This is a genomic window from Alkaliphilus serpentinus, from assembly GCF_009017255.1.
Classification (GTDB): domain Bacteria; phylum Bacillota; class Clostridia; order Peptostreptococcales; family Natronincolaceae; genus Alkaliphilus_D; species Alkaliphilus_D serpentinus.
Genome location: NZ_WBZB01000044.1, coordinates 1 through 57,671, shown reverse-complemented (window position 1 = coordinate 57,671; position 57,671 = coordinate 1). Strand labels below are relative to the sequence as shown.

The following is a 57,671-nucleotide window of genomic DNA, read 5'->3' as shown; positions in this document are numbered from 1 at the left end:
AGCATAGAAGGTCCCTAATCCAGCGGCCTCTAATTGCTCAACTGTAGCCCCCTCTGTTAGTTGATATATCATGGTTGTGATAATTTCAACATGGGCTAGTTCCTCTGTACCATGGAGTTATAGGTAATATTTCAGGAACTTCTACGGGTTGGTAATGCTGGGGTTTTGGACTTGACAGTACCATTTATCATTGTGCACTCCATGAAAACCTTTGCCCTTTTTTAATTAACATTGAATACCACCTAGAATGTAATTCTCACAAACAACGTACCTATGCCCTTGTTTGTACATGATTTCCCATTAATCAGTTTCCATAGAGCTCAAATCCACTCTTTTCTTTAATGTCTTGGTTTATATCAATGAATTTGATATAATACTCTTCATCTTCAAATGTATTGGCGATTAATTCCTCTTTTCATTATATTAAAAATCCCTGTTTTACTCTTTTTTCATGCTTGCTTAGCATATTGTACCGCCTCAGCTATGTTGTAACATTTTTTAGCTATCAGACAAGTCCCTGCCCCCTTGTCTGTTATTAACCCGAAAGGAAGTATTTTTAGCTCAGTGGTTCTGGAAAAACAGCCCCTTTTTCAATGGTGACAAAGCGTCCTCTTTCACCCTATTGATCAATCGTAAAATTCGCACTTATTGGGTACAGATTTTTGTAATATTCTTGTGGGGATACTTCATAAATAATTCGATACTCACCGGCAAAAACAGATACCCATGTACTCATTCGTATACTATCTTCTATCGAACTCGAGGGCGATAAGTAATTTAAAATGCTGGTGAAGCCAATTTTTCCAGAATACGGTATCTCGTACCACTCATCATTATGATTTTTTTCAAGTATTATTTCTTCTCCATAGTAAATAGTATAGCTTGTATTGTTTTGCAATGTCCATTTTATCGCATTAGCATCGTTATCGTATTCAATGTGAATAACAGAAACTCCCTCAAGAGTGTTCAATTGTTCTGGCAAAAATCTAGTTGGTTGCAAGCCATTTGTAGAATCATTGATATTATCCGCCTCCTTCATGTCTTTTAAAATAACGGTTCCCAATACAATGATTATCGCAAAAATAAGAGTTAAACTAATGACTTTTTTCATTGTCGCCTCCGTTCCACCGCTCATGCGATATAAATACGCACCAATATATGTCCTTCACAACATGATATTTCATCTTTCTTATACAGTAATCACATAAAGATATTTTCAAAACAAAGAGATCCTACTTGGTTTTTCAAAAAAAAAGATTTAAATATTTATATGCAGATTTTTATGGATTAGGCTAGTTATTATCTGATTATATTCATATTCTCAAATCCAATAAATTACTTTATTTCTATTATATACATTATATGTGTCTCTTTAGTAAATTACAATAGTAAATTGAACTCCAATCTCAAGATAAAAAAAAATGGGAATAAGTTCTGTGATAGCAAAGAAAACAGGATTAATTATCCTGTTTTCTAGCTACTCGATTATTGTCGAGAGCCTTCAAGGCATAAAAGCTTATATTAGAACTTTGTGCTTGATAATAGTCAATGATAGGACGGAAAGCCCTTGTATCCGGTAGCTATAAGTGGAAAGTGTACAGTCATAGAAAAGCTATTACTCTTCCTGATTCTTTTGAATACATAGTTAAAGCTTTTGTAGCCATACTTGATTTATCAGAAGAGCAAAACAAAACATAGAATCTATTATCCGAATCTTTGCTAGATTTATCTATGATCAAGGCGTATCAGATTTATCTGAAGTCACGCCTGTCAAGATTAGAGAATTTATGTTGCATATTTCTTCTGATATATCTAAAAGCATGGAGGACGTTGTAGTTAAATTTAGGAAATTTCTTCGGTATCTTAATGAACAGATACATTTTCATTCTGGAGTGATACAGCCTAGCTGGACACATATAAATGTCCTTTAATCCTGTTTTCATAAAATTGCTAATTATATTGAAGGTTTCTGCTTTAACCATCAGTTTAATTCATATAATTGTAATAGATGCATTTTATACCATTAATTTTTGACAGATAGCTACAGAAAGCTCTAAAAACACTTTAAACAAATATTACCACTCTAACCATTTGCTTTAGACATTGAGCCTCTGTGGCTATGGTGCTCAATCTCTTGAAGGCCATCTTATAAAGAGATTGTTTAATTTTTATCAATTCTATCCCTTCTACATGGGCTAATAGATTTACGTCCATCACATCAATATGAGCTAATATACCTTCTTCGCTTGTTGATACTCCTGTACAATCCTTAAGGCCTCCCCAAACCTTTGGAAATGCACTACTTCCCTCTCCCTTAAAAATCTTAAGGCATCCTTTGCACCAGGGTCTTCTGCTAGATTAAGTAAATGCTCGTAGGTTGCTCTTGCCTTCTGCTCTGCTGCCATATCTTCATGGAGGTCAGCAACAGGGTCTGCATGGGCTTGAATATAGGCAGCAGTCCAGGGTACTCCATTGGGATCAGCTGGGAATAAGGCTCCATTCCTAATAGCATAGAAGGTCCCTAATCCTGCGGCCTCTAATTGCTCAACTGTAGCCCCCTCTGTTAGTTGATATATCATGGTTGTGATAATTTCAACATGGGCTAGTTCCTCTGTACCTATATCTGTTAGTAAAGCCTTTGCTTCATTTGTAGGAATGGTATATCTTTGATTTAAATATCGAATGGCTGCCGATAGCTCTCCATCAGGTCCACCATATTGTGTAAATAAGTATCTAGCCAGCTTTAAGTCGCAAGATACAATCTTCACTGGGTATTGTAGTTTTTTTTCATATATCCACATTTAATATTTCCTCCCTCTCCTTAATACTGTCTTTCCCAAGGCCATGGACCCTCTATCCATCTCCAAGGATATTGGCTTGGTGAAAAGCCAAAGTTTAGTAAGGGCCCATACTGCATTTCAAATTGTTGCTTAAGCATCATAAGCTCCCTAGAGTAGTGGTTAAACTCCATTAGAGCCCTCTGATCTTGAGGGTGAGTATCTAAAAATAGCTGCAATTCCACAGCTGCAAACTCAACCTCTTGAATTTTCTTTAATAAATGAACTCTTTCATGACCCATTACATACACCCCCTCTTATCCTTTTCAACATATGGCTGATACAAGTCTGGAAAATAGGTCCCTTTATCTAGAGCTTCTGCTAAGGGAAAGGTTTGATTGTAGTATTGATATGGAACATATGCATTAGACAGCATAACACAGACAGGCATAAAGGGTATAGGGTATATACCATGCATATAGCCCATGGCAGGCATATAATTCGGATGTTGATATTGATTCATTATATTTCCTCCTTTTAATTGCTTTATGAAAATGTCTTGGGTAATACATATTATTCCTTTGTTAAAAAAATGGTGTTTCAATTAATCAACTATAAGACATAAAAAAGCCCAGCATTAGAAGGAATTAAACTTCCTCATAATACTAGGCTTCAACAAATCAAAATAAATTTAAACAGCTAGGTCTTGAATGATTTTAAGTATTACATCCACTGCTTTTTTTAGAGAGTTTACTGGTATGTACTCATATTTACCATGATAATTATGTCCTCCAGCAAATATATTAGGACAGGGCAAACCCATATAAGACAATCTAGCTCCATCTGTTCCTCCCCGCACTGGCTTAATGATTGGCTTAATTCCAAGATCCTCCATAGCCTTCTTTGCCTTTAATATAATATCCATCACAGGCTCAATTTTTTCCTTCATATTGTAATAAGCGTCCTTTAAGTCCATGTGGATAGTATCATGGCCGTACTTGGAATTTAAAAATGCAACTGCTTCTATAATTGTTTTCTTCTTCTTTTGGAATAAGTCTTTATGATGGTCCCGGATAATATATTCTAAATAAGTTTCCTCCACATCTCCTTTTATATCATTGAGATGGAAGAAGCCTTCATAGCCTTCAGTATGTTCAGGTCTTTCATTCACCGGAAGCATTCCGTTTAATTCCATAGCTATGAGTATGGAGTTTTTCATTTTATTTTTCGCCGTTCCTGGGTGTACATTTCTACCCTGAATTTTAATTTTTGCACTTGCTGCATTAAAGTTTTCGTATTCTAATTCTCCTACAGGGCCTCCATCCATGGTATAAGCATAATCAGCACCAAAGGTCTTTACATCAAACAAGTTTGCCCCTCTACCGATCTCTTCATCTGGTGTAAAGGCAATTTTTATGGTTCCATGCTTAATATGGGGATTATTTATTAGATACTCAACAGCAGTAATGATTTCGGCTATTCCTGCCTTATTGTCTACTCCCAGCAAAGTGGTACCATCGGTTGTTATTAGGGTTTCACCAACATAATTTAATAAATCTGGAAAATCCTTAGGTGAAAGGACTACATTTTTTTCAGCGCTTAATACAATATCCTTGCCGTCATAATTTTCTACTATTTGAGGTTTTACATTTAAGCCAGACATATCAGGACTGGTATCCATATGAGCAATAAATCCGATGGTGGGAATATTTTCATCTATATTGGAGGGTAGTGTTGCCATTACATAGCCATTCTCATCAATGTTTGCATCTGTAAGGCCTATTTCAAGGAGCTCCTTTACCAGCTCTTCTCCCAAGGCATATTGCCCCTTAGTGCTTGGACAAACCTCAGAATTAGGATCAGATTTTGTATCAAATTTTGCATACCTAATAAACCTCTCTACAACCCTTTCCATTATTTCATCTCCTTTGTAAAGTTTTCTAACTACTATCATTATAATACAAAATAAATAGGTTATCAAAAATTATTTAGATATTCTAAAATTTTAAAGGGCGACCTATAAGTCGCCCATAAACATCATTTACTCTGGTAAAATTTCTATACTGCCCCCTGCTTTTTCTATTGTTTGAATTAAGTTATCCAAACTGAAGGCCTTTGTAGAGTTTCCCCCTAAAAGAGGTATTCTAATTATTAAGCATATACCACTGGGAGAAGCTATTTCTATCAGATTCAGTAGGTTGATTACTGCCCCTGCTGGAATATTTATTCGAAGTATGGTGCCTGGTAGCTGTGGACAATTGCTAATTGGTTTGTGACACCCCTCTGCATTAACTGATGCAGCTTGACTCTTAGTTTTTGGTACAAATTGCATTTGTGTTCCTCCTTCCTATTTGCATTACATATTATGCATAGGAAGGCTATGGTGTCCCATGTTTAATTAGTTTAAATTAATTTGGCTTTACCACCACTAGGAACATCTTAAATTTTTCTATAGCATCAAGGCCATGGGGAATGTTGGCTGGCATTACCACAACATCACCTTCAGTTGCAATAATTTTTTCTTCACCTATTGTAATTTCAGCCTTACCATCTAGAACGTGAACCAGTGCATCTCCAGGGGATGAGTGGGTGCTAATGGCCTCTCCCTTGTCAAAGGCAAATAGAGTTATACTGAGGTCATCCCTCTGGGATATTGTTCTGCTAACAACTTGTCCTTCATGATAGTCGATTAGATCCACCATCTTTGTTGCCTGAGATAAAGGCATATTCTTAATTAACTGATTTCTACTCATAAATAAATACCTCCTATTAATTTGTTGTTATTATTATTTTAGTCTATATTTATGATGTAATCTGTGATTAAAATCAATATTATATGAAAAACATCCCTAAATGACCTTATTATGATAGTAAATATCCGAAAATTCTATACTAATTTTTTCAACGGGGCCATTATGATAATCTGGAGCTACTTCAGTAGCAAGTTTATTGGCTGCCACTGTAAAAACCGGTAGTTCGATTATAAACTCACTACCCTTATTTAGCTGACTTTCCACATGGATTTTACCATTATGCATTTCTACTAATGATTTTACCAGGGATAGACCTATTCCGCTGCCAATATTATCTTTAATAAAGGACTTATCCACTTGTATAAAACGTTCAAAAATAATATTTGTTTTATCAGGCGGTATACCTATTCCCGTATCCTTTACTAGAATTTTAAGATTACCACCCTTTTCCTTAATATGAACTGAAATTTCGCCACCAGCTTTCGTGAATTTTATAGCGTTTGATAATAAATTAAGGATAATTCTTTCTATTTTATCTGGATCGCAGGCTGTGACTTTAGAATCTATATCTGTTTCAAAAGTAAATTTTATTCCCTTAGCTTCTATATAATCTTTTACGGAAAGGGCAATCACTTCAACGATTTTAATGATATTATGATTTTCTAAATTAATTTGATAATAGCCTCTATCTATTTTAGTAATATCTATTATATTATTGACCAACCGGAGTAATCGATAGCAGTTTTGTTGCATTATATTAATTTTCTGTCTCATTCTATTCTCTAGGGAGCTGGCACTAGCATCCTTTAAATACAAATTCATAAGTTGCAATGTGCCCAATATAACATTTAAGGGTGTTTTGAACTCATGGGATATATTAGAGAAGAAATCTGTTTTCATACGATCATATTCTAAGATTTTTTCAACAGAGTGATCCTCAATGGAGAAATCTGTATATTTATAACCCTTATGCTTGGTAATGTCAAATACAATGGACAAAATGATATTCCGATTATCTCTTGTAAAGGGGAAACTATGAACCTCAAGCTCCAGCATTCTATTATCAGTAGTAATTCCCCTAATAACATAGCTTTGAACAAGCTCTACTCCCTCGGTAATAGAATTGAGTTTACTTTTAATTTCGGACTTATCGCTAGGATGGGTTATATCAAGAATAGATATATCCATTAATTTAGAGCTTTCTATATTTAAAAGATTTGCTATGGTTTTATTTGCAAGCATTATTCTCTCTTTATTATGAACGATCATACCTTGTGGGAATGAATCTATCAGCAATTGATAACTGGCTCTATCCTTCTTGAAGATTTCATCCTCAGTCCTGTTATCCTTCACTATAACAGTCATAAAGTCCTCATCACAAAGAACTGAATAATTGAAGCTACCAGACTTTAATTCCCTATCTGAGCAATTACCCCTTAGCCTTTGATTATATGCCTCATTAAAACAGCTTACCCAGTTGATTTTTATATCAAGGAAGTCCATCCCATTTCTTATACTTCTTCCTATTATAGCCTCCCTTGTTAAACCTGATGCTACTATAAAGGATTGATTTACTTCCTCGACTAAGTAATCCACTGTATTGCCCTGAGAATCATGAATTACCCTAAATATAACTACTTTATCTGTTATACTATTAATCAATGCACAATAGTTATAATTTCCAAGTATATATGAATTGACATTCATAAAATCTCCCCTTATTGAGAAATATCTAAAAGATGTAAATATTTTTGCATTTCAAATCCATATACCTTATTCCATATTTTTCTTCTAATTCCTTTTTATTTTTTTTATATATTTAGAATCTCCCTTAAAAAATTCTTCAAAAACAGCAAAACAGCCTAATTAAGCTGTTTTTGCTAAATAAAATTATTATTTATTTAAAATCTTTTCTATTAAGGAATCTCGCAATTTATCCACCTTACTAAAATTTATATTTGGAATATAGTAGGTCTCTATAATATCATGATCTCCTTTTGCCCTTTTTAAATCTTTAAAAACAATAGCCATTAGTTTGTTATAGTATTCTTCACTTTCCTTCATTAAATCATTGTATTTATTGAATACCTTTGAATCTAGATATTTCTTACTATCTAGAACAGTTTTGCCTCCCACATCTGGCAATGTGGTTATGGATACATCAAGCTCGGGCGCTACAATAGTTTCTAGTCTTTCTGGTTCAAGAGGATGATGGTAATTAATCATATCATATCCCTTTTCAACCAAGTATTTTTTTGCATATTCTAAGATATAGGATCCTATATGAATACTTTCACTATTTATATGAAACTTATGCTTTATCGGTGATAAATAGGTTTCTCCATAATGTATATGTCCTTTATGGGTATAGGCACTTCCAAATAAATGTCTTTGATAGGATTCCTTATCCATATCCTTAATGTCTAACAAACCAATTAAGGGAGCAAATTTCTTTTTGATTGCGTTATAATCTACAGCTTCATTATAAATCCATTCTATATCATCGTGAACAAGCTTAGCTGCTGCTAGGTACTTATATACCCTTTTGTATATTTTACTGTAATCCTCCATTGCTTTAATAACTGCAGCTTTATTTTCCTTCATAGCAGCCTCATTCCAAAAATCCCCTAGGTTGATGATCTCATCCACTGCTCCCGGAAATTTGGGGTCGATAACATGGGGTGAGGTACCATCAATCATGGCAATTTTAAGCTGCGGAAAAACCACCGCATCAATACTATCGGGATCAGCTGAACAATGATGAAATTCAGTATCGTAGCCCTCTTCCACCAACCGATTGCCTATGGTCTTCATTAGCTGAGACTTTCCTACACCGGGACCTCCCTTTATTATGTATACATGATTTGCCTTTTTAAGGTCTATTACATGGTGGTAATAGGAATAGAAGCCGGAAGGGGTATTGCCTCCTGGAAATAGCCTATAGATATGTCCTTTTTTACTCATAATTTAACCCTCCTATATTTGTAGTATACATACTATTCTATGCAGGAGGGTGGATAAAAGTACTGAATATATAGTTAATCTCACTATTTTTAGCCAAGCCTTAAAGTCTTAATTAATAGTATACTTTTTCTAGAAATTGCTTTATTCTATTATCAGTATTGTTAATTAATTCATCTGGTGTACCATCAAAATATATATGACCATTTTCTAAAAAAATTACCCTGGAAGAAAAGTTCTTAACCATATTGATTTGATGGGTAACAAGCAAAATAGTCAAATCACTTCTTGCAATAGATTTCATTGTATCAAAAACCTCATATGCTAATTCTGGGTCTAATGAGGAGGTTGGTTCATCAAATAGTATTATTTCTGGATTCATTGATAAAGCCCTAGCAATGGCTACTCTCTGTTTTTGACCACCCGATAAACTCGATGGATATTCATTTGCTTTATCCAACAGTTTCACTTTTTCTAATAAATCAACAGCTAATTTCTTCGCTTCTTTATCGCTCATTCCTCTTACGATTTTGCACGGATTAATAAGATTATCTATTACCTTATAGTGGGGAAAGAGGTTGAAATGTTGAAAAACCATTGCAATCTTTCTGCTAATTTTATTACCATTATTAATGTTTTCTCCATTTATGATTATTTCCCCTTCATCTAATCTTTCCAAAGCATTCATGCATCGAATTAGCGTACTTTTTCCCGAGCCACTGGGACCAATAACAGACACTATTTCACCCTTCTTTATGCTAGTTGTGATTCCTTTTAACACATGATTTTTTCCATAAGACTTTTGTAAGTTTTTAATCTCTATTAACGGGTCCATAGGCTTATTCTCCTCTCTATTACCTTCGATAATAACGAAACAGAATATGTCATTATAAAATATACTGTGCCCAATGTAATATAAATTTCAAAAGGACTTAAGGTTCTAGCATAAATTTGGTTACCAATTCTAGTTAACTCGGCTATTGTCAATACAGAAGCAAGGGAAGTTTCTTTTATCATTGTGGAAAAATAGTTCATAATGGTGGGTAACATAACACGAAAGGCTTGAGGGAAGATAATATGCAGAAAAGCTTGTGTTTTGCTATATCCCAAGCTATATGCAGCTTCATACTGCCCTATTTCTATAGAATTAACTGATCCTCTGACAACTTCTGACATGTAGGCACCACTATTTAAGGATAAACCTATTACAGCAGCAGTAAATGGCTTAAAAAGTATACCAAATCTAGGTAAACCATAATAAATAAAAAATAATTGTATTAATAATGGAGTTCCCCTAAATATTTCAACATATACTGCAAATAATACTTTTAGTAATCTCGGTAATTTTAATGTTCTTAGGGTCCCTACTATGATAGCTATACAAAGTGCTATCCCAAAGGATAGCACTCCTAGTTTTATTGTTATTTTAGCTGAATTAATTAATTGCGGTATGTATGGAATAAGAAACTTAAAATCAAGAGCATTCATCTACTCTAACCCCAACCATTTTTTATGTATAGTATCATAGGCTCCATTTTGTTTTACTGTATTTATAGCTTCATTTATTTTATCTGTTAAATCATCAGCACCTTTGTTAATTACAACAACAATATCAACAGATCTTACAGGATCATTTATTATTTTTAATTCAGTATTATCTTTTGCTTTCGTGGCAGCATATGCGTAACCAACAACTACAGCGTCTACTCTCCCATTTATTAAATCAATTAGAGCCTCTTGATTTCGATTATACTTGGTAATATCCTTCACAATAATATCCATATCTTTTAAACTATCAACTGCTACTTCGCTTGTAGTGTTAGCTTGAACTCCAATAATCTTATCAGTAAGATCTTCTTTAGATTTAATAGACTCTTCATCAGATCTTACCACAATAATTTCACTTAACTCATAATATGGTATACTCATATTAACGTTTTCGGAAGCAGCGATTGCTTCCTCTGGAGACATACAAGAAATGATGATATCATGGTCACCTTTTTGTAAGCCAGCTACTAAGCCTTCCCATGCTGTGTCTTTAATAGTAACTTTAACACCTAGGGCATCTCCTAATGCCTTTGCATAATCAGAGTCGAAGCCTTCTATTTCACCGTTAGGGTTTCTCGATGAGAATGGTGGATATTCTGGACAATTACCTACTACCAATTCTCCTTTATCCTGAACTTTAGTCCAAGAGGTATCATTATTGGTATTTTCAGTGTTTTTTTCATTTGTGCTTTGGCTAGAACAAGCAACTAGGCTACTAAGCATCAATAAAGCTAATAATATTGATAATATTTTTTTCATGTTAACTCCTCCTTCTGTCATCTTATTAAGATTACTCACTTATATAAGTTTACTTAAGGAGAAAGTTTCAGTCAAATTGATATTTTCTATACAAAATGTTACTTGTATAGGTAAAATCTTGTTATGTATAAACTAGTTAGATTATTGATATAGAACATTATGGATTAGTAATTATCTGCGATTCAAACTTGCATATTATCTCATCAATCGAAGCGTCTGTGTTGGTTTCGCTTATTTCAAATATGGGTATTTCTAAATTATACTTATTTAATAATAATATTAATTCCTCAATGAATACACCTTGTCCATCAATTGATTTAAGTGATTCAATCTTCCTCCATGTATCTTCTTTATCTAAAAACTCGCCAAACCAATCAACCCCACTACATGTTCTGGAAACTCCACAGCTTGGACTGCCATTAACACCAACAATCCCTATTATGTTATAACCGTTATTCTTATAGTCATCTAGTTGCCAAATCAACCCTTTGAGCATTTTCCTACAGTTTTTTCGATAAAATTGAGTATTAAGCTGTTCTTTTACCAGTCCCCACCTTCTTGTTCCATAAACCTGCATCTCTGGACATGGTAGCTGTATCATTGCTATGTCATTTTTTATAAAATATTCAACTAATTTAGTCATTATAGCTTTATAGCTGCTTAAACCATATACTTTTGCATTCGTATTTAATATGCAGTGTGCTAATACAACAATCCGCTTACTTCTTAGCATATGCTCCCTCCATTAAGTCATTTTTCATTTTTCGGCTAATCTATTGTAAACTCTGCTGCCATATAATATTTATCATAATCCCCTGTACCTCTAATATCTAGAATATCTTTTATTATACGATATTCACCAGTATTTAAGCTTCCATAGAGCCAGTCCCAATTGACTTTCCATTCTCCACTGTCCCCAGAAACCAACTCATATCCTATATCATGAAATCCATATTCCCCTTCTATAGCTACAGGAACCTGATACCACTTTTCATTGATTTTCTTTTCCAACAAGAAATAATCACCATAAGTACACCGATTGTCAGAATTATTCTCAAATATTACAGTCAATCCAGTAGGCAACACTGTTTCTTCCTTTACAATCATAGTAACACCAACAAAATCGTTAACATTTTCATATGTTGTAAACTCCCAGTCTATATCATCATGTTGGACGGTGTTTCCTGTTCCTTCGTCTGAATTGCGGTTATTATAACCTCTGCACCCAAACAAGAGCGTCATAGTTATAACCATACAAACTAGTAAATATAATTTCCTTTTCATGAGAGTACCTCCTTTACTTGTTAGACTCCAAATATCTAAAATATGTTCTCAAATTGTAAAAATGAACTTTGTTCGCATAACAAATCTATCAGACTTATAAAGAAAATAAATTAATCTAAGAATTTAAGGCTCTCTGATTATATTTTCAAACAGCTGATAATCAAACTCTCATTTTGTGTGTCTAAGCATTACAATACAAACCAAAGACATCACTAAAGATATAGATGCAACTATAATGGAAGATGTTAAAAAACTTGTGACAAAAAAATGGATTCCATACCATTGACCTAAGAGTAATATCGCAAGAGGTATTGCCCAATCTGCTGAAGCACCTGTAATATTAACATATGCTGTAACCATAGCGATAAGTGAAGTTACAATCCATAATACTGAAAAGCATTTTATGACCCTATGATTTTTGTTTTGTATGCTAATTACTAAAATAAGAATCCAAATGATTATATATGCCAATGTAACAATCAGATTCTTTATAGTTGCAGTACTTCCCATTAAGAACTCTTGAAAATTAAAAATCATGCCAATAATAACAGTCAAAATAGACATAACCATTATCATTGTTGTCTTATTCCTCATTATGAACCCCCTCCCACAAAATACTTTCACTTCGCATTTTACATATGATGTATTATAATTAAAAACTAAATTATACTCATTTATTCTTATTTACAAAGATATATTGAAAAAAGCTCTATTTCTTTTTAGTTTCGATTAATATACTGGATACAATGGCATAAAATATCGTCACAGCAATTACTGCTAACACTACGTAAAGAATCCATCGGATATCCAAAAGCACTTCAATAGCAATTAATAAAAACATGATACTAATCAAGAAAAATACTATTGCTGATTGCCGATAATGTGGCTTTTTATCCATACTGTTCCGTTCTTTTTTTGTTGCATAGATATAGGCATTATTAATCAAAAATCCTTTTTCTTTAAATGAGTAAAAACTTAAAACAAGCGCTCCAATTGATACTACGAAAAGAATTACCGTAACAGTTACTTCTTTCATTTTAACATCACACCTCCACCACATTCCTATTTATATTTTTGTGTTTACATTTCATAGTAAACATCTATAATTATTCTCTATACTCCAAATAAAACCCTTTAAACTTTACAAAATTATAATGTAGCAACTTCCGGAAATTGTAGCCTTTAGCATATATGTGTTGACACTAAGAACCATTATTAGTATACAATTTATTATGACTGAATATATAAAGGATAGTGGGGTGATATCCCACTATCCTTGAAAATAAGCTAGTATTTGTACTCACTAATATAGTTACTATGTTTGTTACCAACATATTGCCTATTTTATTTATCTAATATGCTTTTTATATGTTTTCTAAAGGCGTCGATAGTTACTTCACTTTCTCCTTCTATATATCCTTCTGGAACATCAAAGAAGCTAATATCAATATTGTCTCTTTTAAATAATCCCATCAGTTCCTCCATAAAAATTCCCTTTTTTCCCAAGGTATCACAGGATGGGCTTTCTTGTATCCCTATCAAACCAAGAATCTGATAGTTATTATTTATATACTCTCTCATTTGATTGGCAACTGTCTCTGCCGATCTTATAGGCAGTGTCACCACCCTCCATAAACCTCAACTCTAAATCTTTCTGTATGATCAAATGATACATAGTATAAATTATGGTGGTAATAGGAATAGAAGCACATTTTATGCTGGAGGTAATTTAAATGTACTTCATTCATGTATATACATAATATTGTAACAAAGATTTTAGGAGAACGATGAACCCAACTATTAATCTAATAACAACATTACTTTTAACTCTCTTGTTTTATTCAATCAGCATAAAAAAGACGTCAACCATAATAAGTGATTGACGGCATATTATTTACTTATTTTATTCTACAATCTACTAGCCTGGGCATACTCAATGAAATTTCAATGCATTTTTATTTTGAATAACTATATACTCCTCTATTTAGAGCATCTCGAGTAGCTGAAATAATCTTTCCACTTCTAATGGTAGCTCCTGTAAATGTATCTACTTGATTTGTTACTATCTCTCCAGGCTTATAAAGATTCATTAAACTCTCTTGAATATCTTTTCCGATTAAATAATTAGCTAGTTGGTCATATTGTTCTCTCAAGCCTACAATTGTTTGGTTTTCCTTCTCGTTTATATAGTTTATTCCCTTATACTCTAGGTGTTTCAAGCTAAATGATGTAACGATATTGTTTTCTAATTTAAACTCCACACCTACTTGTCGATAACCTCCATCTACATAAGCTCCTCTGTAGATTCCATCTTCATAGTTCTTCACTATCTCTAGACCTGATTGCCCATTAGCTTCGGGCTTGTAAAGTCCTCTATTTAGAGCATCTCGGGTGGCAGAGATTACTTTTCCACCTCTAAGTGTAGCTCCTGTAAAAGTATCTACTGTATTTGTTACTATAATACCTGGCTTATAGAGATCTGCTAGACTCCCACGTATATCTTTGCCTATTAGGTAATTGGCTAGCTCATCATATTGTGCTTTAAGACCTATAATTGTTTGATCTTCTTTTTCTTTTAAATAATCTTTACCTTTGTACTCTAGGTGCTTAAAGCTAAATGCGGTAACAATGTTACTTTCTAATTTAAACTCCACACCTACCTGTTGATACCCTCCATCTATGTAAGTACCTCTATAGGTTCCATCTCCATAGCTCTCAAGCAGAGGTTGGTTTAAATTTTCAGTAGCTGATGGCTTATAAACTCCTCTATTTAAAGCGTCTCTTGTGGCAGAGATTACTTTTCCACCTCTAAGTGTAGCTCCTGTAAAAGTATCTACTGTATTTGTTACAATAATACCTGGCTTATAGAGATCCGCTAGACTCCCACGTATATCTTTGCCTATAAGGTAATTGGCTAGCTCATCATATTGTGCTTTAAGATCTATAATTGTTTGATCTTCTTCTTCTTTTAAATAATCTTTACCTTTGTACTCTAGGTGCTTAAAGCTAAATGCGGTAACAATGTTACTTTCTAATTTAAACTCCACACCTACTTGCATCATAGGACTATCTACATAGGCTCCCCTATAGGTTCCGTCTTGATAGCTGATTTCTTTTAACTTTTCATTAATTAGAACTGCTTTGTTTTTGCCATCCCATATTACTTCCTTTCCAAGATTCTCTGAGATAAATCTAATAGGTACGTATGTAGTTCCTTGGTGGATAAATACCCCTTGATTACCCATAGGTGATTTTTGCACTCCATCAAAGTAAAACTGTACTGCTTGAAAAGCTACTTCAAATTTTCCTCCTGAAGCATAAGCTACCCCACTCATTAAGCTTGCTCCAATTAATAACCCTGCAATGAATCTTTTCATTTTTTTCCTCCTTAAGTGATATTACGATTTGTAAACTTAGACCTACATTAGATTTCTTGTGTTTTTGATTATGTAGTTCATGTGATAACGATATTCATTTTCATTAAATCTTTTTATATTTTAGCATATCTGTTATTTACTTGTCAATTTAATTTCTTGCGAATATTTTAAATATTTTATGCCTGAACTACCTAATTAATTTAACCATAGTAATATTTTGAATATACAGATCGAGTAAAAAGCTTATATTGTGCAAGCAAAAAAGCACCTATAACTCCAGGTACCTTACTCAAACTTCCTATTCACTTGTTACCTCCCTCCATAAACCTCAACTCTAATTCTAGTTTATTTTTCATAAACACCACCTACTTTCACTTTATCAATAAATTGATATTCTCATCTCTCGACTAACATGATATAAATTGTTAGAGTATATTATTCATCTTGTATACTTTAAAAGATGATGTGAAATAATTCTATTATTAAAATGTTGGAAGATTCTATCTTTCTTTATTCCTTGTCAGATAGCTTAAAAATTGCTCCTTCTTTAACCAAATTACCAACGAAGTCTCCTCTGTCAAATATTAACTTGTCTCCATCAATTGTAAAAACATAAGATTCTTTTTCACTAACGTAAAGTATTAGCTTTCCATCCTTAATCGAGTAAGTACCTCTAGGACGATATGAAACAATACCACGATTGAATTCAAACTGAGAATTTTCCTTCAGTAAAACCCATGTCCAACTCTCTGGTCTTGAGTCTTCTTGCATAACATATCTTCCTAATTTCAACTCTTCTGCTTTATTGTGCTTTAAATATCCTATAACTAAGCCTAATATTGAGGCTATAATGATTAAAGATAATAGAAGTTTTTTTCTTTCCCTCACAGTTCCCATTCCCCTTTCATTTTCATTAAATTCCCTTTATTTCTTAGAGTATATACTAACTAGTTGATGAAAAACTCCGATGTTAAATAGTACATATCATAATCCATATAATCACTGCTTCTGCTTGTTTAGACTCTAAATAAATACAATAGTTTCTGCTATTTGCAATTTTTTTTCAATTTCTCTGCTTCGCTCATAAAGTAAATTTATGCAAAAAATCCCCCAAACCCCTGGCACCTTACTGAAGCATTATATTCACTTGTTCTTTCATTATTAAAAAAGATAGCGAGGCGAGATCCCACTATCCGTTAATATAGCTACAATGTTTATTACTAATATCATTAATCTATTGGCTTTCCTAAAAATGTATTGTTATAATCCATCACTTTATAAACTTGTCTATTGCTTCAGCTAATTTTTCTAAAGCTTGATCATCTTCATTAACTGCTGTTTCAACAATACAGTGATTAATGTGATCCTTTAGGATTAATTTCCCCACATTATTTAAAGCTGATTTAACAGCTGCAATCTGTATTAATATCTCACCACACTCTTTTTCTTCTTCTAGCATTCTTTTTATTGCTTCGGAGTGGCCAATTATTCTAGACATTCTATTAATGATTTTTTTTTGATTAGGGTGCTTATGACTTTTCATATTTTAAATCCTCCTATTATAAAAACTATGATATATTTACATTTTTCCATTTACCCCTTAAGTATCGTATCATTAGAATAGCTCCTCTAACCGTTATATCTATAGCATAGGCAATCCAGACACCAACTAATCCAAACCCTAATCTTATACATAGTATATATACTCCTAAAACCCGAGTTCCCCAAATTCCTATAAGGGATGAATACATGGGAAACTTCGTATCACCTGCCCCCTGAAGAGCTGATGTTATAACTAGTGTAATACACAAGAAGGGTTGAAACCAAGCAATTATCCTTAACACTTGAACCACCTGATTACTGACATTTTCATCTTTTGTAAATAAGCTTGCAAGAAATGGTGCGAAAATATAAAAAACAACTCCCACAATCACCATAAATCCTGTAGATAATAAGTAGGACATTAAACCAAACCTTTGAGCTTCATCTTCTTTCTTTTTACCTAGGTTCTGACCCACTAGAGTGGCCGCTGCCACACCAAATCCCATGCCCGGTAAATAAGAAAATGTTTCTATCGTCCCTGCAATATTGTGGGCTGCATAAGCTTCTGTTCCTATTTTTATAATCATCCCACCATAAATAAGTTGACCGGATCTCATGATTAACCTTTCCAATGCAGCAGGTATACTAATCTTTGTAATAGAACTTAACATTTTAAAATCAATTTTCCATTCTTCAAATATAGAAATATTCATTTTGATTTCTTCGCTATTAATTTTTCTCACTAATAGTATAACACTGATTATTCTCGAAATAGTTGTTGCCAGACCAGCTCCTAAAATTCCAAGACCACTAAAACTAAATACGCCAAAAATTAATATATAGTTTAGAATCGCATTTATAAAATTTGAAATAATTGCAACTTTCATCGGTGTTTTAGTATCCCCAGCACCTCTTAGGGCACTAGACAAAACCATATTTACACATAAAAATACCGAAGGAACAGCAACGGATAGAAAGTATGGTAGAGCATATTCAATTACCCCATCCTCTGCTCCCAAGAGTTGCAAAATTCTCCTTGAGAAAATCAAATTAATACTACCAAATATTAATCCAATTAACAAAGCCATAATAACTGATTGCTTAACTGCATGATCAGCTTTGTCATTTTCTTCTGCCCCTGTATACCTTGATACAACAGCGGTTGTCCCAATCCCCAGTGCCAGGAAAAATGCAATATTTACATTCATAGTTAAGTTTGTTATTCCAACACCTGCAATAGCTTCTGTTCCAAGCTTACCTACAAAATATGTATCTACTACTCCTATAAACACCTGCAGTATGTTTTCGATCATTGCCGGAATAGCTAACAACATGATTATTTTCATACTGTCATATTCTCCTAAATGCTTCTTTACTGCATATACCTTATCCTGATTCATATAAGCATCCCCTTCGCCCCAATATCCCCCCATGGGGGATATTTAAATTATACGCTTTTATATCTTTAATTACAACAATATTATCAAAGACACACTTTAGACTTTTATCTTCATAGGATGGATATTTGATTTTTAAGTGGAAATCCATTAATAGGAAAAAAGATAACTTTTCCTATTAAATAAAAAAAGAAGACACAATCGTGTCCTCTAATAAGGAGTATACTAAAACCTTAAAATGGGTTATAGTATATGTTAGAAACATAAAGAATCAGAGGGCTCAACATCCTTGGTGTTTAATGGGAATACATCCTACAAAACTCTGAGAAACTACATATATATAACTGCTGATGGAGGATTTAGCAAAATGAATACTACTAATAGGTTTGTAACTTCGATTAATTGCATGGATGGAAGGACTCAAATTCCGGTAATTAATTATATGAAAACAGAATATGTGGCTGAGTATGTAGACATGATTACGGAGGCTGGTCCAAACAAAATATTAGCAGAGCACACTAATAAATCAGCTATTGAATCAATCAAGTTACGGGTTTCAATTTCAACTGAAAAGCATGATTCTAAGGTAATAGCAGTAGTTGGTCACTTTGATTGTGGTGGAAATCCTTCTGACGAAGAAACTCAAATTCAACAAATCAGGGAAGCCGTAAAAATTGTTGAAGGTTGGAATAGCAATGTTGAAGTTATAGGACTGTGGGTAGATGCCCAGTGGAGGGTTAATAAAGTATCCCCTCAATTCACTCCAGTCTCCATCGATAAATTAATTGAAATGAAGAAACTTTAGTTAAGTAGGCTTTAAAAAGAAAACCTAAAATCTCTAATATTGTTGATTCATCAAAAAACACCGATTCCGTTATATGGGAATCAGTGTTTCTTTGGTTTTGTTTATGATTTGACCTAAATAGCCCCAACACCTCCTAGACTATATATGCATACCTTTTTCTTAATCTTTTCCACTTTACATCCCCCTATCTATGCAATCCCCATCATTTGTTTAATCATTGATTTTTTGGTAAAAGAAATTTTTTTCTTTGATAGAAATGTACTCCTATCATTAAAATAATACCGACAAATACAATAATAACGCTTATCATATTACTAACGTGAAATATTTGCAGTAAATAAACTAATATAAAAATCGAACCATGACCTATTCTAGACAAATGCACATGGTTAATTAGTCGTTTTTCATCAATTATAATATACTTTTTTGAATAGGCTTCTACTATGCCCTCATCAAATGATTCATCACCATAATATGAAATTAATCCCCATATTATTGACATTATTCCAACTCCCAGCGCTGACCATCCTACAGACATATTCCACCCCCTTCCATAAATCAACAAATTATAACCAATAAAACCCTTCCGTTTATTTATGATTCATCACCTGTTAAAGGCTTTTTATCATAATAATGATTAGCACGACTTGATATTTTTTTTCTTATTCGATAATCATAATTTCTATAATCTCCAATTAAAATCCTTCAATGACACCATTTAAAAAACTCTAGCAAACATGGTATGTTTTATGTAAACTCAACTCTATTCATTTACTAACTCATTACACACTTCTACAATCCGCTCAAAACCAATGGCAAACCCATCTGCTCCTATGGTTCTCCATAGATTAGGATTATGAGAAAATGCTCTACCCCCTACTAGAACTTTTATAGGTTTGGTATTATTGCTACTTTTGATAGCTTTAATCAAAGCTTCTGTACCATTTAGGTGGTAATTCATTGTTATTGACAAAGCAACTAAGTTAATATTTTTTTCCTTTAAGAGAGTTATTAGGCCATCCAGTGGTACATTAGTGCCCAAAAAGTATGTCTCCCATCCATCCTCTTCTAGCAGATTGTTGATCATTTTAAGGGCGATAAAATGTCCTTCTCCATGGGTGCATAATAAAGCTGCCCTGTATTTTTTGTTTTCTTTTGCATATATATGGGAGTTTAGCTGAGCTAATAGATTTAACGTTTCCTCTGAAAAATAATGCTCATGTCCTACAGTAATCTTATTTTCTTCCCATTCTTTACCTACCTCAACAAGGGCTGCCTCAATAATTCGCCTATATAAATCCTTAAGTCTTACCCCTTGTCTCAATAAATGAACTAATTCATCGTATACCTTCCGCCCGTTGCCATTTAATAGCTCTCTTATATAAACTTCCTTCAGTTCTTCTAAATCAAACTCTTTATAGGATTGAATCCTTCCTATGGGTTCTTCATCTCTTAGAATGACATTAGATTTTTTCTTTTCTCCCTCAATTAAGAAATCAATGGATACTTCAAATGTTTTGGCTAGGGTATTCAATGTATCATAGTTTGGAAGCCTTAAATTTCCTTCATAGTTTGCTATTGTAGTTTGAGCAAGATTTAAACTTTCAGCTAATTCTTTTTGAGTCAACTTCTTGGCTTTTCTTAATGCCTTTAATCGATCTCCAAAACTCCCCATATTTTACCCTCCTATGTTTTGAAATCATTTCTTCCTTATAATATCACATTTCGAAATGTTTACTCTATTTTTTATAGCTATTTAGTTTAAATATTTCATTCAGTGGTATCTATGTAATAACTTCTTCTCATTACGTAAAGAAAATTGATTCTAGTTTATAAAAATTATAGCATCATAAAGGATTAAATAAAAATTGTTTGTTTAGGGGAGGTTAGAAAATGAAAAAGAAGGTTACTATTATTGGAGCAGGTCCTGGTGGACTTACTACAGCAATGCTGTTGGCAAGTGAAGGATACCAAGTGAATATATTTGAGAAACAACCTTTTATCGGGGGGCGAACTTCTACTTTTACAGTAGATGGTTATAAATTTGACTTAGGTCCCACCTTCTTAATGATGAAGAATGTCCTTGAGGATGTATTCTCTCGCAGCGGTAGAAATATCCATGATTACTTAACTATTGAAGCCATCAATCCACTATATCGTATTGTATACGGAAATGGCAAAGAATTTTACCCCTCTAGTGACTCGGTAGAGATGGAAAAAGAATTAGAGCGGTTATTTCCTGGTAATGTTGATGGTTATCGTCGATTCATGAATAAAGAACAGAAGAAGTTCGATTTGCTTTTTGATTGCTTAAAACAAACTTATCTATCTCCTAGGGATTTTCTTAAAAAGGAGTTTTTAAGAGCCCTTCCCCATCTAGGAGCCCATAAAAGTCTGTTTGATGTATTGGGACAATATTATAAAGAGGATGACCTTAAAATGGCCTTCACCTTTCAAGCAAAATATCTGGGCATGTCACCATGGGATTGCCCTGGAGGTTATAGCATCATCTCCTACATTGAGCATGCCGGAGGAATTCATCACGTTATGGGAGGCTTTGGAGAGATTTCTGAAGCTATGGCAAAGGTCATTAGAGAAGAGGGTGGCTCCATTCATCTAAATACTCCAGTGAAGGAACTAATTATAGAGAATAATCGTATTGTTGGAGTGTATTTAGAAAATGGTTCAAAGCATTATAGTGATTATACGGTTATCAATGCAGATTTTGCCCATGCAATGAACACTCTAGTAAAGGACCAATATAAGAAAAAGTATACCCGGAAAAAGATTGAGAAGAGCAAATTCTCATGCTCTACTTTTATGCTATATCTAGGGGTTGATAAGGTATACGATGTTCCCCATCATAATATTATTTTCTCTGATGACTATAAAAATAATGTAGAGGAAATTTCCCATAAAAAAATTCTATCTCAAGATCCATCTATATACATTCAGAATGCTGTGATTACCGATAAAAGTTTGGCCCCTGAAAACAAGTCTACAATATATGTACTTGTTCCTGTACCTAACAATACCAGCCTTATAGACTGGGAAAAGGAAAAAGAGGGTTTCAGGGAAAAAGTACTAGATATACTAGAGGAGAAGGCGGGCCTTACTGATATTCGAAAGCATATAGAAGTTCAACGGATGATTACACCCCTTGATTGGGAAAAAGAGATGTCAGTTTATAAGGGAGCGGTCTTTAACCTAGGTCATAATATCACACAGATGCTATACTTTAGACCCCATAATAGATTCCAAGAATTCGATAACTGCTATTTAGTTGGAGGAGGAACTCATCCAGGTAGTGGCTTACCTACCATCTTTGAATCGGGTCGAATTACATCTGATCTCATTCTCAATGCAGATGATAAACCGGTTCCTACAGGAGATGAAAAAGGAAAATTGGCTCTAACATAGTTTTTTTATTATAAAAAACTGTACTAATTGAAGTACAGTTTTTTATATTTAACCCTTAATAATCAATAGATTCAACTAAGGCCTATTTTACATCAGGACATAAGATTGATGACGAAGTCATCTAGATTGCTGGATGATTAAAAGCTATTAGATACAGTCCTAGTAAAGGAATTTATCTAAGGATTTTATTGAATATGGGTAATTAACTCATCATCCATATTACTCAGAATAGGAAGCTTATTTTTCATATAACAAATAAAGAGCCTGTGAAGGGTTCGAGTGATTGCAACATATAGAAGTTTAATATCCAAGTCATTTTCTTCATATCCATCGTTTATACAAGCGATAATAACGGCATCAAATTCTAATCCCTTTGCTAGATGAGAAGGAACAATCATTACTCCAGCATTATAGTTAATCATTTTTTCATCTAATAATAGGGCCCTTATTTCACTATGCTTATCTAGATATTTCTTGATTTTGTTACAGTCTCCATTGGTTTTACACAGAATTGCAATCGACTTATAATTTCTCTCTTGCATTTCAAGCACCTTCATCTCAATATCCTTCATTAGAGATGTCTCCTCTGTAAAGGCCTTTACAAATGGCTTATCTCCATGCCTAATCACGGGTTTAGCTAGAACAATATTGGGGTTATTTAGTTTCTTGATAACTTCATTGGCCAGATTCATCACTTCTATTGTTGTACGGTAGCTTTGCACAAGGGTCATATAATTGCTTCTTTGTCGATCAAATACTTGATCTAGCACCTCTTCCCAGCTTTGGATTCCTCTATAGGAATGTATTCCTTGGGAAATGTCCCCTAACAATGTAATCATGTTGGTCTTTAAGATTTCTTTTAAGGTGTATATCTGAAAAAGGCTGAAATCTTGTGCCTCATCCACTACCACACTGTTTACTTCAATTTTTTTATCAAATCCAAAAATTCTATATCTCAAGTACACCAAAGGTGCTAAATCCTCCAGTTGGAAGGTTTTATTTGCTAATAAATCTAGGGTTTTAGAGGTCAGATAGGAGATCTGTTTACTTGATAAATCCTTCCCTTCATGCCTTAAAAAAAGCTCCATATTATTCATGAACTCTGAGTAATAATCAAAAAGCTCTTTTTTAGGAAATTTAGAAATATAGCTCTTAACCAAAACCTTTGAAGTATTGGTTAGCTTTTTCAATTTATTGTCCCTCTTATCGATTAATTCAACAATTTTTCTACGTCTATTTTCATTGACTTCTAAGGTGTCCCTTAATCGTTGTATTTCTCGGTCATATCCTTCTTCTGTTTTTCTCAATACTTCCTTTTTTATGAGCTTTAGCCTATTTCTTAAGGTCTTTTTGATTTCGGGTATTCGCTTATATAGTGGAAGATAAGTTAGTTCTTCAATGAACATTTTCTTTACTTCTTCTGCCTTCATCAAAACAATTCCATCAAAGGTAAAATCTATAGAAGGGGTAAATTGATCCTCAATAATTTCGACAAAGCTATCGATTATGTTTTTGAACTCCAATGACCCCTTAAAGGCCGTAGCCCACTTTAATAAACTTAAGTGATCTGAAGCTTTATTAGCAACCTTTTGATTCATGAGTAAAATTAGCTTGTTTGATTCCCCATGAATTTTATAGTCTGTACCAACCAGCTCTGTCATAAAGTCTACATAGGTGGTTTGCTTAACCCTCTCGACCCCTAATTCTGGAAGCACCTCTGAAATATAATTCAAAAACAATCGATTGGGTGCTATGATCATGAAGTTCTCTGGATGGAAGGTTTTCTCATAGGTGTAAATGAAGTAGGCTATTCGATGAAGGGCAATGGTGGTTTTTCCACTGCCTGCCACCCCTTGAACGATTAGGGGTTTAGCCATATCAGCCCGAATAACTCTATTTTGCTCAGCTTGAATGGTGGAGGCAATATCCTTCAGCTTATCCTCTGCATTGGCCTCTAAGGATGCCTGCAGAAAAGCGTCATTAGTGGTTAAATCTATATCTAAAATGCTTTGTAGCTCACCCTCTTCTATAGAATATTGCCTTTTTAAAAGCAGCTCTCCCTCTTGAGTATTTCCCTCCACCTCATAAGAGGTTTCACCAAGCCTCCCCTCATAGTAGACATTGGCTATAGGTGATCGCCAGTCAACTATTAGGGGAATACTATCCTCTGCTCTAAACAAGGAGGTTTTACCAAGGTAGATTTTATCGATGGTTTCTTCACCCTTTTGCCTAAAGTCAATGCGGGCAAAATAGGGCTTGTTTCTAGATCGAGATAAGCTTTCATAATTTCGATCAGCCATTTCCATGAACTTCGTATTTATTAATATGCTTATATAGCTTTGGGAGCTATCTAAATAATCAAGATTCAACATGGCCTCCTTAATATTTTCTTTATAAAGCTTACGGTACTCTTCTGTTGCGTCAAGGGTCTTATCTATATATTCCTTTGTGTATTCCAATCGGTTCACTTCTATTTCATAGTCTGGATGATTCTTTAAAGACATATTTATCTCCCTTCACTTCGAGTCCTCCCCTTAAAGTTAATGTATAAGTTCAGTTCTCTACATATCTATTATAATTTGTTATAATACTAATATATATTAAATAGCTATAAAACAAAATATAAAAAGGATGTAGACATGATGAAGTTAACTGGCGAAAGGGTTATTCCAAAGGTTATGAGCCCTAAAAACGGAATGTTACTAGAGCATATAGCAAGATATGAGTTTTCTAAGAAGTACTGTAAAGGAAGGGTTTTAGATATTGCCTGCGGTGTCGGATATGGTAGTGAAATCCTTTTAAAGAATAATCCTAATATTGATGAACTCGTAGGAATTGATTTGTGTGCTGATTCAATAAAATATGCAATGGATCATTATAATTTCCATAAGACTGTGTATTATGTTGATAATGCTTTAAATCCAAAGCTTAAAAATAAGTATGGTACCTTTGATACAATCCTGAGCTTTGAAACTATTGAACACTTTGAAGGGGATAAAAGGTTTATTCAAAACCTATATGATTTGCTTAAACCCGATGGTACTCTAATTATATCAACCCCCTTTGGAAGGGGTAAAGGTCAGCCCTGCTCATGTCCCTATCATGTCTATCAATATACCGAAGAAGAATTTTTAGAAGTATTAAAGCCCTTTAGGAATGTTGTAATGTATCATCAGATAGATGAAATCATTGAAATCCCCAAGAAAGATTTTAAATATTACTTAATGGTTGTTGTATGTAAAAAAGTTTAAAATAAAGGAGTATAATAAATAAATCTATGGGAAGTCATTTGACTTCCCTTTATTCCTTATCCCTCTATTTTTCACCAAAACCAAAAATCACCTCTGCATCAAAACGTATTCCATTAACATCTTTATTTTCCATAAGCTCTATAAATGCTGCATTTTTAAATTCATCTAGGGCACCCATACCTTCAACATGTTCAAATAAGCCACGGGTTGCATTTGTCCATTGCTCCTGCCACCACTCTTCTTCATCCTTATAATAAAATCTCTTCTCTTCTACGATAATTTCTATATTTTTTAATCCTATATTTTGTAATATTTTTTCAACTCCATCAATTGAGCCAAAATCAGGTCTTGTTGGTATTTTCCTTAAGGCATCCTCCTGTTTTTGAGGAAATACTTTGGTATATGCTCTGTCTAACGCCCCTCTCTTATCTCTCTTTTTCCATGTGCTTATACCAAACCTGCCTCCATCCTTTAATACTCTATACATCTCCTCTAATGCCATTAGTGGATTAGAAAAGAAGGATGTAGATAATCCACTTATTACGTAATCAAATTGATTGTTAGGAAAATCTAACTTTTCCGCATCCATTTGTAGAACTTCAATATTGCTTATACCCAGTTTACCAATAAGTGCTGCTGTCTCCTTTACCATTTCTTTAGAAAAATCAATTCCCACAACTTGCCCCTTTTCTAATACACATTTAGCAGCTGGAAATAGTGATGCTCCTCTACCAAATGCTACATCTAGTAAAGTTGATCCTTCCCTAATTTCTGAGTAATCAACCAGTTTTTCTCCAAAATACGAAAAATAATTGGGACCTATAGTATCAAAACTTGCTGCTACTCTGTTGAAAACCCCCTCTAACCTCTCATTTCTTTTCAAAATTTCGCTACTCATAAAACCTCTCCTTTCAAAATAGAAAAAAGCCTACCATGGGATAAATGGCGGCTTTTTCCTCAAAAAAATAAAAAGATATATCAGAAGATATATCTTTGGGGAGACACTTATTGTGTCACTATTAATATTATACCATTTTTTTCTTTAGTTATCAATAAGCTCTTTAATTTTATCCATCCAATCTTTTCGGTTTCTCACTAACCAGGCACATGAATCCAATGAATTTTTATCATTTCTATAAGTAATCTTCACTAATTTACTCCCTACTGATTTACCTAAATGACTTCTAGTTTCATCAATCCCTTCGATCCTCTCTATAGGGATTTCAATAACTTTCTTTGGTAAAAGAAGCTCAAAGTATAACTTATCCTTTAGTAATACAAGAGTGCCATTTCCCCTTATTTGCATAGATACTGATTCTTGTCCAAAGAAATTAGCATTTTCAGAGATTAGCAAGATGTTTTCTTTACCAATTTTATTCATTACACCTATAGCTTTCTTCCGTAAAATTATATTTACAGATAAATAAATCAGTCCCAAAATAGCCAAAATCAATGATATGCTTTTAATTGTATCCACAATATTCCTCCTTTTCCCATAACCCTTCTTCTAATATTTGATATGAATAAAAGCAGAAGGCTAAAACACTTTAACTATAGATGCACCTGAAATATCCTTATGCATTATAGATGATAATTTTCTATATCTCTATTTAATATCCTTCAAAAACTCTTTCACATTATTGTAATAAATTTTCTTAAATCCTTCTAGATAATTACATAATAAAAAACAAGTAGCAATCTTCGTTGCTACCTGTTCTTAATATTATCTAGAATTTAAATTTTGCTATGCTGGTTTGCATTTCTTCTGCTAATCGTGCCAAGGAATCGCTGGCATTAGCAATTTCCTCCATGGATGCTGTCTGCTCTTCAACGGAAGCAGAAGCCTGCTGTGTACCAGCAGCATTTTCTTCAGAAATAGCTGATAGGTTTTGAATAATGTTTATAATTTCATCTTTTTTGTTATCCATTTCTCTACCGGAGTGATTAAGTTCATGGATCACTTTTGTGATATTTTCTATGGCGCTGGATATTCCTTCGAATTTCTTATTCGTATTTTCAACACTTTCCGTTTGAGAGATTACTATGTTTCCAACCTCCTTCATGGTGTGAACAGCCTCTAGGGTTTTACTACTTAATTCTTTAATAATCTTAGCGATTTCTTCAGTAAAATCATTAGACTGCTCTGCTAGCTTTCGAATTTCCTCTGCAACTACTGCAAAGCCCTTTCCTGCCTCCCCTGCTCTGGCAGCCTCTATAGCTGCATTTAGGGCTAGAAGATTGGTTTGAGAAGCAATGTTTTTTATCATCTCACTTGCGTTTTCTATTCTTTCTGCGCTTTTATTGGTGTTTTCTATGATATCATGAACCTCTTTGGCAGCATTATTACTCTCCATTGTTTTTTCTACTAACACCTTAACGATTTCTAAACCGTCTTCTTTAAGCTTAAAGACTTCCTCTACTGAAGAATTTAACATTTCCATATAGTTTTGATCTTTTTCAATAAGTCTTCCAAGCTCATCTATATTTAGAGCTCCTTTTTCAGTATCTTTAGCTTGGTCATTAGCTCCCTTTGCTATTTCTTCAATGGTTTTAGCAACCTCTTCTGCTGCCTTAGTTGATTGATGGCTAATTTCCGTTAGTTGATGAGAGGAGGTTGTTATATACTGGGAATTTTCTGCAATATTTTTTATAAAGCCCCTAAGGTTTAGTAGAATATTGTTAAAGGATATTGATAGGGCACCAATTTCATCCTTCCGATTTATCAGGCTTTGAGGAATATCATCAGTAAAATCTAAATTGGAAACCTTTTCACTATATTTTGTTATCTCAGCAATAGGCTTTGTTATAATATTAGAAATCAGGAAAGCTGCTGCTGTCATTATCAGAAGGACTATAAGTATTAATAGACCCAGAGTTTTATATAATTTCGATATACTGCTTAATAGAACACTCTGAGGGATTTCCACTACAAGCCTCCAGTTTAAAGTATGATCAATGGTTGAGTAAAAAAGATAAACCTCTTCATCCTTTACGAAGGTTTCTATCACACCATGGGGACTTTCAAGGAGTTCATTCTTATGGACTTTTACCTCTTTATAAACCCCCTCCTCATATTCAACAATATCCTCTATCATTGCCACTTCAGGATCTTTGTGGGCTATGATTAAACCATTTTGGTTTACTATCCATCCAAAGCCTTTTTCTTCAATGTTTATACCCTCTGAGATTTCTGTTATTTTACTTAATGTTAATGCTGCTGATAAAACACCCACCTTCTTTCCAGAATCATCAACAATAACCTGAGCTACTGATATAATAATATTGCCTGATGATTTCGCAAGGAAAGGATCTGAAACGAAGGTGCTTGCACCATTTTGAAAAATTTCCTTCATATAGGGACTTTTGGACAGGTCTAAGGTTGCCCCAGTTGTAGTCCAAGCTTGACCATTGGGTCTTACTATAGCTATGGATTCATATTCACTTTCCTCTGCTACACGGATAAGGTAGTCCATTGAACCCTCAATATCCATGGTTTTTAAATTATCATATTGGGCTATATGCTTCAGCTCGCTTATACGAGCAGTAATATATTCTGAAATCGTATCAGCGTTAGATTGTACTACTTCGTTGCTTAGTATTTCAGAAACCTCAACTAAAGATCCCTTAGAGAAAATCGATGCAGCAATACCTGTAGTTAAAAACAGAAGGACACTTATTAAGGTAAAGGCTATAGCAATTCTAAATTTCAGTCTTTTCAAAATTAAACACTCCTTAAGTTTCTAGTAATTGTACTGGTTAAATAATCATCTATTAAATATCAATCTTCCTTGATTATATACCTCAGCTCCCCTCTAGGCAGTTGTAAATTCTTTATAATTTAACATAATAAAAGAGACGATGGGTCGCCTCTATAATCGTTATAATTAGGCAACCTGGCAATCATAGGATTTCTGTCCCTTAGACCCATAGCTTTGCGTCCCTTTCTTTTGAAAAGTTTGCTAGTATCTTTATACTTTGTATTTATGAATTTTTTTGTAATTTAATGTAATTATAGCATCAATTTATTGTATATGTTGTCGAAAATTGTCGCAAAATAATATTTTTCCTGACAACATATTGTACCTATTATCCCTCAACTTTCCATTAGATTCCTTTTGTAATCTTTGTAACCTTTCTTACTTATTTAAGGCCTTAGCCATAAACAAACAAGGATTATCCTCCCCCCATAGACTTGAGAAAACTTCAAGGGGTTTAAAGCCCATTGAAAGGTAGAAAAGTCTTGTTTTAGAGTAGCTTTCACACTCCCTAGATTCATCTAGAGTCTTTACAGTAAGGAATTCATAACCTTTGTCTATACAATAGCTCTCACATTCATTAATTAGCAACTTACCTATTCCTTTTCGATGATAATCTTCAGTTATTCCCATAACATAAACCTCTGCTGTATACTGATTATGGATTTTTATTGCTATGAAACCAATGAATTTGTTTTTATCCAATACAGCAATAAAAGGCATATCCATAACACTATTCCTATAATCAATAATGGCTTCTTCAATCCCAAACCAATTGGGTAAAGTCCTAAGAATTTCTTCGCAAATTCTTCTTTTTTCCTCTTGATCTTTTATTTCCGTTATTTGATACAAGCTTGATCACCCTTTTTCATTTTAATTCTACAATTAACTTAAATTCATGGTAATTTTAACATGAATCTCCATCAAAAATAGCGCATCTGGGCATTATGCCAGATGCACTTAAGGTTACTTAATAACTATTAATTTTAGCCTTGATAAATCTCCTTAAGCTTCAAGTATAGTTCAGCTTTGGTTGCATTTACATAGGGATTAACGAATAGTACACCTATGCCAAACAATAGTCCTCCCAATATATACCAACCTATAAAGGACAGATCTAAAATAAATATATCTAACTTATGACCCTCTGTCATACTAGAACTGAGGCTTATTGCCTCCGATGGCTCCATATCTGGATTCTCAGATAATATATAGGGTACCAAAGAATAGGCATAGCTTTTGATAATTCCTGGAATAATCAATAACAAGCTCCAAAGGAAGGTATATAATGCCCTTAAAAACATTGTAATAACAACATTGATGTAATGACCACTTTTGAAGGTATCTAGTAAATAACCAAAATTAAAATCTTCTTTAGAAGACTTAATGAAATATTTAGCCCCTCCAACCTCCACATTATAGCCTATAAAAATTCTAATTAGAAAAGCAAAAAGAACAAACCCAAGGATCATTATAACAAACGCAGGATTAAACAATATTTCAGCATTTTCACTATTGGTTATTCTGCTATTGGAGAAATTACCACTTGCCCCTGCACCCAGTATGGTTAGTATTAAGCTTACTCCAAATGCCTTCCAATAGGATTTTCTAAGGATATTCTTTGCTTTATCCTTTAATTCCACTCTCGTCCACATCTTATCCACCCCTAATCCTTAATTATTATTTTATGTTGTATTCTGTATTTATTAATTAAATCCTCTATTCATACCTTATCCTCCCTATTACTCCTTAGTAGGTGGAGTCAAAAATAAAGGCGCCACTCTACAGGCCTCTATCTCAATATCCTGCCAAACATTATTTATAACATAGGGCTCATTTAATAGTATTGAATTTATACTTAGATATTCATTATAAACTAAGCTTTACACCTTCCATCTTCAGCCACTCTTTTCGATATTCATAGTCAGGAAGTATTTTTTTTACTAAACCCCAATAATCCTTGGAATGATTCATATGGATTAAATGGCACATTTCATGAATAACTACATAGTCTAGTATCGTTATTGGTGCCATGATTAGCTTCCAGTTAAAAAGCAGCACCCCACTAGATGAGCAGCTGCCCCATCTCTTTTGTTGATCCTTAATCTTAACCTCCTGGGGCTGTACCATGAAATAGGGCTGATAATACTGAATTCTTTCAAGAATCTTTTCCTTAGCCATTTCCTTGTACCAGCTTTTCAATATATTCTTTATTGCGTCAGGCTCCTTTGTGTTGGTATGTATTAAAAGCTTATGATTAGATAATTCTATCCTTGGCTTCTTAACTGTCTCCCCTACGATTATCTGAAGGCTATAGGTCTTACCTAAGTATAAGAAGTCTTCTCCATCAACAAGTCGCTTTTCTACTATTTTATCCTGTATTTTCTGTAGCTCCTGTAATTTTTTAATCATCCATTTAGATTTTGTTTTCACCATGTCAATTATTCTGTCTCTACTAGTGTTAACCGGAGCATAGACTATGATATATCTAGGGGGTGAAACTTTAATACCGAGGCTTTTTCTATTTCGAAATTCTACAGTGAACTCAATTTTATGTCCTTCATAATCATATGATAGCTTCATTTTTCAAGTCTCCTTAATCTTTTAGCTCCCCTAGCAGTAACACCTTTAATTTGTAAATACTCCTTACACTATTATATATGCTTTTCATCAATATTCCAAAACCATTATATGTTTTTTGCCATATACCTTACCATTAAATTTAAAGCCCAAGCTTTCATAGAGCTTCACTGATGCAATACCATTTCTATCAACGCCAAGAAATACCTTGTTATGGGATTAATCTTTTTTAATGATTTCCAGTTACAATTCCATTGCCTATTCTTATGAAACTGGTGAAATAATTGAAGTGTGTTCTTATTTTATCATAACATTCCTCAATCATTGTTGGCCGACCTTGACATAAAGTATAGACAAAATAAATAAAAAAGTCCTGATCTTTTACAGGACTCAAAATCAGAGGTTTTTTTCATTGTTGCATTTATATTTTTATACTTTTATTTAATGGGTATAACCTTGCTTCTTTTGCTTCCTCTATAGATAAACTTTAGTGTATATTCATCGTTGGCAATTCTGTATATTTCAATTGCGGAAACTCCTTTAGTTGCCAAAGCAGCATTAAGTTTCTGTCTAGCTTCAACATTTTCTAGGTCTTTATTGCCTCCTTTTAACGCCTCATTTGAATACTGAACCCATAACCCTAAAAGCTCATCAGTAGACATATTTCTATCTATATCGTTAGTATTCATTTTCACCCTCCCAATTGTTAGAATTTTATTGGAGGTTATTATTATTTACTAAATAGCTCTTTTATATTTAATTACTTAAATCTTCAATATTAGTCGGTTTATATTGTATTTTTACACGCTTGTTCTAATAACAATATTTTTTTCTTTAAGTAAATCAATAATCTTTCCCTTTTGATTTCCAGATATAATTTTTAATACTGGTCTTGTGAAAAAATGACTATTTACTTCTGTTACTACTGCTATGTTGCCATCATCAACCTTAACCAGTGTATTTACAGGGTATGGATTAATGTGTTTAATGAAGACCTTAACTAGCTTAGGATCGAAATATGTCCCTCCTCCTCCCATAATAAATTCAAGGGCTTCTGATACAGGCGATGCTTTTTTATAGACACGATCTGAGATTATTGAGTCATACTTGTTTGCAATACTGATGATTCGTGACAATAAGTGGATTTCTTGACCGACTTTGTTATTGGGGTAACCACTACCATCATAATTTTCATGATGCTCTAATACCCCTATTCTTACTGTAGCTTCTAGATTTAACTTATCCCTTAAAAATCCATAGCCTAGGCTGGTATGTTGCTGAGCCTTCAGCATTTCCTCCTTTGATAGTTTTTCTTTTTTATTTAAAATATCCTGAGGAATAAACATCAAACCGATATCATGGAGTAAAGCTGCTAAGGCAAGCTTAGAAACCTCAACTCTATTTAAGCCAATGCTTATCCCAAGAATCACACTATGGATCATAACATTAACGGAATGTTGATAAAGTCCATTATTAACATTTTTAATATCTATTAATTCTACTACAATATCCTTTTTATTAAAGAGTTCATCAATAATAGATGAGGCATTGGCTTTAAGAACATGAATATTATCCTGCAAATGATTGGCAGCATCTTTGGTGGGTTGATTATGAGCTGCAGAAAAGAACTTCCTTAGATCATTTACTGCCTTTTGACGTATTTCAGGTCGAACAACATCTTCAATAACGTATTCCAGCTGATCTTGCCAAATATAAACACTTGAATAGCCCGCCTCTATAAGCCTATTGATAAAAAAATCAGTTAATTTGGTGCCCCTCCTTAGTAGTACTTGTCCATTTTCTGAATAAAAGGTTTGTCCTAAAATTTGTCCTGCCTTTAACTGTGATAACGATACTACCCTCATATATAAGTTGGCAATATTCCGTTGCCATTCCCTCCAATCACTAGATAATATTTTTAAAAAGATAAAATCTCTGTAATCCAGATTTTGATTACAGAGAATTATATAAATAGTGTAATTATCATGCTAAATATACACATTATAGAAATCCTCTTTCGGCAACCTGGCAATCATAGAATAAACAATTCCTTAGACCCATAGCTTTGCGGCACTATTTTTCAATAGCTGTGCCATTAACGAATTCATAAAAATAATGATAGTAGTACCCAAGTGTTGGGTACTATTTTTCTATCTGCATCCTTCTACAATTCCTTGAATTACTTCATCCGATGGTACCTTTGTACTCTCTATTTCCTCCTCAAGGTGTTTTTGTCATTGATACTTATGAAGAAGCTCCTTTAGTTTCATTTTCATAGGCACTATGTCAGCTATAAAAACATCCACTAAAAGCTTACCCTCCATTTGATATTCTTGTTTTACCACCTTTGCCCCCAACTTCTGATAATACTGATTAGAAGGCGCATAATGGGGATTATAAATAACAATTTTTTCCATATCCTCTTTTGAGTAAAAATCCAATACATAAAGCAATAGCATTAAAGAGATCCCTTTACCCCGCTGGTTTGGATATACCCAAAAGCCATTTAGCTCGATTCCCTTATCGGGTATATCATCGGTTTCTGCAAAGCTTGCAAAGGCCACGCCAAGCATTTGGTTGTTTTCAAATGCACCAATTAACAACCGAATATCATTATGCTCTTCTGCTGTATTCATCCAGTCTAACCAGGAGTCTCGTTCCTTTGAAACAGACAAGGTATTTTCAGCTCTGCCAGCCAATTCCTCCGTCCAGCATAAAACCTTTAACTCCATTGCTTGCTGCATATCATCCTCTGTAAGCTTTCTGATTTCAATCATCTCTAATCCCCCCGATAAACTGATTACCTTGTTAGTGCATCCTTCAACTCTATTCTCCATACCATGTGATCTCCACCTTCACCCCAAAAGTCCTTTATATGGTAGGCTGGTTTCCCAAACTTTTTTATCCATACCTGTTGGGCACTAGGGTATCCACTATCAAAGCAAAACTCCTTTACTCCCTTATATTCAAATTCAGTAAATATTGAACTTAGCAGGCGACTACCTAAACCTTGATTTTGATAATCGGGATCCACAAAAACCGTTCCTATCTCCAATAAATCCTTAAATTCACCATTGGTACATTTATGTATTAGTTCATTAGATGGCCCATACTCAATAGAACCTACAATTTTTTCTTCATCCTTTGCAACAAGAAAATATCTATCCCTTCCTTCACTTTCAAAATCCTGATTTAAAATTACCCTCTTATATCGAATTTCCCCTTCTATGGTTTCTAATAAATCTCCAATGCCATTCCTTTCAAAGGTATGTTGTATAACCCTCTTAAAGAAATCATTTATAATCTCTATATCCTCTTTCCTTGGTCTGCTAATCTCGATATTTCTCATGGTTTAACCCCCTATATATAAAATATAAATGAATCTCTTGCCCTTTATTGGCTACATTCAGTAATTATAGCATATTTTGTTTTTAATTAAAAATAGCAAATCCACCGATTGAGCACATTTGCTATTTCTATATTACCAGCCTTAAACTTACTAATATTTATAATTCTGTAGCCAACAAAGACATAAATTCACTGGGGAGTATGGGTTTGCTGAAGAAATATCCCTGTACCTCATCACAATCAATACTCCTGAGAAACTCTAGTTGTTGGTTTGTCTCGACACCTTCAGCAACAACAGTCATCTTCATACTATGGGCCATGCTAATTATTGCACCAATGATAGATTCGTTGCTGGATCCCGAACCAATATCATCTATAAAGGACTTATCGATTTTCAAGTTATCTGAATCAAACTCTTTTATGTAGCTTAAGGAAGAAAAGCCCGTTCCAAAATCATCTATGGATATTTCAACTCCAATGGCCTTTAGTTCCTTTATGATTTTTAGGGTTCTTTCTGTCTTTTGCATAATGGTGTTTTCCGTAATTTCCAGCTCAAGCAAATTGGGCTTTAATTGTGCAGCTTCAAGGGCGTTTTTAATGATTTCCACCAAATCATCCTTTTGAAACTGGATGGCTGAGATGTTTACCGATACCTTTAATTCCGCTTGTAATAGGTCATTCCATTTCTTTGCTTGTTTACAAACGGTTTCTAATGCCCATTTACCTATACTGTGGATGGTACCAATCTCTTCTGCTATGGGGATAAATTCTCCTGGTGATATTAAACCTAGCTTTGTGTGTTTCCAACGAAGGAGGGCCTCCGCCCCTATTATTTTACCAGTTTCAAGGGAGATTCTTGGCTGATATACCATGAATAATTCATTCTTTTCTAAGGCCCTTCTAAGGGAGTTTTCCATCCCTAGTCTTTCAAGGGCTTTTCGATTCATATCTTCAGTATAGAATTGATAATTATTTCTACCATTATCTTTAGCTCTATACATGGCAGTTTCAGCATTTTTAATTAGTGAATCCATATCCCTTCCATCATCGGGAAATAAGCTAATACCAATGCTGGTGGAGGCAAATATCTCATGCTCCTTAATATTAAAAGCATCTTTAAAAACCTCTATAATTTTTTGAACAAGTCTAGTTATATTCCCTTCTTCAACCTCAGGGAAAACAACTATAAACTCATCACCACCCATACGAACAACCATGTCATCATCATTAACAACCCTCTTAAGTCTATTGGCCGTTTCCTTTAAAAGCTCATCTCCAGCCATATGGTCTAAGGTATCATTAATTACCTTAAAGCGGTCTAGGTCCAAAAACAAAATGGCTATAGAAGTATTATTACGATTGGCATGGGATATTAAATAGCCCAGCTGCTCTCTGAAAAAGGCCCTATTGGGTAATCCCGTTAAAGTATCATAATAGGCCATATACCTTACCTTCTCTTCAGCTGCCTTTAAATTGGTTATATCAGTGGCAGAACCCACGATTTCAACCACCTCATTATTATGATAAATAGGGGATAGAGAAGTGTAATATATTTTGTCATCATATTCAAGCTCGAAATTACAGATGTTACCCTCAAAGGCACTCACAAAGTGATGCTTAACTTTGTTGGTTTTATCCTTGAGAACAGATATTAGTTTTCTTTCATAAACCCTTTCTGTTGTTAAGCCTAATTTATCGGCTAATCTCCCTTCAAAAAGTGTAAAGTAAAACTCATTCTCAGGTGTTCTTCTACATTTAAACACCAGGTTTTGAAGGTTTTGAACCGTTTGCTTAAAGTCATTCTTTAAAAGGATTTGTATTTGTTTTTCGTCCTGGGATCTTTTAATTGCACCTCCTATACTAGCAGCTGCGGTATTTAGGAGGGCTACTTCTGAATTAGTCCATTCTCTATTATGGGTGCAGTCATCAAAGCCTAAAAATCCCCAAAAGCTATTGTCTACAAATATCGGAACTATGGCTAAGGTTTTTACCCCTTGGGGCTCAAGCATAAGCCTTTCCCCATCTGGAAAATCCCTTACAAATCCCTTTACTTCTTTTCCAGAAGATAAGGTATCATACCATCTCATGATCCCCAAGCTATAATAGCAAATCTCCTGTAAATCTGGATTATCAGCTTGGGGCTCTATGTCTTGGTTGCACCACTCATATTTATGACTGACAATAAGCTTCTTACTAATAGGGTGAACATGATTCTGAAAGATATAGGACCTGTCGGCTTTTGTGGCCTTCCCCAATACCTGTAGCACTTGATTTAGACCATCATCCAGCTCCATGGTTCTTAATAATATTGCCGTAGCTTTAGATACACCCTTTAGAATCCGCTCTCTGTCCCTAAGCTGATATTCCATTTCCTTCCTGATGGTGACATCCATTAAGGTACCAGCTGTACCGATGATGTTTCCTTTATCATCAAGGATTAGTCGAGCAAAAACCTCCACCCAGCAAAATTCTGTTTCTTTATTAATATATCTGATTTCATGTCTACAGTAGTCCTTTTTGCCTTCTATTAAGGGTTGAAAAAGGGCCCTGTTTTTTTCTCTATCTTCTGGGTAAACAAAATCTATAAAGCTGGTTCCTAGGCATTCTTCAACTCCAAAGCCCGTTACCTCTGTCCAGGCAGGATTCAAGAAGGTCCATAGCCCATTTTTATCCGTTTGAAAAACAACTTCTTTAATGTTATTAATAACGCTATCATATTTTTCCTCTGTTATTAGCTTGTTTCGGCTAGTTGCGAAGTATTTTTTTATATAATGAGCTGTGATTACAATGATGGGGATGCTCAGCATCCAATCAATAATACCCTTAAACTTGCTATAAGAAAAGGGGAGTAACTCTCTAAAGTAGCTATGAAAGTAGTCACCATATATTTTTAATAAAAGAATAAGGATTGCAGCCAGAATAATGATCATATATGGATATTTATTGAAGAATGTATTTATTTTACACCTAGAAGTTTTCTTTTTAAAGGGGTTATTCATTTTGTCTTCTTCCTTCAGCATAGCTTTCCCTCCATATTGCATACATTTTTTAGCATAAAGTAATAACACCTTCATAAAGGTGGGATTTACAAATCACAATTCTTGAATCTAATATATACTCCTTACATCTTTTTTATAGTACTCTTGTACTGTCATCAATTCTACATTACCCCACGATTTCCTTCATATTTCGTCATAAATTTCCTTTAATATCACCTTTTTTACAACTCTGGCAATTGTATCCCGGCAAATTTTTTAATAAAATAAGCTTAGAACTAAACCTAAATCTATGCAAAAACTATTATAATTGATAAAATTGTGTATCTTTGTCGTTTTTTGTAGAACTTTGATTCCAAATTATGTGTATATTAGAATTAATTATGAACTAATTCTTACAGTAGCACTTCTCTTATTCTGAATCCAATCCTTTAAAGATACAGCATATAAGCTTAGAATAACTAGAAGTATTCCTATAGCTTTTTTCATTGTCATAGGTTCCATTAATACAAAATAGCTAAATATAGCGGTTACTGCGGGAATTAGATTCATATACAGAGATGCAATATCTACTCCCAGCTTTTCCATACCATAAATATAAAAAAGATATCCCAGGGCAGAAGAAATAACTCCCACGAAAAAAAGATTCGCAAGTATAGGTAATAAATTTTCATCAGCTATAGATATATAGATGATTTGTCTAAGATTAAAGATAGAAGCTATGAAAAGCAGAATAGTTCCATAGTTGATTTGCTTGTAAAGCAGAAAAATACTGTCATACTTCCTTTGCAATTGATAGGTCTTTATTGTATATGCAATCCAACTAAATACAGCCATGAACATTAAAGCCATCCCCATCAATTGATTGAAGTCTATTGGATCCTCCCATTTTATATCAAGGACTAATAGAACTCCAATAATAGCAACAATAAAGTTTATTACCAAAAATCCTTCTAACTTTTTCTTATAAATAAGAACATTGGTCAGCAAAGTAAAGATCGGAATCATAGAGCAAATTAAAGCAGCTAAAGAAGCACTGATATAGACCAATGCCATACCCTGAAAAAAGTAATAGATGGCCACTCCCAAAAAACCAGAAATCATAACAGCTACCTTATCTTCACTTTTAATTTCATAATGGTTTTTTGCTTTAATCTCCCTTAGCTTAGTTATGAATAGTAGGAAAATAGAGGCAATGGCAAATCTCAAAAAACTAAGGGTTGTTGGAGGTATATAGTCTATTAAATACTTCATACTTACAAAATTAATGCCAAATATAAATATCCCTGCTATAACTGCTAAATTACCTGTTTTTTTATCATTCATACAAACTCCTCATTCCCAAATAGTATATTACTATAAATTCATTTCCATTATATACTACAAAAGGGTGCTAGCCTATAAAAATCGTTATTGCTCTATAGAAATTTTTCACTTAATAAAAAGCAAATCCTTAACCATAACGGTTAAGGATTTCACTTTATATTATTCCTTTTTAGTTTTCTGAATGAATCTCATCAGCATAGATTTTGGGGATTGGTCGCGGTGTCAATACAATAAAGCATGAAAGGTTTTCATTGGTGTTATTCCTTAAGCTAAATTCATCTTCACCAACACAATATAAAACATCACCCATTACAACATCTTGCGTTTCTCCGTTGACGGTAAGCTCCCCTCCACCTGTGATTACATGAAGAATTAAATCGCTATCCTCATGCTTATGGGGGGGTATACTTTGCCCCGGCATTAAATTAAGCACAAAGTTTAATACCTTTTCTTCCGAAAATAATACTCTTTTTGTAAAGGTGCTTTCTGAGTAAACCATTCTATCTGCAATTTTTTCAATTCTCATAAGATTCACCTCCTATACGATGGCCTTTCTTTAGCTTTGGGCTACTATATATTCTTTACCCATAATATAATGAAAATACCAATCTAGAGACAATCTATGTATATATTTATTTTGCTTACTTAAATGATGAGTCTTTCTTGATAACCAAACCTAAGGTTCCCACAGCTATAAAGCTTAAGAGGATTGCGTTCATCCTCTCAGGCCCAACTCCTAATTTTTCTCTGTACCCTGTCTATCCATTTTATAAAATAGAATCCACCACTGAATCTATAAAGGCATTTCTTTCTTCTTCATGATAAAAATCAAATTCACCAGTCTCTTTTAAAATAGTGTTTCTTAAAAAGGCCACCTGTATGGCCGAAGTGAGGGTATGCATAATGATAAAAAACTCCCTCTCGGTCTTCTTATCTCCATAGATCTCCTTAATAAGCTTTAAATAAGCCCGTCCTGCTTGATCAGTATTATCTCCTACACTACCTGAACTTAGGTCATACAGCATAGAAATCCTTGAAATACTGGAGTTTTTTACAACAAAGTCTGCTGTTGTCTTAAAAAGAAGTTTTAATTTTTCTTTAGGACTAAGTTTTAGATTACTATAGGATTCTTCAAATCCATCAATTACACCGCTAATAATCCGTTGAACACACTGATTGATTAAGTTTTCCTTGGTTGTAAAATGATAGTTAATTAGTCCAACCCCCACCCCCGACTTAAGGGCTATATCCCTTACGGTAACTTTGCTTACATCTCCGTGTAGCCTTATTAACTCAGTGGTGGTAGCAATAATTTTTTCCCTAGCCTCCAGTTCCTTCATTAGCTTTCCTCCCTATCTTTTCTTTCATAATAAAAACCCTCACCTAGATATTCCCTGTATTCTTGACTATTAGTCAGGATTTCCCTTAGCTTAGTCCTACCCCGACTTAATCTAGATTTAACAAGCCCAAGTGAACAGTTGAGGATCTCAGCTATTTCATTATAGGAGAGCTGTTGTAGATCTCGTAATACCACAACAACCCGCTGATCATCTGTTAAATGGTTAATTGCCTCCCTTACGATGGCCTGAAGCTCTTTAACATCATGGATATCCTCAGGGGTTTTCCAATCATCAACCCCCTCTGCATTTATTAGGGTATGCTTTTCATCATTGAAGCAATTTGTATAATTGGACTTTTGCTTATTACGCTTTTTCAAATAATCCCAACAGGTATTTATTGTTATTCTATAGAGCCATGTAGCAATAGAAGAATCACCCCTAAAGGTATGAATCCTCCTATAAACCTTTAAAAAAACCTCTTGAGAAACATCTAAGGCATCATCCTTATTTTCTGTTATAGAGTAGGATATATTATAAACCTTTTTCTCAAATTCTCTAACAAGTTCCTCAAATTCCACCCCATTATTGTCTTTACACATTTGAATTGGCTTCCAGCCCTCCATAAGGAGACCCCCTTAAATTAATCGACTCCCTAACCCCTAAGAAATTGCTCTCTATCTATAAGAAAGTTCAGATTTTCAACAACAAAAAACCGAACAGTTATTTGAACACCGTTCAGTTTAATGTTAACATCTTGTTATTTCCTAGTCAATATATCCGATTAATTGTAAAGAATTTTTAATATAGTAGGTATCTAGCTATAAATATCTGAGAACTCAATAGAAATTCTTTCTATACTGGCTTCACAGCAGGCTGCCAGTATATCCCCTTAAGCTATTAGTAAAAGTACCCAAGGTCTGTTTTTTCTTACCCCTTAAAAGGGATAGGTAGCCATATTAAAAGGTTGGATATTTAATATTTTGAGAATTAAAATCTGTTAAACCACTACTGCCCTCTATGAATACATCCACCTCTACCATGAGTTCGGTTTGCTCCAAGGGGTTATCGATATCGATGGTGGGATATACTCTATTAAAAACCTCACGAATTTCAAAAACATCAATCCCCTCATCCTTAAACTTATTAAAGGCCTTTAGACAGCTCCTTTTGATTTCTTCTTTGGTAAACTCTTCAATTTTAGGAACGGTAGCTTTATCTAATACCAATCCACCCTGAGCATCATCTAGGGTACCCTTAACACTGATTTTTTTCTTCAAATAGATTTTGTTCCCATCATACTCTATGGAGGTTGCTGTCTTACTGTTTAAAATGAGTACAAAGGCCAGCTTATCCTCATAATTGGGGTGGGGAATGTTGATTCTTCCTTGATTGACAGTATCTAATATAAAAGTCATCCCCATTAATATTTCTCTATCTTCTATAAAGAAGGCCAGCTTATCATTTTCCAAAATAGCATAGCTTGCTTTGGTTATCTTGGGGTGAAAGATTTCTGTATTCAATTTAATTGCTGTCATAAATGTGACATTTCTGCCCATTTCCCGCCTATTAATTTCTTGAAAAAATTGCTGATGAGCAGGAACAAGAAAGCTAAGGGGTCTATCAAATATATCAAAGAGAAATAGACCGATAAATTCATTTTGCTTGATATCCGTTTGTAAAAATGTTACTGGATCATCTAAAACAACTGCCACATAGGGCCTAAGGATCATCTCCTGATCCCTAATCAAAAAATCTAAAAAGTCATCTATCCCATGCTTAACAGCCTTCTCAGTAAAAAGTATCACCTTGTTTTGGCTATATACTAATTTTTGACTAGAGCTCTTATTTACCTTGTCCAGTGCTTCACCAATGGTTGAACCGGTTTCCTTCATAATAATTCGCTGTCCCATTTCAGAATTCTCCTTATTGCTTCTGTAGGCATGAAAGAGCTCTAGATATACATGAACCATCTCATGTTCATCTACATCAATAATGATGGTTATAACAAAAATAACCCTGTTAATATCCTCATAGCTACAGCCAATTGAAGCTATTAAAAAAGTAATAAGTATCAAAAAAATTATCGCCCTTTTCATTAGCTTTCATCCTTTTTAAGAATATTATGGGAAATTGAATCCAGGCTTCCTCTAAAAAGTAGGTCCTTAAAATTTAAGCTATTCTTTGTCCCCAGTGGATAGAGGTACGGGTAGCCACAGCTGTTTAGGCCGGAAATATGGGTTACAAAAACTATGAAGGCTATATAAAAGCCTGGAAGGCCTAAAAGAGTAGAGGATACTAAAATAATATTACCCCAAATAGATAAGGCTCCATGGAGCTTTGTATTAAAAATAGAGATATGGCTGATAAGGCCACCACCAGCACTGTCACATTGGAGGCCAATCCCGATCGGATGGCTGCATCTCCAAGTATTAGGGCACCTACTATAGAGATGGCTGGACCTATGGCTTGTGGCAAACGAACCCCCGCCTCCCTCAAAACCTGAAAGAAGAACATCATAATGACAATCTCGACAATAGTTGGATAGGGAACACCCGCCCTTAATACAGCCAGTCGAAAGACAAAAATAGAGGGAATTAAGCTGAAATGATGGGTGGTAAGGGCCACATACAAGCCCGGTAGGGTTAAGGATATCAATGCGGATATCCATCGAACAAGTCTAAAATAATTCTGGCCATATTTGTTTAAATAATAATCATCCGCCATAATAATATTTTCAACAAAGAAGTAGGGTGCAAAAATGGCAAAGGTGGTTCCCTCCATTATAATTCCAACTCTACCCTCCACAAGCTTAGAAACAAGAATATCGGGCTTTTCGGTATAGCCTACGGTATCGAAGGCGGTATACTTTGTCTTTAATCTTTCTTCAATAATATTTTGATGAAAAACATAATCGTTTTTAATATTATTAATCTCTTTTTTCACATAATCAATTATTTTTTGGGGAGCTACCCCTTCAATATAGGCCATAACAATCACTTGATTATTTTTATCGCCAACAAAGATGGACTCTAGCTTTAAATTTGAATCCTTCAGTCTTTTTCGAATTAAGCTACAACCCACTGTTACATTTTCGTTAAAGCCTTCCCTAGAGCCTTTAATGACGGTTTCGGTAGGAGGCTCCTCTATGGCTCTAACTTGAAATTTTCTTCCACTACAGGAGAGTATTTCCTCACAAAAATCTAGTAAAACAATTGTATTTCCAGCTAAAACAGCCTCTATCATTTCTATTTCATGGTTAACAGTCTCAACTATATGACTATATAGCTCAAATTTTACATTTTTTACATCTGCTACTTTAAGCTCCATATTAATAAGAGGTCTTATTATGTAATCACTGATATAGTTTGCGTCTACTATACTATCTAGGTAAACAACACAAGCTTTTCCCATCTCTAGTTGTAGCTCTCTGCATTTAAAGTCAAAGGAGCCTTTAAACTCTTTATTTAAAAACTCCATTCTATTGTTATATTTTTTATGATAAATTTCCTTCTTGCTCAAGTTCAACACCAGCCCTAAGGTAAAATTGAAGATTTAAATTTGAAAAATTAGGTAATACTACTACGGCTTATAAATTTATGTAAAGGAGTTTTAGCTTATGGATAAATTCAACTCGAAACACATTCCCTTTTTAGTATTAGCCACAATGATTGTTTCTATTAAAACCTATCCCACCATCTATACGAAAAATGGTGGTAGAGATAGCTGGGTGGCTATGATCATTGCCTCAATTATTTTTTTAGCCTTCATAGTATATGTAGTTAAAGGGGCTTTAAAACATAATTGCTTTAATGTTTATCGTATCTATACCTCTGCAGTGGGGAAATCTTTGGGGAGCTTTTTAGTTGGATTGCTGGTAGTAACCTTTTTTTTAACCCTTGTGGAATCGGCTGCAGTATTTTCCAATTCCCTTCATAACCATATGCTGATTGATACTCCCATATGGTATTTCCTATTATTTTTTATTCCCGCCACCTTATATACAGTAAAAAGAGATTTAGTCGCCATTATAACTGTTACCCTTATTGGTATCACCCTTGTAACCATATCAGGAATTAATCTGGCTATGTTGACAGCCCAATATAAACGTTTCGATTACCTATTCCCTATATTTGATAGAGGCTTAACTGTGGGCTTTATAAAATGTACCCTTCAGATTTTAGCTTTATTTGGAGGCTCCTTAACTATACTCCCCTATCTAAAAAAGCTGGGAGAAACAAAAAAGCTGGTGAAGTACTTAATTTATAGTCTACTATTTGCCTTTCAAATCCATTTAGTATCCTTAACCGGACTATTTATGACCTTTGATGTGCATTTTGTCAATTATATGACCTATCCCAATCTCTTCCAAACCCAGCTGGTTAGCCATTTTAGGTTTTTAGAGATGGGGGAGCTTTTTGTAATGCTGCAAATTGTAGGAGGCTGGTATTTAAAATATGTCATCACCTTTTATGCAATGCTTAGTATCATAAGGGATATGAAGATTGAAACTAGAAAAATCGTTTACTATGTAAGCGGCTTGGTTTTTGTATTGGGATATTTCATAGGAAATGATTTATTCTTCCTATTTAGAATGCTGAACATCTATACCTATATTGCCTTGGCCAATTTCATCATCATTCCCTTGTTTATATTCCCCATATTCTCTAAGAAGGGGCTACAGGTCCCCAGTGATACCTCGGCAAATTAGGGCATAAAAAAACACCCCATATAGTCTGGTGTGTTATACTCGATGGAAAGCTAGCTAATTTTCCACATTTCAGCTAACTTTCCTCACTGTTCTTTTTTTGCTCTAGCTTCCTATAAATGCTTCGATATTTTGAAGCCACAACAATTCAACATTCAACATTTAACATTCAACATTAAAAATGAAGTTGTATTTATTATTTATATAATTCCAATGCTATGTCTCCAACCCACAGGCTATGGGTATAGTCCTCAAAGGTGATTTCAACTGTATCAACCCTGCTGACCAGCTGAAACTTAACCATTTCCCAGGTGCCATTGGCCTGATGCTTATGGTTTAAATCCTCTGTTATTATCAAGTTATCTTGATAATAGCCCTGTAGATTAATGGTCATTGTATCGGTTGAGTTTGCCATAAGCCAAAAGCTCAGGGTTCCATTGGAGGAATATCCGATCTCCTTTAAGGATAGGGTGGTTGGTTCTACACCAATAATTTTGTAGGATATATCTTCATTTCTGGTTTTCTCATCATCGATTTCTACTTTCCTATCGTCATAGGATAGCTTAAAATCTAAATAATTATTAAAGGGATCTTCTGCTGATTCTTGGCTGATATATACCTCCATTGAGTATCTGTCGCTCCATTGATTCATGCTATCTCTTACCAATAAATCGATTTTATAAATACCCGGATCTTTAAACTTTAGGGTTATATTTTCCGTCTTAATCTCCTGAAGTATAGTACCTCCCTTACTAATCTCCCATAGGTACTCCTCTATAACAATATCTTCACCATCAGTAGTGCTCTTATTTATAAACCTCCATTGGTCCTCCGACTTTATTAGTTCAAATTCTGCAATGGGCTTAGCTGCATCCTCGGTTTCTGTCACAGCCGCAGCAGCTGGTTCTATGTAATCATCCCCTTCAACCTCTGGAGAGCCTTGAAGCCTATAGATTACTCCAAAGGCGATTAATAGGATAATAGCCATTGGTAAAGCATATTTTAATCTCCGCCTCTTCCTATTTTTACCCCCATACTGAATAATCCGTTGATCTTTAAGGGGGGTCTTAGAAGGTACTGCATCCTCCTTGTTCATTTCCTCCATGCAAACGTAATAAATATAGTGCTTACGAAATTCTATCATCAGCTCATCGAGACTGGTTAAGGTATGATTGTTGTTTCTCAGACAGTCTATAAAATCTGTAAGCTCAGCAGTAATGAGATTGGAATCCCTATAAATACCTTCACTAAAAATCAACTTATATAAAACATTGCCAACTTTTCTACAGACTCTGTTAAAATCAACATTCTCTATAGCCTCATCCTCAATAATCAACAATTCATCAAATAAAATCCTTCCTTCATCACTAACTAGCTGGGTTTCATCCACAAAGATACTTTGAAGGACTGGGCTTAAGCTTTTATATTTTAATATTTCCTTCATATATTCTAGCGCTAAATTCATTCTTTCCTTTAAGGATAGATCATTTTCTTCTAGGTAGTTTTCCATTGGGGTTCCACTTTGAAGGCTGGTTACCAGGGTAATTTCCTCCCTTTCCTCTCCTTCTTCCCCTACATTCTCCCCATTACCCTTTATAAGCTCTAGATTCAAAAGGATATTCTGTAGCTCATCAAGATCCATGGAGTTCAGTAGTTTAATGAAACTCTTATCCTTTATAGTATTAATAATAACAGTGTTGGTTTCATCATCTTTAGCATTTCCAATAAAGATATCCTGTTTTTCACTTTTCTTAAAGGTATCCGTTATATGATATTTTTCTAACTGTATATAATCCATAGTCATCCACCCTTATTTTGAAATTAATAGATTTTATTAAACACAAGGGGGTTGCCCCTTAAAACCCCCCATTTAATAGGTAACAAGAGCCTATTAAATAAAAATAGCAGCTATAACTATAAACTGCTTATGTCCACTGATGCTCTACAATAGATGCATGCTTGTCTTAATATTAATCCTCTTATGTACAAGATTAAATGGGTTATATTGCCTATTTTATGTTTCAAGTCAAAATACATTTTTACCCACTTTATATAGTAATTATACAAAATGAAACATCAACCTTCAAGAAATTTTTTACAATATTCTTGAAAATTGATGTTTTTGTATATATTCTATTCAATATTTTCTGCTCTACTGAGAAAATCTTCTATAAGCTTCCTTATTCGATTAACCTCTTCATCGGGTATTTTCTCATACCATAGTTCATTCACCTTATGTCCCTCTCCCTGAATGGAATCCGTAACAATATTCTCAGCCTTTATTCCTTTAAAGGTTTTGATATATTCCTCTATCCTTTGGGGTGGTAAAGAGGTTTTTACATGATCACTTAAAATATCCATCATACTGAACAACCTGGGTAATGAATTCATAATAGTGAGCTTGTTGGCCAGTGCCTTTAATGCCTGCTGTTGACGATCCATTCTTTCATAATCACTAGAATGTCTTCCATCATTACTATATCTAAAACGAACAAAATCTAAAGCATTCTTCCCATCTAGAACCTGTTTACCCGGGGATATTCTTATTCGGGTTCCATCATAGGGATCGTCATAACTCATCGACCTATCGACATCTACCTCTATCCCACCAAATAAATCAACCAAATTAATAAAGCCCTCAAAGTTTATAGATACAAAACCACTGATCTCGATATCTAACCAATTCTCCAAGGTATCAATCATAAGCTTTGACCCACCGCGGGGATAGGTAACATTCAGCTTATCCATTTTATATCCTGGTATATCTACATAGGCATCCCTTGGAATGGATATCAACTGTACCTTAACCTCTTTAGGGTCCACCAATGCTAGAAGCATGGTATCGGAGTGGCCTTTGTCATTTATTCTCTCACTAATACCATAAACCAGTAATATAAATGGTTCTTGGCTGTTTGTTTCATGATTTTCATCTAATAGGGATTCTTCATCATCCATCTCAGAGATATTTCTTAAGGTTTCCTTATACTTGTCATAGAGCCTATAGCCATATAATGCAGTTATAATTACTATGAAGCTTAATATAATGGTAATAACCATCCAAATTTTGTTTCTTTTTTTATTCATTAGCTTCTCCCTTCAAATCCCTAACCAACTATTTCTGCAATTATTCATGAAATTCGTCACTATAACTCTTTAATCTACACTAATTTAGCTATATACCTAGTATATTGATTGTAGGTTTTATTGTCAATGAATAATGCCCTATTGGATGATAATGATTCCATAGGAAAACCCTTCTTGTGGGATTGGCTCAGCTTCTTTTACCGTCCTTTAACAACTGTCACATCCCAATAAATATTGCTATTATTTCTAAGATATGTTACCTTATATGTATTAAAAAGTTGCTACACCGTTGGCTTTAATTGTAGAGGAGGTTTTGCTAATGAAAAGAATAAGGGTTTTTCTATTGAGTTTCCTTCTATCTTCCCTTTTAATTGGATGTAGTGGAGATTCTGGTAAGCCGGCTGAATATTCACTGGCATGGAAGGATCAAGAGAAGGCTGTATATAATTTATCTGTAAATGATTCTGTAATCTCTGAGGTAGTGTTTACCATTGAAAGGACTGATGATTCTGTGTATAAGGTGGATTCTTATACAGAAGTTCAGGGTGGTGTTACAAATTCTGGTGCCTTTGTGGATACCAGTAGCTTCCTTCCCCTTTCCACCTATTACATCCAAAAACCTCCTCCTGAGGCCACTAGAAAGGAAACCGAGATAAAGGGTGAATATCAAGAGGATGTTCTAAAGTTAAATATTAATAGCGAAGGAAAGGTTCAAGAAAAAGAGGTTAAGCTTCCGAAAAATATCGTGGATAATGAATCTGTATTAATGATGGTAAGAAATCTTGCCCTTGAAGAGGACTTTCAACAAAGCATCAATATCGTAATACCAGTCTCAGCTCAGGTGGCTCCCTACTCTATTAAAGTAGTTGCTAAGGAGTTAGTAGAGGTTCCCTATGGAGAATTTGAAGCCTTCAAGGTAATGTTCAGATATACTGGTAAAGGCTCAGTACCCGACATGTATGCTTGGTATACAGCCGATGAAAGTAAAATTATGCTAAAATACGTAAATCAAAATGCTAAATTTGAGCTTATAGATTATAAGTAAGCTTTATATATAATGAAGAATATTAATTAAAAGAGAACTTGTCCTATTAAATAAGAAAGGGTATTCTGATATAATATTTATCCTATCAGAATACCCTTTTAATCGTTATTTAAGTTGAGATCCGAAATACCGTCCACCTTATTTTGACACCTATCCTCTCGATAGGTGGGTGTTCGCATAGATACTTCAATCTTCCCCTGCCTCATCAGGTCTTACTCTGGGCTTGATTTCCATAGCTAGTATAAAACTCCCGTAAACATGTTGTAGGTTCAAAATAGAGGTTACACGAATATTTCAGAAAAAATAATGGTGCGGATGACGGGACTTGAACCCATACGAGCGTAGCTCACTACCCCCTCAAGATAGCGTGTCTGCCGATTCCACCACATCCGCATTGTTTTTCCTTGGTACTTTATTAATTATAATATCCCTCCTTGGGAAAGTCAATATACAATAAGCACCAGAAGAGGAAGGGGGACTTTGAATGTTGAAAGTTAAATGTTGAATGTTGAATTGCTGTAGGAATTTGACAAACAAAATCCATTTTGATTTATAAAGATCTTATCTCCTGATTTATTTTCCCGGGAAATATAAAAAGGGTCAGATATCTGACCCTTTAATACAAACCCTAAAATTACCCTTATATTTGCATCTTTATTAACTCTTAAATCATAATTCTAATTCTACATTCTTCACTATTAATTCCCTGCTGGGTCCTCAACCCTATTAATATACCAGTCTTCAATGTCATTGTATATATCATCCATTCTAGGATCAAAATCTCCATAAACACTTTTCTTCACAAGTAAAGCTCTGTTTTGGAAGAACAAGCTAAAGTATGGTAAGTCATTTATAATCAGCTGCTGAACTTCCGAATACTTAGCTACCTTCTCTTCCCTAGTGGTTGCTTTAAAGGCGTCTTCCAACAATAAGTCCATTTCTTCACTTTCATAGGCAATAAAGTTTGTATCTCCTATATGGGATGAATGGAAGGCAAAGGCTAAATCTTGACCCATTGAAAGCTCCCAACCCCCAAGAATCATATCATATTCATCGGTGTTTAATGCATTATTAAACTCTTCCCAGTCTAATAATTGAACCTCAACCTCTATACCTAAAGCAGTTAGCTCCTCTTTAATGAAATGGGCAGTTCTTTCCCTTAATGGATTATCTTTATTGGTAATCAGTTTAAGCTTTAGGGCTTCTCCATCCTCATTACTTCTAACGCTACCTTCTCTTAAATGATATCCTGAAGCCTCCAATGCTTCCTTGGCCTTTGCAGTATCATAGCCATACTTTATACTATTTTCATCATATAGCCATGATTCAGGAAAAATTGGTACATCTACAGCAGTCCCATGACCCATATAAACATTACTTATCAGCTTGTGACGATCAATTCCGTAGGCAATAGCCCTTCTTATATTAATATCCTGAAGAACTGGATTTCTAAAATTAAAGCCTATAAACTCATACTTATTACTTGCATACTCAAAAACCCTTATATCCTTATGGTCAACATATTTACCCCAATCAAGGGTGGTGGGTTCGGCTACATGAATTTCTTCGTTTTCAAATATCGAAAGTTGGGCAGCTCTATCAGGTACTATGCTAACCTGTATCTCGTTTATATAGGGTTTTGCTCCCCAATATTCTTGATTCTTCATTAAAGTGATAGCTCTCATTTTCTGATAATCCTTTAATTTATAAGGGCCTGTCCCAATTAAAGGAAAATCTTCACTAAGCATTAACTTCAAATCCTTCTCTTCGAAAAGGTGCTTAGGTAGTATCGGAAAGGTCATTACCTCTAGTCCATTACTAAAGGGCCTTGTAAAGGTTACTCTAAGAACATTTTCTTGTAAAATCTTGATATCTGAAATATGCTTTATGCTGATATTATAAACCGATGGATTGCTAATTTTGTCAATATTTCCCTTTATCGCATCAAAGGTGAATATGACATCCTCTGCAGTAAAGGCTTCCCCATCATGCCATTTAACATCCTTTCTCAATGTAAAATCTATGCTTTGTCCATCTTGGGAAACTTCCCATTTTTCTGCTAAAACTCCTTCTAAATCTACCTTATCGTTGAACTTCAATAAACCTTGATAAATTAGTTTATGAAGCTGATTTAAGCTTCTGTTGTTATTGAATAATGGGTTCAAATTGTTAAACCTTGTTATGGTGAGGTTTAGAGTACCCCCTTCAGCAGGCAGGTAATTTTCAACAATTTCTTCCTCATCATTGGGCTCTTCTACTGGTTCTTGAGTTGAACAGCCAGTTATTGCCAAAATCAATATGAGAAATAGAACTAGAACCTTTTTCTTCATTTAAGTATGTCCCCCTTTAACGATCCCTTTAATATCTTCCCTTCAATTATATATTATTTGGTAGCTTCTTTAAATAGATATTTATACCTTGTTAAAATTAGGTTTTTTCCGTAGAAAAAAGGCTTATAAAAGCCCCACAAACCCTAAAATTGAAAATTGAGAATGAAAAAAAGATTAACCTCAAAATTTGCCATGCAAATTTATACGTCAATTCAACATTCAACATTCAACATTCAACATTCAACATTCAACATTTACCATTCAGCTTCTCATCTTCCATTTTCAATTTCTTAAATATGAACCTTAATATACTCCCTCCAAATGTAAGATGCTACACCCCTTAATCCCTCTTCATATATAATATGATATCTATTATAATCTCTAAGGACCTTCCTCAGGTATATTCTGGTTTCTGGAAAGGGAATATAATCCAGTGTTACCCTATTTTTACTGTATTGAGGGTCCTCTAGCCACTTACTTACATTACCATTTCCTGCATTATATGCGGCAATCATTAGAGGTAGCCTTCCATCAAATTCCTTATGAAGAATATCCAAATACCAGCAGCCCATCCTGATATTTAAATGGGGCTCAAACAATCTATCCTCACTATAATCCTTTATTCCTAACTTTTCCGCTGCCCATTGTCCTGTTATTGGAGCAATCTGCATTAAACCCTTTGCTTCCTTTCTGGATATTGCTTCAGGGTTAAATTTACTCTCGTTTTTTATAATGGCAGCAATAAGATAAGGATCTAAATTATACTCCTTTGAATACCTTTCGATCTCAGCCCTATAGTGGAAGGGATAGATCTGCTTTATGACCCACATACTGTTTACAAAAAGCAACCATGACACAACTATGATTATTACTGTATAAAGAAGAAAACGAAGGCCTTTGCCTATATATATTATCAATGAATTTCCCTCCGAAGATTTATATTTCCGTTATTTCCCTCCAAAGAGCAAAAATTTGTTCCCTTAGCTCCTGATAGGTACCAGAATTATCAATTATTCTATCTGCATATGGTCGCTTTTCCTCCTGACTCATCTGAGAAAGGATTCTGTCTTCAGCAGCCTCAAATGTTAATTTGTCTCTGTCTATTAATCTACTTAGCTGTTGTTCCCTTGTTGTTGTAACCAGCCATACTTCCTGAACCAATGAATGCAAACCCATCTCAATTAAAAGGGCTGCATCTAGGATGATTACCCCTTTAGGGGAAGTCTTTTTATTTTTTATTATTTCTCTTTCTATCTCCTTTAGTATTGCTGGATGGGTAATTTCATTGAGTTTTTCAAGGGCTTCTTTATTTTGGAATACATAATTTCCTAGCTTCCTTCTATTTAATTCTCCAACACTATTGAAATATTCGTCTCCAAAGGTTTTTTTAATCTCCTTTAATGTAGGAGTCCCTAATTCAACAATTCTTCTAGAGATGATATCGGCATCAATAGCAAATGCTCCTAATTCCATCAGAATCTTTGAAGCTGTACTTTTTCCGCTGGCAATTCCACCTGTCAAACCAATTATTCTACCCATATAACCTACTCCTTATTTTGCCTCGTACCATGAAGAACCAGTAGAAAGATCAACCTTAAGCTTTGCTTTTAGCTCCATGGCCTCCTCCATTGAATTCTTCAGAATTTCTGCTGCCTTCTCTGTTTCTTCCTGAAGGGCTTCAACAATAAGCTCATCATGAACCTGTAATATTAACCTCGAACTCAAGCCATTCTTTTTTAAATTTTTATGGACCTTCACCATGGCAATTTTAATGATATCAGCAGCTGTCCCTTGTATAGGGGTATTCATAGCCATTCTTTCCCCAAAGGACCTTACATTATAGTTGCTGGAATGGATTTCTGGTAGATAACGTCTTCTGTTTAGGAGGGTTAATACATAGCCGTTGGCCTTTGCACTTGCGACGATTTCCTCCATATACCTTTTAACCCCCTGATACTTATCTAGATAGCTTTCAATATATTCCTTTGCCTTTGCCCTAGAAATATTGAGATTTTCTCCTAAACCAAAATCACTAATACCATATACTATGCCAAAATTTACTGCCTTAGCACTGCTTCTCATTGAAGAGGTTACCTCATCCATCTGAACATTGAAGATTTCCGAAGCTGTTCTTGTGTGAATATCCTGATTTTTTTCAAAGGCATCCAGTAGGTTCTTATCTTCAGATATATCTGCTAAAACCCTAAGTTCAATTTGGGAATAGTCAGCATCCACCAAGGTATAACCCTCTTCAGCAATAAATACCTTCCGAAGCTGTCTACCCATTTCCAACCGAACAGGTATATTTTGTAGATTGGGCTCTGTACTGGAAATTCTTCCAGTGGTGGTAACCGTTTGATTAAAGCTAGAATGGATTCTTCCAGTAGTGGAATTAATGATCTTTAATAGCCCATCAACATAGGTAGACTTTAGCTTTGTTAATTGTCTATATTCCACAATCTTACCGATGATCTCGTGACGATCCATTAGTTTATCTAATACTTCGGCATTGGTGGAGTATCCCGTTTTAGTCTTCTTAATTGGTGGTAATCCCAGCTTATCAAATAGCACCTCTCCCAATTGCTTTGGTGAATTTATGTTAAATTCTGTTTCAGCTAAGGTATAAATCTCTGAGGTTAACTGATTAATCTTTTCTCCAAATTCCTTTTCTAAAGATAAAAGAATATTCTGATCCACCTTGATACCTACTAGCTCCATAGAGGCCAAAACTGAAGCAAGGGGAAGCTCTACTTCATAGAAAAGCCTTTCTAGGTTAAGGTCTTTGATTTTTTCTTGTATAAGTGGAGTCAGCTTTTGAACCGCCCTCACTTGTTGATATAGACTTTTGTATAATTGATCCTTATCAATGTCTATGATTTTTATCGCCTGCTTCCCTTTACCCTTTAGTTCATCAATATCTGTGATTCTTTCGTTAAAATACAATAATGATAAATCCAGTAGGCTATAGGAGGATTTTGCAGGATCTATTAAATACTCTCCGATCATGGTATCGAAGGTAATACCCTGAATATTAATGTCATAGGTGCTAAAATGAATGATTTTCTCCTTAGCATCATGACAGATTATAGAGGTCTTTTCATCCTCCAGGATTTCCTTCAGTGTTTCGATGATTTTACCATCATTGGTATCCCTAAAATCTATTACATAAACCTCTTCATCAGATGTTGCCAGGGTAATGGCCAATAGGCCATCGGTAATTCTATCAGAGCCGTAATCTATGGTATTAATGGCTATTACCTCTGAATCCATTAACTTCTTTTTAGCAGCCTCCAACTGGTCTATGTTTTGAATGATTACATAGCTATCTGCAGAAACCTCTTGAACCTCTTGAACCTCTTTGTTGGAGAAACGATTAATTAAGCTATTGAACTCATACTCTTTAAAGAGCTCAATGATTTCCTGATAGTTAACATCTTTTCTCTTTAAATGATCAATGTCTATTTCCACCGGAACTTCAGTAATAATAGTGGCCAGACGCTTACTGAGGACTATATCATCTATATGGGCTTCAATTTTTTCCCTCACTTTACTAGAGGTTATTTCATGGGTATTCTTTATTAATTCTTCAACAGAACCAAACTGGTTTATTAGCTTTATGGCAGTTTTCTCTCCAATACCTGGAACCCCAGGTATATTATCAGACTTATCTCCCATTAATCCCTTTACATCAATAAACTGAAGGGGAGTCACCTGATATTCCTCCATAACCTGAGCATCATCATATATAGCCAAATTGGATATTCCCTTTTTGGTTATAAGGATTTTTGTAGTTTTGGAGGCCAACTGTAGGGCATCTCGATCGCCGGTAACTATCAAGCATTCCATTTCTCTTTTTTGACAGTAGTTGGATAAGGTTCCAATCAAATCATCAGCCTCAAAGCCTTCAATTTCAACCCTATAAATATTCATAGCATCCAAAACCTTCTTTAAAGGCTCCAGCTGTTGAGCTAGTTCAGGAAGCATTTTCTTTCTGCCTAGCTTGTAATCCGTAAATTCCTTATGTCTAAAGGTGGGGGCCTTTAAATCAAAGGCTACCCCTATGTACTCTGGGTCATAATCATCATAGATTTTTAAGAGCATGGTTATAAAGCCATAGAGAGCATTGGTATATTGTCCCTCCTTGGTAATTAAAGGAGGCAAAGCATAATAGGCTCTATTGATTAAACTATTTCCATCAATTATAACAATTCGATTATCTATCATAAATTCTTCATTCCCTCCACATGGTAGTTATCAATATTTTAACATGTATTTTCTCCCTAGTAAAATTTAAATCTATTATAATTATTGACATTTATATAGTCCTCAAACAGAAAAAGATAGCAGATAAGCTATAGTGCTTCATCTACTATCTTTTTGTAATTTATGGTCTTTTAACTAATGATTATTCGTAGTTCTTTTTTAGGAATTATCTGCTAAGGCACTAGCCATTCATGTGGTTAAAAAACATTTCAATTTTCAATTTACAATTTTCAATTTATTAATATCCATAGGTTACACTTACATGGGCTCTTATTTCCAACTCACCCGCTGTTATAGGTGTGGAATCCATGGCAGCTTCCATCCGTACATCCATATACTTGTTATAGGTTGGCTCACTATATCCTGACTCTGTAACCTTCATTGGCTTACTAATGGTTACTCCAAGGGTTTCTGCAATGGTACTTGCTTTGCCTGCTGCATTGTTAACAGCAAGTTTTAGTGCTTCGTTATAGTATTTTTCGGTATTTGATACAGTAAATCTAATTTGATTGATATTATTTGCTCCTGCTGACACTGCTGTGTCTACTGTTGAACCAACCTTATCAATATCCTTAACAGTTACTTCAAAACTATGGCTTACTTTAAAGTCACCCTGCTGAGGTTTGTTTTCTGAGGAGTTATAATATTGTTCACGATACATATTGTAATAGGCGGTTTTTATATCTTCTTCCTTGATTCCTGATGCTTTTAAAGCCTCCATTATTTGCTGAGACAATTTACTATTTTCCTCTTGGGCCTTTTTAGAATCAGGGTCACTAGTTTCAATCCCAATATTGATTATCCCAATATCAGGCTTAACCATTAAAACTCCTGTTCCATTAACATTAATCTCCCCTTTATTTGTTTCAGGAACCTCTGCCTCAGCTATCAATGTACTATAGCCTCCCATTAGGAAAAACACCAATAAAAATGCAACTACAACCGATAATCCGATACCTTTTTTCATCATCTTTTTCATTTTTTATACCTCCCTTTCTTAATCGGTAGTGTCAAGTTTTGACACT

At 34.4% G+C, this 57,671-nt stretch carries 54 protein-coding genes, 1 tRNA gene, 1 other RNA gene, 2 pseudogenes and 2 riboswitches (1 of these 60 running past the window's edge); of the genes and pseudogenes, 6 read left to right on the top strand and 52 right to left on the bottom strand.

What is annotated here, in order from left to right; all coding sequences use genetic code 11:
* Positions 1-99: pseudogene (locus F8153_RS12615) on the bottom strand (manganese catalase family protein) (its annotated part extends 279 nt beyond the left edge of the window); the annotation flags it as partial.
* Positions 100-619: 520 nt separating this feature from the next.
* On the bottom strand, positions 620-1,111 hold the full coding sequence (locus F8153_RS12610) for an immunoglobulin-like domain-containing protein (RefSeq protein WP_151866715.1): 492 nt from the start codon (positions 1,109-1,111) through the stop codon (positions 620-622).
* Positions 1,112-1,548: 437 nt separating this feature from the next.
* Here F8153_RS12610 and F8153_RS16210 point away from each other — a divergent pair, with 437 nt between their 5' ends.
* Entirely contained in the window at positions 1,549-1,698 is a 150-nt protein-coding gene (locus tag F8153_RS16210) for a hypothetical protein (RefSeq protein ID WP_192929806.1), read from the top strand.
* A gap of 366 nt (positions 1,699-2,064) precedes the next feature.
* Here F8153_RS16210 and F8153_RS16205 read toward each other — a convergent pair whose 3' ends face one another.
* The 21 genes from F8153_RS16205 to F8153_RS12510 form a co-directional block, all read right to left on the bottom strand.
* On the bottom strand, positions 2,065-2,217 hold the full coding sequence (locus F8153_RS16205) for a hypothetical protein (RefSeq protein ID WP_192929805.1): 153 nt from the start codon (positions 2,215-2,217) through the stop codon (positions 2,065-2,067).
* Positions 2,218-2,228: 11 nt separating this feature from the next.
* Positions 2,229-2,801 carry a manganese catalase family protein gene (locus F8153_RS12605; protein ID WP_151866714.1) on the bottom strand — a complete coding sequence of 191 codons (573 nt, stop codon included), beginning with the start codon at positions 2,799-2,801 and terminating at the stop codon, positions 2,229-2,231.
* Between the two features lie 20 nt (positions 2,802-2,821).
* Positions 2,822-3,079 carry a spore coat protein CotJB gene (locus F8153_RS12600; RefSeq protein WP_151866713.1) on the bottom strand — a complete coding sequence of 86 codons (258 nt, stop codon included), beginning with the start codon at positions 3,077-3,079 and terminating at the stop codon, positions 2,822-2,824.
* Positions 3,079-3,300 carry a spore coat associated protein CotJA gene (locus F8153_RS12595; protein ID WP_151866712.1) on the bottom strand — a complete coding sequence of 74 codons (222 nt, stop codon included), beginning with the start codon at positions 3,298-3,300 and terminating at the stop codon, positions 3,079-3,081. Before F8153_RS12595 ends, F8153_RS12600 begins: the two co-directional genes overlap by 1 nt.
* A 168-nt stretch (positions 3,301-3,468) precedes the next feature.
* Complete coding sequence (gene pepT / locus F8153_RS12590; protein WP_151866711.1) at positions 3,469-4,692, bottom strand: peptidase T; 1,224 nt, start codon at positions 4,690-4,692, stop codon at positions 3,469-3,471.
* A gap of 126 nt (positions 4,693-4,818) precedes the next feature.
* Positions 4,819-5,109: a hypothetical protein gene (locus F8153_RS12585; protein ID WP_243136972.1), complete on the bottom strand. Its 291-nt coding sequence runs from the start codon at positions 5,107-5,109 to the stop codon at positions 4,819-4,821.
* Between the two features lie 76 nt (positions 5,110-5,185).
* Positions 5,186-5,530: a cupin domain-containing protein gene (locus F8153_RS12580; protein ID WP_151866710.1), complete on the bottom strand. Its 345-nt coding sequence runs from the start codon at positions 5,528-5,530 to the stop codon at positions 5,186-5,188.
* 96 nt (positions 5,531-5,626) lie between these two features.
* Positions 5,627-7,237: a PAS domain-containing sensor histidine kinase gene (locus F8153_RS12575; RefSeq protein ID WP_151866709.1), complete on the bottom strand. Its 1,611-nt coding sequence runs from the start codon at positions 7,235-7,237 to the stop codon at positions 5,627-5,629.
* 186 nt (positions 7,238-7,423) lie between these two features.
* The gene (locus F8153_RS12570) at positions 7,424-8,494 is read right to left on the bottom strand and encodes an ATPase (protein WP_151866708.1); all 1,071 of its coding nucleotides are present in this window, start codon (positions 8,492-8,494) and stop codon (positions 7,424-7,426) included.
* 112 nt (positions 8,495-8,606) lie between these two features.
* Complete coding sequence (locus tag F8153_RS12565; protein ID WP_151866707.1) at positions 8,607-9,326, bottom strand: amino acid ABC transporter ATP-binding protein; 720 nt, start codon at positions 9,324-9,326, stop codon at positions 8,607-8,609.
* The gene (locus F8153_RS12560; RefSeq protein WP_151866706.1) at positions 9,314-9,979 is read right to left on the bottom strand and encodes an amino acid ABC transporter permease; all 666 of its coding nucleotides are present in this window, start codon (positions 9,977-9,979) and stop codon (positions 9,314-9,316) included. The genes F8153_RS12565 and F8153_RS12560 overlap by 13 nt, the downstream gene beginning before the upstream one ends.
* Positions 9,980-10,798: a transporter substrate-binding domain-containing protein gene (locus F8153_RS12555; protein WP_243136971.1), complete on the bottom strand. Its 819-nt coding sequence runs from the start codon at positions 10,796-10,798 to the stop codon at positions 9,980-9,982.
* A gap of 157 nt (positions 10,799-10,955) precedes the next feature.
* Positions 10,956-11,531: a CD3072 family TudS-related putative desulfidase gene (locus tag F8153_RS12550; protein ID WP_151866704.1), complete on the bottom strand. Its 576-nt coding sequence runs from the start codon at positions 11,529-11,531 to the stop codon at positions 10,956-10,958.
* A 35-nt stretch (positions 11,532-11,566) separates the two neighbouring features.
* Positions 11,567-12,082: an immunoglobulin-like domain-containing protein gene (locus F8153_RS12545; protein ID WP_151866703.1), complete on the bottom strand. Its 516-nt coding sequence runs from the start codon at positions 12,080-12,082 to the stop codon at positions 11,567-11,569.
* 168 nt (positions 12,083-12,250) lie between these two features.
* Complete coding sequence (locus F8153_RS12540) at positions 12,251-12,676, bottom strand: hypothetical protein (protein ID WP_151866702.1); 426 nt, start codon at positions 12,674-12,676, stop codon at positions 12,251-12,253.
* Positions 12,677-12,791: 115 nt separating this feature from the next.
* The gene (locus F8153_RS12535; protein WP_151866701.1) at positions 12,792-13,118 is read right to left on the bottom strand and encodes a DUF3784 domain-containing protein; all 327 of its coding nucleotides are present in this window, start codon (positions 13,116-13,118) and stop codon (positions 12,792-12,794) included.
* Positions 13,119-13,426: 308 nt separating this feature from the next.
* The gene (locus tag F8153_RS12530) at positions 13,427-13,708 is read right to left on the bottom strand and encodes a hypothetical protein (protein WP_151866700.1); all 282 of its coding nucleotides are present in this window, start codon (positions 13,706-13,708) and stop codon (positions 13,427-13,429) included.
* Positions 13,709-14,037: 329 nt separating this feature from the next.
* Positions 14,038-15,459 carry an FMN-binding protein gene (locus F8153_RS12525; RefSeq protein WP_151866699.1) on the bottom strand — a complete coding sequence of 474 codons (1,422 nt, stop codon included), beginning with the start codon at positions 15,457-15,459 and terminating at the stop codon, positions 14,038-14,040.
* 510 nt (positions 15,460-15,969) lie between these two features.
* The gene (locus tag F8153_RS12520; RefSeq protein ID WP_151866698.1) at positions 15,970-16,347 is read right to left on the bottom strand and encodes a hypothetical protein; all 378 of its coding nucleotides are present in this window, start codon (positions 16,345-16,347) and stop codon (positions 15,970-15,972) included.
* A 382-nt stretch (positions 16,348-16,729) separates the two neighbouring features.
* Positions 16,730-17,002 carry a metal-sensing transcriptional repressor gene (locus tag F8153_RS12515; RefSeq protein WP_151866697.1) on the bottom strand — a complete coding sequence of 91 codons (273 nt, stop codon included), beginning with the start codon at positions 17,000-17,002 and terminating at the stop codon, positions 16,730-16,732.
* A gap of 25 nt (positions 17,003-17,027) precedes the next feature.
* Complete coding sequence (locus tag F8153_RS12510; protein ID WP_243136970.1) at positions 17,028-18,401, bottom strand: MATE family efflux transporter; 1,374 nt, start codon at positions 18,399-18,401, stop codon at positions 17,028-17,030.
* A 364-nt stretch (positions 18,402-18,765) separates the two neighbouring features.
* Here F8153_RS12510 and F8153_RS12505 point away from each other — a divergent pair, with 364 nt between their 5' ends.
* Positions 18,766-19,203, top strand: a complete 438-nt coding sequence (locus F8153_RS12505) for a carbonic anhydrase (protein ID WP_151866696.1) — start codon at positions 18,766-18,768, stop codon at positions 19,201-19,203.
* Positions 19,204-19,417: 214 nt separating this feature from the next.
* On the opposite strand, the gene F8153_RS12500 is transcribed toward F8153_RS12505, so the two are convergent.
* Both F8153_RS12500 and F8153_RS12495 read right to left on the bottom strand, forming a co-directional pair.
* Entirely contained in the window at positions 19,418-19,741 is a 324-nt protein-coding gene (locus tag F8153_RS12500; RefSeq protein WP_151866695.1) for a hypothetical protein, read from the bottom strand.
* 225 nt (positions 19,742-19,966) lie between these two features.
* Positions 19,967-20,878, bottom strand: coding sequence for a cobalamin-dependent protein (locus tag F8153_RS12495; RefSeq protein WP_151866694.1), 912 nt, complete (start codon positions 20,876-20,878; stop codon positions 19,967-19,969).
* A 218-nt stretch (positions 20,879-21,096) separates the two neighbouring features.
* Here F8153_RS12495 and F8153_RS12490 point away from each other — a divergent pair, with 218 nt between their 5' ends.
* The gene (locus tag F8153_RS12490; RefSeq protein WP_151866693.1) at positions 21,097-22,623 is read left to right on the top strand and encodes a phytoene desaturase family protein; all 1,527 of its coding nucleotides are present in this window, start codon (positions 21,097-21,099) and stop codon (positions 22,621-22,623) included.
* Positions 22,624-22,808: 185 nt separating this feature from the next.
* Here the strand turns inward: F8153_RS12490 and helD are convergent, their stop codons facing one another.
* Positions 22,809-25,127, bottom strand: coding sequence for an RNA polymerase recycling motor HelD (gene helD, locus F8153_RS12485; protein ID WP_151866692.1), 2,319 nt, complete (start codon positions 25,125-25,127; stop codon positions 22,809-22,811).
* A gap of 135 nt (positions 25,128-25,262) precedes the next feature.
* Between helD and F8153_RS12480 the strand changes: the two genes are divergently transcribed.
* Complete coding sequence (locus F8153_RS12480; protein ID WP_243136969.1) at positions 25,263-25,874, top strand: class I SAM-dependent methyltransferase; 612 nt, start codon at positions 25,263-25,265, stop codon at positions 25,872-25,874.
* Between the two features lie 64 nt (positions 25,875-25,938).
* On the opposite strand, the gene F8153_RS12475 is transcribed toward F8153_RS12480, so the two are convergent.
* From F8153_RS12475 to F8153_RS12395, 17 genes and pseudogenes are all read right to left on the bottom strand, one after another.
* Positions 25,939-26,772 carry a class I SAM-dependent methyltransferase gene (locus F8153_RS12475; RefSeq protein ID WP_151866691.1) on the bottom strand — a complete coding sequence of 278 codons (834 nt, stop codon included), beginning with the start codon at positions 26,770-26,772 and terminating at the stop codon, positions 25,939-25,941.
* 144 nt (positions 26,773-26,916) lie between these two features.
* Positions 26,917-27,351: a hypothetical protein gene (locus F8153_RS12470; RefSeq protein ID WP_151866690.1), complete on the bottom strand. Its 435-nt coding sequence runs from the start codon at positions 27,349-27,351 to the stop codon at positions 26,917-26,919.
* Positions 27,352-27,601: 250 nt separating this feature from the next.
* Positions 27,602-29,593, bottom strand: a complete 1,992-nt coding sequence (locus F8153_RS12465; protein WP_151866689.1) for a methyl-accepting chemotaxis protein — start codon at positions 29,591-29,593, stop codon at positions 27,602-27,604.
* 165 nt (positions 29,594-29,758) lie between these two features.
* Positions 29,759-29,845, bottom strand: a riboswitch (cyclic di-GMP riboswitch).
* A 165-nt stretch (positions 29,846-30,010) separates the two neighbouring features.
* Entirely contained in the window at positions 30,011-30,481 is a 471-nt protein-coding gene (locus F8153_RS12460) for a GNAT family N-acetyltransferase (protein WP_151866688.1), read from the bottom strand.
* Positions 30,482-30,615: 134 nt separating this feature from the next.
* The gene (locus F8153_RS12455) at positions 30,616-31,284 is read right to left on the bottom strand and encodes a DUF975 family protein (protein ID WP_151866687.1); all 669 of its coding nucleotides are present in this window, start codon (positions 31,282-31,284) and stop codon (positions 30,616-30,618) included.
* A gap of 214 nt (positions 31,285-31,498) precedes the next feature.
* The gene (locus tag F8153_RS12450; protein WP_151866686.1) at positions 31,499-32,212 is read right to left on the bottom strand and encodes a M48 family metallopeptidase; all 714 of its coding nucleotides are present in this window, start codon (positions 32,210-32,212) and stop codon (positions 31,499-31,501) included.
* A 434-nt stretch (positions 32,213-32,646) separates the two neighbouring features.
* Positions 32,647-32,898 (bottom strand): hypothetical protein, encoded by a 252-nt coding sequence (locus tag F8153_RS12445; RefSeq protein ID WP_151866685.1) that lies wholly within the window; start codon positions 32,896-32,898, stop codon positions 32,647-32,649.
* A gap of 111 nt (positions 32,899-33,009) precedes the next feature.
* Positions 33,010-34,074, bottom strand: coding sequence for an HD-GYP domain-containing protein (locus tag F8153_RS12440; protein WP_151866684.1), 1,065 nt, complete (start codon positions 34,072-34,074; stop codon positions 33,010-33,012).
* Positions 34,075-34,225: 151 nt separating this feature from the next.
* A riboswitch (cyclic di-GMP riboswitch) is annotated at positions 34,226-34,313 on the bottom strand.
* A gap of 130 nt (positions 34,314-34,443) precedes the next feature.
* Positions 34,444-34,986 carry a GNAT family N-acetyltransferase gene (locus F8153_RS12435; protein ID WP_192929804.1) on the bottom strand — a complete coding sequence of 181 codons (543 nt, stop codon included), beginning with the start codon at positions 34,984-34,986 and terminating at the stop codon, positions 34,444-34,446.
* Positions 34,987-35,009: 23 nt separating this feature from the next.
* Positions 35,010-35,558: a GNAT family N-acetyltransferase gene (locus F8153_RS12430; protein WP_151866682.1), complete on the bottom strand. Its 549-nt coding sequence runs from the start codon at positions 35,556-35,558 to the stop codon at positions 35,010-35,012.
* A gap of 157 nt (positions 35,559-35,715) precedes the next feature.
* On the bottom strand, positions 35,716-38,577 hold the full coding sequence (locus F8153_RS12425) for an EAL domain-containing protein (protein ID WP_192929803.1): 2,862 nt from the start codon (positions 38,575-38,577) through the stop codon (positions 35,716-35,718).
* A gap of 357 nt (positions 38,578-38,934) precedes the next feature.
* Positions 38,935-39,879 (bottom strand): DMT family transporter, encoded by a 945-nt coding sequence (locus tag F8153_RS12420; protein WP_151866680.1) that lies wholly within the window; start codon positions 39,877-39,879, stop codon positions 38,935-38,937.
* 169 nt (positions 39,880-40,048) lie between these two features.
* Entirely contained in the window at positions 40,049-40,405 is a 357-nt protein-coding gene (locus F8153_RS12415; protein ID WP_151866679.1) for a cupin domain-containing protein, read from the bottom strand.
* Positions 40,406-40,646: 241 nt separating this feature from the next.
* Positions 40,647-41,219 carry a TetR/AcrR family transcriptional regulator gene (locus F8153_RS12410; protein WP_151866678.1) on the bottom strand — a complete coding sequence of 191 codons (573 nt, stop codon included), beginning with the start codon at positions 41,217-41,219 and terminating at the stop codon, positions 40,647-40,649.
* The gene (locus tag F8153_RS12405) at positions 41,219-41,842 is read right to left on the bottom strand and encodes an RNA polymerase sigma factor (RefSeq protein ID WP_151866677.1); all 624 of its coding nucleotides are present in this window, start codon (positions 41,840-41,842) and stop codon (positions 41,219-41,221) included. Before F8153_RS12405 ends, F8153_RS12410 begins: the two co-directional genes overlap by 1 nt.
* A gap of 333 nt (positions 41,843-42,175) precedes the next feature.
* On the bottom strand, positions 42,176-43,315 hold the full coding sequence (locus F8153_RS12400; RefSeq protein ID WP_151866676.1) for a Ger(x)C family spore germination protein: 1,140 nt from the start codon (positions 43,313-43,315) through the stop codon (positions 42,176-42,178).
* A pseudogene (locus F8153_RS12395) lies at positions 43,315-44,630 on the bottom strand (spore germination protein). The gene F8153_RS12400 and the pseudogene F8153_RS12395 overlap by 1 nt, the downstream one beginning before the upstream one ends.
* Positions 44,631-44,835: 205 nt before the next feature.
* Here F8153_RS12395 and F8153_RS12390 point away from each other — a divergent pair.
* A complete protein-coding gene (locus F8153_RS12390) occupies positions 44,836-45,927 on the top strand; it encodes a GerAB/ArcD/ProY family transporter (RefSeq protein WP_151866675.1) in 1,092 nt (363 codons plus the stop codon).
* Positions 45,928-46,120: 193 nt separating this feature from the next.
* On the opposite strand, the gene F8153_RS12385 is transcribed toward F8153_RS12390, so the two are convergent.
* Positions 46,121-47,722 carry a hypothetical protein gene (locus F8153_RS12385; protein ID WP_151866674.1) on the bottom strand — a complete coding sequence of 534 codons (1,602 nt, stop codon included), beginning with the start codon at positions 47,720-47,722 and terminating at the stop codon, positions 46,121-46,123.
* Between the two features lie 335 nt (positions 47,723-48,057).
* A complete protein-coding gene (locus F8153_RS12380) occupies positions 48,058-49,008 on the bottom strand; it encodes an LCP family protein (protein ID WP_151866673.1) in 951 nt (316 codons plus the stop codon).
* A 319-nt stretch (positions 49,009-49,327) separates the two neighbouring features.
* On the opposite strand from F8153_RS12380, the gene F8153_RS12375 reads away from it, so the two are divergent.
* Positions 49,328-50,053, top strand: a complete 726-nt coding sequence (locus F8153_RS12375; protein WP_151866672.1) for a DUF3108 domain-containing protein — start codon at positions 49,328-49,330, stop codon at positions 50,051-50,053.
* 114 nt (positions 50,054-50,167) lie between these two features.
* Here F8153_RS12375 and ssrS read toward each other — a convergent pair.
* The 7 genes from ssrS to F8153_RS12340 form a co-directional block, all read right to left on the bottom strand.
* Positions 50,168-50,357, bottom strand: a non-coding RNA gene (ssrS, locus tag F8153_RS12370) — 6S RNA.
* A gap of 3 nt (positions 50,358-50,360) precedes the next feature.
* Positions 50,361-50,446, bottom strand: a tRNA-Leu gene (locus F8153_RS12365).
* Between the two features lie 305 nt (positions 50,447-50,751).
* On the bottom strand, positions 50,752-52,383 hold the full coding sequence (locus F8153_RS12360) for a peptide ABC transporter substrate-binding protein (RefSeq protein WP_151866671.1): 1,632 nt from the start codon (positions 52,381-52,383) through the stop codon (positions 50,752-50,754).
* A 290-nt stretch (positions 52,384-52,673) separates the two neighbouring features.
* Entirely contained in the window at positions 52,674-53,300 is a 627-nt protein-coding gene (locus F8153_RS12355) for a lytic transglycosylase domain-containing protein (RefSeq protein ID WP_279237138.1), read from the bottom strand.
* Positions 53,301-53,319: 19 nt separating this feature from the next.
* Entirely contained in the window at positions 53,320-53,922 is a 603-nt protein-coding gene (gene coaE / locus F8153_RS12350; RefSeq protein WP_151866670.1) for a dephospho-CoA kinase, read from the bottom strand.
* 12 nt (positions 53,923-53,934) lie between these two features.
* On the bottom strand, positions 53,935-56,607 hold the full coding sequence (gene polA / locus F8153_RS12345) for a DNA polymerase I (RefSeq protein ID WP_151866669.1): 2,673 nt from the start codon (positions 56,605-56,607) through the stop codon (positions 53,935-53,937).
* A 277-nt stretch (positions 56,608-56,884) separates the two neighbouring features.
* Entirely contained in the window at positions 56,885-57,625 is a 741-nt protein-coding gene (locus F8153_RS12340; RefSeq protein WP_151866668.1) for an SIMPL domain-containing protein, read from the bottom strand.
* Positions 57,626-57,671 lie beyond the last annotated feature (46 nt).

Coding starts and splice junctions, on each gene's coding strand:
- F8153_RS12560 (WP_151866706.1), bottom strand. CDS start 9,979: ATGAATGCTCTTGATTTTAAGTTTCTTATTCCATACATACCGCAATTA.
- F8153_RS12600 (WP_151866713.1), bottom strand. CDS start 3,079: ATGGGTCATGAAAGAGTTCATTTATTAAAGAAAATTCAAGAGGTTGAG.
- F8153_RS12390 (WP_151866675.1), top strand. CDS start 44,836: ATGGATAAATTCAACTCGAAACACATTCCCTTTTTAGTATTAGCCACA.
- F8153_RS12610 (WP_151866715.1), bottom strand. CDS start 1,111: ATGAAAAAAGTCATTAGTTTAACTCTTATTTTTGCGATAATCATTGTA.
- F8153_RS12605 (WP_151866714.1), bottom strand. CDS start 2,801: ATGTGGATATATGAAAAAAAACTACAATACCCAGTGAAGATTGTATCT.
- F8153_RS12490 (WP_151866693.1), top strand. CDS start 21,097: ATGAAAAAGAAGGTTACTATTATTGGAGCAGGTCCTGGTGGACTTACT.
- F8153_RS12505 (WP_151866696.1), top strand. CDS start 18,766: ATGAATACTACTAATAGGTTTGTAACTTCGATTAATTGCATGGATGGA.
- F8153_RS12445 (WP_151866685.1), bottom strand. CDS start 32,898: ATGAATACTAACGATATAGATAGAAATATGTCTACTGATGAGCTTTTA.
- polA (WP_151866669.1), bottom strand. CDS start 56,607: ATGATAGATAATCGAATTGTTATAATTGATGGAAATAGTTTAATCAAT.
- F8153_RS12480 (WP_243136969.1), top strand. CDS start 25,263: ATGATGAAGTTAACTGGCGAAAGGGTTATTCCAAAGGTTATGAGCCCT.
- F8153_RS12410 (WP_151866678.1), bottom strand. CDS start 41,219: ATGAAGGAACTGGAGGCTAGGGAAAAAATTATTGCTACCACCACTGAG.
- F8153_RS12475 (WP_151866691.1), bottom strand. CDS start 26,772: ATGAGTAGCGAAATTTTGAAAAGAAATGAGAGGTTAGAGGGGGTTTTC.
- F8153_RS12405 (WP_151866677.1), bottom strand. CDS start 41,842: ATGGAGGGCTGGAAGCCAATTCAAATGTGTAAAGACAATAATGGGGTG.
- F8153_RS12575 (WP_151866709.1), bottom strand. CDS start 7,237: ATGAATGTCAATTCATATATACTTGGAAATTATAACTATTGTGCATTG.
- F8153_RS12375 (WP_151866672.1), top strand. CDS start 49,328: ATGAAAAGAATAAGGGTTTTTCTATTGAGTTTCCTTCTATCTTCCCTT.
- F8153_RS12555 (WP_243136971.1), bottom strand. CDS start 10,798: ATGAAAAAAATATTATCAATATTATTAGCTTTATTGATGCTTAGTAGC.
- F8153_RS12595 (WP_151866712.1), bottom strand. CDS start 3,300: ATGAATCAATATCAACATCCGAATTATATGCCTGCCATGGGCTATATG.
- F8153_RS12415 (WP_151866679.1), bottom strand. CDS start 40,405: ATGAGAATTGAAAAAATTGCAGATAGAATGGTTTACTCAGAAAGCACC.
- F8153_RS12450 (WP_151866686.1), bottom strand. CDS start 32,212: ATGAAGCTATCATATGATTATGAAGGACATAAAATTGAGTTCACTGTA.
- F8153_RS16210 (WP_192929806.1), top strand. CDS start 1,549: ATGATAGGACGGAAAGCCCTTGTATCCGGTAGCTATAAGTGGAAAGTG.
- F8153_RS12360 (WP_151866671.1), bottom strand. CDS start 52,383: ATGAAGAAAAAGGTTCTAGTTCTATTTCTCATATTGATTTTGGCAATA.
- F8153_RS12500 (WP_151866695.1), bottom strand. CDS start 19,741: ATGTCTGTAGGATGGTCAGCGCTGGGAGTTGGAATAATGTCAATAATA.
- F8153_RS12425 (WP_192929803.1), bottom strand. CDS start 38,577: ATGCTGAAGGAAGAAGACAAAATGAATAACCCCTTTAAAAAGAAAACT.
- F8153_RS12420 (WP_151866680.1), bottom strand. CDS start 39,879: ATGAATGATAAAAAAACAGGTAATTTAGCAGTTATAGCAGGGATATTT.
- F8153_RS12515 (WP_151866697.1), bottom strand. CDS start 17,002: ATGAAAAGTCATAAGCACCCTAATCAAAAAAAAATCATTAATAGAATG.
- F8153_RS12430 (WP_151866682.1), bottom strand. CDS start 35,558: ATGAGAAATATCGAGATTAGCAGACCAAGGAAAGAGGATATAGAGATT.
- F8153_RS12585 (WP_243136972.1), bottom strand. CDS start 5,109: ATGCAATTTGTACCAAAAACTAAGAGTCAAGCTGCATCAGTTAATGCA.
- F8153_RS12540 (WP_151866702.1), bottom strand. CDS start 12,676: ATGAGGAATAAGACAACAATGATAATGGTTATGTCTATTTTGACTGTT.
- F8153_RS12545 (WP_151866703.1), bottom strand. CDS start 12,082: ATGAAAAGGAAATTATATTTACTAGTTTGTATGGTTATAACTATGACG.
- F8153_RS12440 (WP_151866684.1), bottom strand. CDS start 34,074: ATGAGGGTAGTATCGTTATCACAGTTAAAGGCAGGACAAATTTTAGGA.
- F8153_RS12385 (WP_151866674.1), bottom strand. CDS start 47,722: ATGGATTATATACAGTTAGAAAAATATCATATAACGGATACCTTTAAG.
- helD (WP_151866692.1), bottom strand. CDS start 25,127: ATGTCTTTAAAGAATCATCCAGACTATGAAATAGAAGTGAACCGATTG.
- F8153_RS12435 (WP_192929804.1), bottom strand. CDS start 34,986: ATGATTGAAATCAGAAAGCTTACAGAGGATGATATGCAGCAAGCAATG.
- F8153_RS12580 (WP_151866710.1), bottom strand. CDS start 5,530: ATGAGTAGAAATCAGTTAATTAAGAATATGCCTTTATCTCAGGCAACA.
- F8153_RS12340 (WP_151866668.1), bottom strand. CDS start 57,625: ATGAAAAAGATGATGAAAAAAGGTATCGGATTATCGGTTGTAGTTGCA.
- F8153_RS12400 (WP_151866676.1), bottom strand. CDS start 43,315: ATGAAAAGGGCGATAATTTTTTTGATACTTATTACTTTTTTAATAGCT.
- F8153_RS12550 (WP_151866704.1), bottom strand. CDS start 11,531: ATGCTAAGAAGTAAGCGGATTGTTGTATTAGCACACTGCATATTAAAT.
- F8153_RS12570 (WP_151866708.1), bottom strand. CDS start 8,494: ATGAGTAAAAAAGGACATATCTATAGGCTATTTCCAGGAGGCAATACC.
- F8153_RS12535 (WP_151866701.1), bottom strand. CDS start 13,118: ATGAAAGAAGTAACTGTTACGGTAATTCTTTTCGTAGTATCAATTGGA.
- F8153_RS12565 (WP_151866707.1), bottom strand. CDS start 9,326: ATGGACCCGTTAATAGAGATTAAAAACTTACAAAAGTCTTATGGAAAA.
- F8153_RS12495 (WP_151866694.1), bottom strand. CDS start 20,878: ATGGGGAGTTTTGGAGATCGATTAAAGGCATTAAGAAAAGCCAAGAAG.
- F8153_RS12525 (WP_151866699.1), bottom strand. CDS start 15,459: ATGAAAAGATTCATTGCAGGGTTATTAATTGGAGCAAGCTTAATGAGT.
- F8153_RS12380 (WP_151866673.1), bottom strand. CDS start 49,008: ATGAATAAAAAAAGAAACAAAATTTGGATGGTTATTACCATTATATTA.
- pepT (WP_151866711.1), bottom strand. CDS start 4,692: ATGGAAAGGGTTGTAGAGAGGTTTATTAGGTATGCAAAATTTGATACA.
- coaE (WP_151866670.1), bottom strand. CDS start 53,922: ATGGGTAGAATAATTGGTTTGACAGGTGGAATTGCCAGCGGAAAAAGT.
- F8153_RS12510 (WP_243136970.1), bottom strand. CDS start 18,401: ATGAATCAGGATAAGGTATATGCAGTAAAGAAGCATTTAGGAGAATAT.
- F8153_RS12455 (WP_151866687.1), bottom strand. CDS start 31,284: ATGTGGACGAGAGTGGAATTAAAGGATAAAGCAAAGAATATCCTTAGA.